The sequence below is a fragment of the Actinomadura miaoliensis genome, assembly GCF_039536785.1.
GTDB classification, from domain to species: domain Bacteria; phylum Actinomycetota; class Actinomycetes; order Streptosporangiales; family Streptosporangiaceae; genus Spirillospora; species Spirillospora miaoliensis.
In genome coordinates this window covers 285075-340670 of the sequence record NZ_BAAAZG010000001.1, presented here as the reverse complement: position 1 = coordinate 340670, position 55596 = coordinate 285075, and the positions used below count along the sequence as shown (strand labels likewise).

Genomic DNA, 55596 nt, shown 5'->3' with positions numbered 1-55596 from the left:
AGTCCGGCGAGGTCCAGGTCGGCGCCGGGTGTGGTGACCACGAAGGCCCGGCCGGTCTCTCCCCATGTCGTGTCGGGGACGCCGACGACGGCGACCTCGGCGACGGCGGGGTGTTCGAAGATGGCGGCCTCGACCTCGGCCGGGTAGACGTTCTCCCCGCCGGAGATGTACATGTCCTTGACGCGGTCGATGATGTGGAAGAACCCGTCGGAGTCCACCCGGGCGATGTCGCCGGAGTGGAACCAGCCGCCTTCGGAGAACGCCCGGTCGGTGGCGACGGGGTCGTTCCAGTAGCCGGGGGTGACGTTCGGGCCCTGGATGATGACCTCGCCCGGTTCGCCGGGGTCGGTGTCGGTCAGGTCGGGGCGGACGCAACGGACGTTGGTGAAGAACACCGGGACCCCGGCCGAGCCCGCCTTGCGCAGGCTTTCGGCGGCCTCCAGGAACGTGGCGCCGGGGGCGGTCTCGGTGAGGCCGTAGCCCTGGCAGAACGTCAGCCCGCGTTCCTGGTAGGCGTGGATCAGGGAGACGGGGACGGAGGCACCGCCGGCCATGAGGCTGCGCACGGACGACAGGTCGGCGTCTTTCCAGCGGGGCGACCGCGCCAGCGCGGCGAACATGGTGGTCACGCCGAACATCCAGGTGACGCGGTGCCGGGCGATGAGGTCGAAACACTCGTCCACGTCCCAGGACGGCATGATGACCGAGCGTCCGCCCTTGAGGAAGGTGGGCAGCAGGCACTGGTTGAGCGCCGCCACGTGGAACAGCGGGGCGCTGACCAGCGTGACCTCGTCCCCGGCGACGTCCACGCCGATCAGCAGGTTGTAGCAGTTCCACACCAGGTTGCCGTGGGTGAGCGTGGCGCCCTTGGGACGGCCCGTCGTTCCGGAGGTGTAGAGGACGCAGGCCACGTCGTCGTGGGAGACCGGTACGTCGATGGGCGCGGGGTCGCCGGCGGCGAGCCACTGTTCGTAATCCAGTTCGCCGTCCGCCGGGCCGTCCAGCGCGACCACCGTGTCCAGCCCGGCCGTCCGTTCGCAGGCGTGCACGACGGACGCGCACTGCGGGCCGTAGACGAGCACCGCCGCGCCGCTGTGGCCCAGCATGTAGTCGATCTCCGGTGCGGCGAGCCGGAAGTTCAGCGGGACGAAGATGCCGCCGAGCAGGTGCGTGGCGAACATGGTCTCCACGAACGCCGGGTGGTTCGGCCCCAGGTAGGCCACCCGGTCGCCCTTGCCGATCCCGGCGGCGCGCAGCCGGTCGGCCAGCCGGGTCGTGCGTTCGTGTACCTGTGCGTACGTCAGCGCGCGGTCTTCGAAGACGAGGGCGGTGCGGTCGGGCGACATCATGGCCCGCCTGGCCGGCCATCCCCCGAGCCCTGCGTTCAACACGGTCCTGTCACTCCTTTGCGTGGGGGGCGGCCGGCCGCGCCCGTGGCCTCTGCCTCGCGTGGACGGCCGGCGCGCCGGCCCCTGCGTCTCAGGCGTAGTGGCGGTAGACGGTGCGGGCGACGCAGGCGGGCTTGTCGGACCCGTCGATCTCGACGGTGAAGTCGCACAGCATCTGCACCCCGTTGCCGGCCACGTCCTCGACGGAGGCGACCTTGGCGCCGAGCCGGACCCGGGACCCGACGCGCACCGGGCTGGGGAAGCGGACCTTCTCCAGGCCGTAGTTGATGCTCATCGCGGTGCCCTGGATGTCGAGCAGGGCGTTGAACAGGGGGATGACGAGGGAGAGGGTCAGGTAGCCGTGGGCGATGGTGCCGCCGAACGGTCCGTCCTTGGCCTTCTCGGCGTCCACGTGGATCCACTGGTGGTCGTCGGTGGCGTCGGCGAAGGTGTTCACCCGTTCCTGGGTGATCTCCAGCCAGTCGCTGTGCCCGAGGTCCTTGCCCGCCAGGGCCTTGATCTCGTCGAGTCCGTTGACGGTGAGCACGGGGGTCTCCTTCAGTCCGTGGTCAGGCCGAGCAGCCGGGCGGCGTTGTCCTTGAGGATCTTGGGACGGACCTCGGGCTTGATCTCGAGCTTGGCGAAGTCGGCCAGCCAGCGGTCCGGGGTGATGACGGGGTAGTCCGAGCCGAACAGCACCTTGTCCTTGAGCAGGCTGTTGGCGTACCGCACCAGCTGCGGCGGGAAGTACTTGGGCGACCAGCCCGACAGGTCGATGTGGACGGTGGGCTTGTGGGTGGCGACCGCCAGCGCCTCGTCCTGCCAGGGGAACGACGGGTGCGCCAGGATGATCCGCAGCTCGGGGAAGTCCACGGCGACGTCGTCGACGAGCATCGGGTTGGAGTACTTCAGCCGGATGCCGCCGCCTCCCGGCACTCCGGCTCCGATGCCGGTCTGCCCGGTGTGGAACAGCGCGATCGCGCCGAGCTCCTCGATGGCCTCGTACAGCGGATAGGCCATGGGGTCGTTGGGAGAGAAGCCCTGGATGCTGGGGTGGAACTTGAACCCCCGCACCCCGTACCGCTCGACCAGCCGGCGGGCCTCCCGCACGCCCGCCCTGCCCTTCCAGGGGTCGACGCTGGCGAACGGGATCAGCACGTCGGGATGCTCGGCGCAGCTCTCGGCGACCTCCTCGTTGGAGATCCGCGGCCACCCGGTGGCGTGCTCGGCGTCCACGGTGAACACCACCGCCGCCATCTTCCGCTCGCGGTAGTAGGCGGCCATCTCGTCGATGGTGGGCTGCCGGTGCCCGTGCGCCTTGAAGTACTCCTCAGAGGCGCCGAACAGCGCCGGGCTCAGCGACCCGTGACCGTCCTTGGAGATCTCGGCGTGGGTGTGCACGTCGATGGCGACGAGCTCGTCGACGTTGATCGAGAGCCCGCTCATTTCCGCGCCTCCGGGACGTTGGGGGCGGGAATGCCGTAGGTCTCCGGCTCGGCGCCGACGCCCGTGTGCCACTGCTCGGCGATCGCCTCGGCGCTCCAGCCGCCGTCGGCGAACGCCACCGTCTTCTCCTTCGGGTGGGCCCACAGCGCCAGCCGGTCGCCGCCGATGCCGATCGCCTGCCCGGTGACGTCCTTGGCGGCGTCGGAGGCCAGGAACGTGATCAGCCCGGTGACGTCCTCGACCGTGCCCAGGCCCTCGTCCTTGCGCAGCCACTCCGGCAGCGGGGCGCCGGTGCGCTCGGACTCGGCGATGACCGGGGCGAACGCCGGGATGGTCTTGGTCATCTCGGTGGCCGCGACCGGCACCACGGCGTTGACGGTGATGCCCGCCCTGGCCAGCTCCATCGCCCACGTGCGGGCCATCGCGGCGATGCCCGCCTTGGCCGCCGCGTAGTTGGTCTGGCCGAAGTTGCCGCGCTGCCCGGCGGGGGAGCCGATGAGGATGATCCGTCCGCCGTCGCCCTGCTCGCGCATCCGCACCGCCGCCGCCCGGGCGCAGGTGAACGTGCCGCGCAGGTGCACCTTGACGACCGCGTCGAAGTCCTCGTCGGTCATCTTCCACAGCACCCGGTCGCGCAGGATGCCGGCGTTGGTGACCAGCACGTCCAGCCGTCCGAACGCGCGCACGGCCGTCGCGACCAGCTCCTCGGCCGCCGCCGTGTCGCCGACCGCGGCCACCACGCCGGTCGCCCGGCCGCCCGCCGAGGTGATCTGCTCCACCGCGGCGTCCACCGCCTGCGCGTCCACGTCGTTGACCACCACCGCCGCGCCCGCGGCGGCCAGCGCCCGCGCGTAGGCCAGGCCGAGGCCGCGCCCGCTCCCCGTGACGATCGCGACCCTGCCGTTCAGGTCCATGGTTTCCATCCTTCTGTCACACCAGTGCGCAATCGACAGGAATCCTGTCGATTGACAGTCTTGTATCCGACAGGTTTCCTGTCAATCGTTCACTCGTGGTCGGTGGCAGGATCCTTCTAGCGGCAGCACAGCGCACCGACCGGCGCGACCAGGGAGCACACCGAATGACGACCACTCCGGCCGACCAGGACCGCACGCCCGACGTCAAGGCGCCGCCGTCGCTGCTCTACATGGTCAAACGGCTGGAACTGGCGGTCCGCTCGGGCCTGGAGGACCTGGTGCGGCCCGCGGGCGTCACCGCGCTGCAGTACACCGCCCTGACCGTGCTGGACCGGCACGACGGCCTGTCGGCGGCCCAGCTCGCCCGCGACTCCTTCGTCACCGCCCAGTCCATGGCCGACATGGTGCGCGCGCTGGAGAGCCGCGGCCTGATCCGCCGCGAGCGCAATCCCGCCAACCGGCGCGAACTGCTCATCCACCTCACCGACGCCGGCCGGGAACTGCTGGCCGACCTCGCCGAGCCGGTCCGCGACCTGGAGGAGCGCATGATCGGCGACCTCAGCCCCCGGCAGGTGGAGCAGTTCCGGCAGGCCCTGTCCAGGACGTGGCACGCCCTGTCCTGAGCGCTACCCGCCGGCGCGCGCGGTGAGGCGCAGCGGCACCGACCTGGGGCCGAACTCCAGCCAGTTGAACATCTCCACCTCGCCGTCGAGGGCCACGCGGGCCGTGGTGTCGAGCAGGGCCCGCAGCGCGGCGGCCATCTCCAGCCGGGCCATGGCCGAGCCGGGACAGCGGTGGGCGCCCCGGCCGAACGCCAGGTGGCGGTTGGGACGCCGGTCCAGGTCCAGCCGGTGGGGGTCGGCGAAGACGGCCTCGTCCCGGTTGGCCGAGGGGAACAGCATGGTGACCGGCTCACCGGCGCGGACGGTCCGGCCGCCGAGTTCGACGTCGCGGGTGGCGGTGCGGGCGAACACCCGGTAGGGGGCGTACAGCCGGAGCATCTCCTCGACGGCGTTCGGCATCAGATCCGGCCGTTCCCGCAACCGCTGCTGCAGATCCGGGTCGCGGGCCAGGTGCACGGCGGCGCTGCCGAGCACCGCGTGCGGGGCGCCGATGCCCGCGACGATGGTCTGCCGGACCGTCCCGACCACGAGGTCGTCGGGGATCGGGCGGTCCGGGTCGCGGGCGGCCTCCAGCAGGCTGGTGACCATGTCGGTGTCCGGGTCGCCGGGGTCGCGGCGGCGTTCGTCGACGATCCTGCGGGCGATGCCGTACAACTCGTCGCTGGCCGCCCTGATACGGGGCCTGTCCATGTCCTGGATGGCGAAGCTGTACTCCACCCCGATGCGGCGGATCTCCAGTACCCGCTCGACCGGCAGGTCCAGGAAGAGCGCGAAGCACTGCGCGGCGAACGGCAGCGCGAACTCCGCGGAGTAGTCGCCGCCGCCGCGTTCCAGCATCGGCCGCAGCAGTTCGTGCGCCGCCTCGGCGAAGGCGGGCGCCAGGCGGCGCACCGCGGCGCGGCTCATCACCCGGTCCAGCGGGGCCCGGTAGACCCCGTGCTCGGGCGGGTCGTAGTGCAGCGGGGGCCGGCGGGCGCTGCGCGGCACGTGCGGGACGACGTTCTGCACGGCGGTGCTGAACGTGTCGCTGTCGCGGGCGACCCGTACGACGTCCTCGTAGCGGGTCACCGCCCAGAAGCCGCCGTAGGCGTCGCTCCACGGCACCGGGCAGCGCCGCCGCAGGCCGGCGTAGACCTCGTGGGAGCTGTCGAATGTCTCCGGTAGGCGGGGATCCCAGTCGGACGGGCGTTCGGCGGTCATCGCTTCCTTCCTCGGCGGGCGGGTCACAGCAGGTGGCGGCGGGCGAGGCGGGCGAGCGCCTCGATGCCGTAGACGACGACGGCGATCGCGATGACGATGGCGCAGGTGACGTCGTAGCGCAGGGTGGCGATGGACTCCTGCATCAGGTAGCCGACGCCGCCCGCGCCGACGATGCCCAGCACGATCGACTCGCGCAGCGCCAGGTCGGCGACGAACAGGCCGTTGCCGGTGAACGACGGCACGAACTGCGGCCAGATCCCGGCGGTGAACGCCTGCGGCCGGGTGGCGCCGACCGAGGTCAGCGCCTCGTGCGGGACCGGGTCGAGCCGTTCCAGGGAGTCGGTGAAGAACTTGGCGGCCAGCGCGGTGCAGGAGATCCACAGGGCCAGGAACCCGGCGAACGGGCCGAGCCCCAGCGCCGCCACGAACAGCAGCGCGTACACCAGGTCGGGGATGCCCCGCATGACCACCACCAGGGCGCGGACCAGCGCCGACAGCGGTCGCCAGGGAGCGACACCGGTCGCGGTGAGCAGGGCCAGCACGAGGCCGCCCAGCGTGCCGACGGAGGCGGCGCCCAGCGCCATGAGCAGGCTCTCCAGCACCCCCATGAAGATCTCGCCGGAGAACGCGGGCGGCCACATCCCGGTGAGCATCGCGCGCACGTTCGGCCAGGCGCCGGCCAGCCGGTCCAGGCTGAGGTCCAGCGACCACAGCGCGACCAGGAAGACCGCCACGGCCGTGCCCGACCCGGCGAACCGCAGCACGCGGTCGCGGTCCCAGCCGACGTCGTGACGGGCACGCCTGCCGGCGGGCAGCGCCGCCGACCCGGCCGACCGGTCCTCCCCGCTGTGCCGGCGGATCGCCACCGACAGCAGTTCCAGCAGCAGGATCAGCACGATGATCACGCAGATGACGCCCGCCGCGCGCCGGTAGTCCAGGCTGCCCAGCGCCGTCTGCAGGGCCACCCCGATGCCGCCGGCCCCGACCACGCCGAGCACGGACGACGCCCGGATGTTGATGTCGAGCCGGTAGAGGACCACGGCGACGAGCGCGGGCAGCACGCGCGGCAGCACGTTGGAGAAGGCCACCTGCGTCTCGCGGGCCCCGCAGGCGCGGACCGCCTCGGCCGGGACCGGGTCGGCCTCCTCGATCGCGTCGGCCAGCAGCTTGGCGATCATGCCGACCGAGTGCACCGCGACCGCCAGCGCTCCGGCCAGCGGCCCCAGCCCGAACGCCCGCACGAACAGGATCGCGAACACCAGCGTCGGCACCGCCCGGGTCAGCACGATGACCAGCCGGGCCACCGGCCGGGCCAGGCCACGGCCGGGGCGGGTGTGCGCGGCGGCGAAGGCCAGCGGCACCGAGGCCAGCGCCGCCAGCCCGGTGCCCGCCACCGCGATCAGCAGGGTCTCGACGATCAGCGAGACGATGTCGCCGGCGGCCGGGAACTCCGGCGGCAGCATCCGTTCCAGCAGCCGCCGGGTGTCGCCGAGCCCGGCGGCCAGCGTCAGCGGCGACAGGCCGATCCACCAGAACGTCACGCAGGTGACGGTCACGGCGGCGGCGAGCAGCCCGGCCGCGACGACGGCGCGGGCGCCCAGCGGCGGGCGCAGGGGCCCCGGGCCGGGGGCCTGCCGTTCGACGTGCACGGCCTGTTCGGTGCTAGTCATGGCGGGCGCTCGTCTCCTCGTAGACGGCCCGCAGCCGTTCCTCCGGGAGGGTGGCGGCGGGCTCGTCCAGCACGATCCGACCCGACCGCAGCGCCACCACCCGGTCGGCCGTGGACAGCGCCAGGTCGATCTGGTGGAGGCTGCACACGACGGAGATGCCGTCCTCGGCGCTGATCCGCTTGAGGGTGTCGAGCACCAGCACGCTGGCGGCCGGATCCAGCGAGGCGACCGGCTCGTCGGCCAGGATCAGCTCCGGGCGCTGCAGCAGCGTCCGGGCGACGGCGACCCGCTGCTGCTGGCCGCCCGACAGCGTGTCGCAGCGCTGGAAGCGCTTGTCGGCCAGGCCGACCCGGTCCAGCTGCTCCACCGCCCGTTCCCGCAGGGCGCGCGGGTAGGTCATCACGCCGTAGCGCGGCCAGCGCAGCGTGGCCAGCGCCCCCATGAGCACGTTCTCCAGCGCCGACAGCCGCCCGACCAGGCCGAACTGCTGGAAGACGAACCCCACCCGGGCGCGCAGCGCCCGCAGCTCGCGGCGGGAGCAGCCGGCGGGGTCGGCCCCGAGCGTGCGGACGGTGCCGCGGTCGGGCAGGTGCATCCCGTTGACCAGCCGCAGCAGGGTCGACTTGCCGGCGCCCGAGGGGCCGACCAGCGCGACGAACTGGCCCTGCGGAACGGTCAGGTCGATGCCGTCGAGCACGACGCCGCCGCCGAAGCCCTTCTCGATCCCGGCGAGGTCCAGTACCGCCCCGCCGCCGATGTTCTTCATGCCGGGCTCCTCAGTCACCGGAGGTGCAGACGTCGGCCTTGGTGACCTCGCAGATCCGGGCGATCGGCTGGTAGGTGCCGTCGTCGGCCGCGACGAAGGTCCAGGCGTTGGACGAACCGAGCGGGCAGGCCGTGGCGCCGGCCTGGTCGCCCCAGGCCGCCGGGCCCTTGATCTCCTTGCCCGCGCACAGCCCGGCGGAGGCCGCGCCGGTTGCGGTCAGCCCGGTCACGGTCTTGGTGATCTTGTCGCGCATGTCCTGCGGCAGCCAGGTGCCGACCACCACGGGCGGTCCCGGGATGAGCGGCGAGGTCCACACCTTGCGGACCTGGCCCGGCTTGAGCTGGCCCCGTGCCGGCAGCAGGGTGTCGATGAACACGTCGCCGACGAAGGCGACGTCGCAGTCGCCGGCCAGCAGCGAGGCGACCGCCGTGTCGTGGCCCTTGGTGAACACGGTCTTGGCGTCCTTGGCGGCGTCCACCCCGGCTTCCTTCAGCGAGGCCAGCGGCTGGAGGTAGCCGGTGGTGGAGCCGGGGTCGGTGAAGCAGACGTCCTTGCCCCTGACGTCCGCGAGCGACTTGATCGAGGTGTCGTCGCCGCGGGTCACGCCGTAGGCGTAGGCGCCGGGGTCGCCCTTGGGCGCCTGGAGGGGCACGGCGACGGGCCGCACGTCGGCGCGGCTGCGGGCCAGGTAGTAGCTGAAGGCCCCGTAGACGGCGACGTCCACGCGCTTGGCGACCTGGGCCTCGACGACGGCGGCGTTGCTGGCCACGGCCTGGAACTTGACCGGGACGCCCAGGTCCTTCTCCAGGGCGGTGACGATCGGGGCGAAGGCCGCCTGCAGATTGTCGGTCTGCTCGGAGGGGATGGCGGCGAACACCAGTTGGTCGGGGCGGCCTTTCCCCGCGGCGCCGCGCGCCCCGGGACCGGTGCCGCAGGCGGAGACGAGACCGGCCGCGGCGGTGACCGCGATCACGCTCATGGCTGTCTTCCGGAACATCGGCGACTCCCTCACTACGGGGTGGTCGGCTCAAAGTAGGCAGGTGAAGAGGCATTGTCAACAGTTCTGCGACGGCCGTAGGATTCCTGCCGAACATTACGTGCTGCTCTAAGCGGACGATCGTCCAATCAGCGTCTCCTAATGCCGCCCCCCAGGAGCCGGACATGCCCTTCCCCTTCCGGAGAGCCGCCGGAGCCGTCGCCACGGCCGCCGCGCTCGCCCTCGTCCCCACCCCGCCCGCCGCCGCCGAGGACGGCCCGATCAGCCTCCGCGGCGTCCACCCCACCGGCGCGACCTACGCCATCGAAGTCCCCGCGAACTGGAACGGCACGGTCCTGGCCTTCAGCCCCGGCTACGGCCAGGGCGCCGGGCCGCAGCAGCGGCCCGCCGGGCTCGGCGGCAACACCGCCGCGCAGAACTGGCTGCTGGAGCACGGCTACGCTCTCGCCGGCACACGGCCGTACGGCGACGGCTGGGCCGTCGAGGAGACCATGCGGGACTCCGCCTCGACGCTGGCCGTCCTCGCCGAGGCGGCCGGGACGCCCGAGGCCACGCTGGCGTGGGGGTCCTCGATGGGCGGCAACATCGCCGCCGGCCTGGCCGAACGCAGGCCCGACCTCGTCGACGGCGCGCTGCCCTACTGCGCCTCGGTCGCCGGCCCGGTGGCCATGCTCAACCAGGCGCTCGACGCGGCGTTCGCCTTCAAGACCCTGCTGGCCCCCGGCAACACCGACATCAAGCTGACGCGGCTGTCGTCGGCCGAGGAGGAGACGCGCGGCAACACCGCCGCCCGCACGGTCCTCGACGCCGCCCAGCAGACCCCGGCGGGCCGGGCGCGCATCGCCCTGGCCGCCGCGTTCGCCCAGGTCTCACCCTGGTCGGTGACCGGCACGCCCGAACCCGCCGCGAACGACTGGGCCGGTCAGCAGGCCCAGCAGTACGCCGCGTTCATGCCGACCGTGTTCTCCCCGCGCTACCCGCTGGAGCAGCGCGCCGGCGGCAGCATGTCCTGGAACACCGGCGTGGACTACCGAAAACTGCTCAAGGAGTCCGGCCGCACCAGTCAGGTGCAGGCCCTCTACCGGCAGGCCGGGCTCGACCTCGACGCCGACCTGGCCCGCCTCGACAGGGCGCCGCGCGTCTCCGCCGACCCGGAGGCGGTCGCCTACATGGAACGCAACTTCACCCCCAGCGGCGAACTGGACGTCCCCGTCCTGACGCTGCACGAGCGCGGCGACAACTTCCCCACCGTCACGCAGGCCCGCGCCTACTCCGACGCCGTACGGCGGGCCGGGGACGGGCGGATGCTGCGGCAGGCGTTCGTCGACAGGCCGGGTCACTGCGGCTACACCGGCGCCGAGTTCGTCGCCACCGCGCTGACACTGGAACGCCGTGTCAGGACCGGCCGGTGGAGCGACGACGCCGGCGCCCGTGAACTGGGCCGCCTCGCCGAACGCCTCGCCGCCCGGGACCCGGACCTGGGCACCGCCCAGTTCATCCGCCTCACCCCCGACCGCTTCCTGCGCCCGCACGTCCCCGGAGGCACCCGATGAAGCTCCGCGCGACCACCGCCGCCCTCACCGCGTTCACCGCACTGCTGGCGACCGGCACGGCCGCTGCCGACACCGCGACGCCACGGGAACTGACCGGCGAGCACGCCGACGGCACCGCCTACGTCATCACCGTTCCGCCCAACTGGGACGGCACCCTGCTGCTGCTCGCCAACCGGGAGCGTCTCGACACCCCGTTCCAGGACTGGGTGACCCGCCAGGGGTTCGCGGTCGCCGGAACCGATTCGCGGCCCGGCTGGCAGCTCAGCACCGACCTGCGCAACATCGCCGCCACCCGTGCGGTGTTCGCCGGCAAGGTGGGCGCCCCGGCCCGCACCGTGGTGCTGGGCAACTCCCAGGGCGGCCTGCTGACCCGCGGCTTCGTCCAGTACTACGGCCACCTCGTGGACGGTGCGCTGCCCGCGTGCGGCGGCGGCGCCGGGACCGTCGCCATGTGGAACACCAAGCTCGACGCCGCCTGGGCGCTCAAGACGCTCGTCGATCCCGGCTCGCCGCTGTCGCTGGTGGACATCACCGACACCGCCGCCGAGCAGGCCGCCCTGACCGACCTGATCGGCCGCGCCAAGGCCACCCCGCAGGGCCGGGCCCGGATCGCGCTGGCCGCCGCGTTCGCCCAGGTGCCCGCGTGGAACGACCCGGCGTCACCCGAACCCGACCCCGATGACCTGGACGCGCTGGTCGACGGGTGGAGCGCCGGGCTGCCGTTCGCCGTCGGCGCCCAGGTCCGCGCCCCCTACGAGCAGTTCCTCGACGGCAACCCCTCGTGGAACACCGGAGTGGACTACCGGCGGCAGCTCCGCGTCTCCGGCCGGGAGAAGACGATCAACGCCATCTACCGTCAGGCCGGGGCCGACCTGAGCGCCGACCTCGACCGGCTCGCCCGCGCCCCCCGGATCGCCGCCGACCCGGACGCCGTGGCCCGCGCCGAACGGTTCATCACCTTCGACGGAAGGCTGCGCGACCCGGTGCTCACCCTGCACACCGTCGGCGACTCGGCCGGGCCGGTGTCCGACGAACGCGCCTACCGGGAGACGGTGAACCGGACCGGGGCCGCGTCGCTGCTGCGGCAGACGTTCGTGAACCGGGCGGGACACTGCACGTTCAGCGTCGCCGAACGCGCCACCGCGCTGTCGGTGCTGCTGGAGCGCATCGACACCGGCCGCTGGCCCTCGGTGACGCCGCAGGCCCTGCGCCGCCGGGCCGAAGACGCCCCGGACCCGGCGCCCGGCGACGTACTGTTCACCCGGGTCACTCCGCCGCCGCCCGCCCGGACATGGGACGCCGGCGACTGGGGCACCTACACCGACTGAGAGGGACCGACGATGAGGGGCGCCGGGTGATCGCGCCGACGACGACCGGCTCCCTGCCTCGGGGCAGGCAGGGAGCCGAGCCGCAACGCCTGCTGACGACGCTGCTGGGCGACTACTGGTTCTGGCGGCAGGAGCACATCCCGTCGGCGGCACTGGTCCGGCTGCTCGCCGAGTTCGACATCACCGAGGCCGGCGCCCGCGCGGCCCTGCGCCGGGTCGCCTCACGGGGACTGCTGACCAGCTCCCGCGTCGGCCGCACCACCGCCTACGGGCTGCCGCCCCGCGCCCACGACGTGATCGTGGCGCACATGCTGCGGCTGCTGACGTTCGGCGCGTCCACGCCGTCGTGGGACGGCCGGTGGACCGTGGTGATGTTCTCGGTGCCCGAGGACCGGCGCGACACCCGGCGGGCCCTGCGCGACGGACTGCGCCTGCTGCACTTCGGCATGCTCTTCGACGCCGTCTGGGTCAGCCCCCACGACCGGACCGCCGACGTCGCCGCGCTCGTCCGCAGGCTCGGGGTGGGCGGTGTCACCGTCTTCCGGGCCACCGAGGTCGCCGACGAGGGCCTTGACCGGGTCCTGGACCGCGCCTTCGACATCAGCACCCTGCAGGACCGGTACCTGCGGTTCATCCGCACCTACCGGGAGGAGGCCGAACGCGTCACCCGGCCCGACATCTCACCCGCGGACGCCCTGCGGCTGCGCACGGCGGTCATGACGGACTGGCGCGCGTTCCCCACCCTCGACCCCGACCTGCCCGCCGAACTGCTGCCGCCCGACTGGCCCCGCGCCGAGGCCAGACGGCTCTGCGTGCACATTTACGACTCGCTGGGCGAACCCGCCGAACAACGGTTCCGGGAGATCCTGGCCGACCATGCCCCCGAGCTGGCGGACCTGGCCTCCCACCACACCTTCGCCCAGGCGTCCACCCTGCGCGCCGGCCACGAACGGCGCTGGACGGAGTTCGACGAGACCACCGACCGAGACCGCCTGACCATGCTCACACGACCCCCCGACACGACAACGTGAGTTGATCAAAGCGGACGGCCAGAGGTGGCCACGACGCTCGCCTGGCCTACCGGGCCGCGCTCCCTTGATCATGAGCCGAGGCGCCGGCGCCGGCCGGCGACGGAAGCGATGGGGGTCGCAACATGATCAGGACGACTCGCCGCAGGCTCGCCGCGGCCGCCGCCGGGGTGGTGCTGGCCGTCACCGCGGGTGTCACCGCGCCGCCGGCCGCGGCCGTCCAGACCGACCACACCGCCACCCAGGAACTGCTCGACCGATTCCTGCTGCAGGCCGGCCCCGGCGCGGCCGTCCACGCGGGCAACGCCACCGAGTCGTGGACGCTGACCGCCGGGACGGCCAAGACCGGCCAGAACCGGCCGATCACCGCGGCGGACCACTACCGGATCGGCAGCCAGACCAAGACGTTCACCGCCGCGACGGTGCTCCGGCTCGTCGACGACGGGCTCGTCGAGCTGGACGCGCCGATCGAGCGGTACCTGCCCGGCGTGGTGACCGGCAACTACGACGGCGGCGTCATCACCGTGCGCCAGCTGCTCCAGCACACCAGCGGGATGGTCCGCGAGGTGCGGGACGCGCGGGCCAACGCGGACGGCACGTACACACTGGCCGAGCTGGTCCGGTCGGCCATGGACGAGCCGGCGCAGGCCGCGCCCGGTGCGGGGGTCCACTACTCCAACGTCGCCTACCTCGTGCTCGGCATGCTCATCGAGCGGGTCACCGGGCAGTCCGTCGGCGACGCGATCACCAGCCGGATCATCACGCCGCTCGGGCTCACCGGGACGTCGTTCCCGGCGCCCAGAGTGCGGGCGCTCGCCGACCCGTACGTGCCCGGCTACTACGGCGGCCGGGCCGGGTCGTTGTTCTTCTGGTACGACGTGACCACGTCGGTCGAGTTGTCGTTCTGGAGCACCGCGGGCAACATGGCCTCCACCTTGGGCGACCTGGTGAAGTTCTACCGGGCGCTGGGCGAGGGCCGGGTGTTCTCGGCGGCGGCGCTGGCCGAGATGCGGCGCACGGTCGCGGTGCCCGGCGGAGCCGGCGGACGCGCCGGGCTCGGCATCGACGAGGTGCCGCTGCCGTGCGGCGGCGTGGCATGGGCGAAGAACGGCGGCCTGACCACCGGCCACACGTCGATGACGATGGTCACCGACGACGGCCGGTTCGCGTCGGTGGTCACCAACGCGTTCGTCAACAGCACGACTTCGCTGACGCTGATGGTGGACGTGCTGGAGTCCGCCCTGTGCGAGGACGCCTGACACGGCGACTCATCGCCCGTGCGTGCGGCGCCCGCCACGGAACTCGCCCTGTGGACCCCGGCCTCCCGCGCCCGCGTGACCGCCAAGCGCGGCGCGGGCCCGGCCCTGCTGTGACGGCATGAGCTACCCTGCGGGACGTAGGGGACGTTGCAGATCCCGTGGCCGGCGCCGGGGTAGATCGCGGTCTGGAGCGGGGCGCGGGTGCGGGTCGGCTCGAGATCGTCCATGATCTGCCGGGCGGAGGATTGGGAAGGCCAGAGTCTGTCGTCGGTGCCGGCGATCGCCAGGCGGGTCCGTTGACGTGGTCGAGGGGGATGGTCCCTGTGGGGATGGGCCGGGCGTTGCGGGACCAGGCGTTGCCGTTGCCGGGGAATGCCGGAATCACCTCGGAGGAGGGCGCGCAGGCGACCACGCCGTGGATCAGTTCCGGGTAGTGCTGGCCCATCAGGAGGGCGGCTTCGCTCCCTCGTGAGTGGCCGCGCATGACCAGGCGAGCGGGGTCGGCGCCGGGCTGGGCCGCCAGGAAGCGGGCCGCGCGCGAAGTACTCCAACGGGATGTCCCGCAAGGCCGCCGGCAGGCCCGGCGCTCTGAAGTAGGCGAGGGCCAGCGCGGGGTGGCCGTGCGAGGCCAGCAGCGCGCCTGCGTAAGGGTCGCCGTTGCCGCCTTCGGAGCCGCCAATGAGGATCACCGCGGGTTTGCGGCGCGTTCCCGGTGGCGGCAGAAAGAGTTCCCCGGAGATCTCGTCGGCGCTCAACGTGAGGGCCTGCCGGGTGACGCCGCGGGCCGACCATTGCCGGGTCAGTGTCCGCTGGGCCAGGCGGCGGCCGTGCGCGGTGACGGTGATCTGCACGGTGTAGGACGGCTGGTCGCCGGGGTTCGTCGGCCGGAACCAGGACTCCTCCGGGTCGCCGGTGGGCGGCTTCATCGACCAGAACAACCCCATGCTGTCGGGTCCGGAGTAGGTGCCTGAGATCGGCCGGGCCCGGCGGAGATCCACCCGGCCGTCGTCGTCGGCGCGGAACCTCGCCTGGCTCTGCCACCGCGTCTGCCGCTCGTCGGCGGTGGAGGCGGTCACGGTGACCTCGTCCTTGGCCGCCAGGCCGGAGACCGTCAGGTGAACGGGCCGGTCCGCCGGTGCGACCGGTGCATCGACGCCGATCACGGCGCGCGTGCTGTGCGGCCGGCTGCATGCCGACGACAAACCCGCGGCACCGAGAAGAACGACAATGGCGAGGACACTCGGTCTGCGCATTCCCACTCCTGGGCAGCGGGTCCATCGTTGATCCTGCGGGCGTCGTCTGTCAAAGGTCATTACCGGTGGCCGATCAATGTGCAGCCACCGGCTGCTGCACCGCCCGCCGACCTCGTTTTCAACCTCTAATGTGCGCGTTTGTGCTGCATTCTCTGCCGTCCCGCGCACGACCACAAACCTGCGTCTACCTCCGGCTTCGGGAATGCGCCCTCAGCGAGCACTCCGCCCTCGTGCTGCGCGCCACCTGCTCCGGCGAGCCCTTTGAAGGAACACCAACCGCGGCCCGGCGAGCGACCGTCCGCGCCGTCAAGCGCCCCGGCAATCCGCCCGGACGAGCAGGCGCGGCACGGTGCGACCAGCGCCGGGCCCCCACAGCCTTCGGTGACGACGCTGGCCCCCGCCGGGCGCCGCGCAGCACCCGTCGCCGTGCCCCGCTCGGAAGCGCGGCCGGCACCAGGCTGCGTTGCACTTCCAGGGCTCCGAACCGGCGGCGACGCTCGCGGAGGAGGCCGGCGCCCGGTCTTGAGCGGCGCCTCGGTCAGACGGGGGTGTCGTCTGGTAGGTCCCACCGGCGTGCGCGTCCTCGGTCGGCGGTGCCTCACAGCCGACCGGGGCGGCGGGCGGTGCGACGGCCGCCCGCAGCGACGGCGTCCCGCGCTGGACGCCTGGCCATGTGCCCCAACTGGCACGAGTTCGCTGCCTGCAACGAAGAGGGACCTGGGACAGGACGTCACCCAGTCACTCCCGACGCTCGCCTTGCCGGGCCGATAGCGGGCGGCGAACTCGACGCCGGGGATGCGCGGAAGCGCGGTCGGCACCAGGCTGCGTTGGGCATGGTGACGGCGAGACGCCGGGCAGGCCGACTGGTCCGCTGCTCATGCTGTGACCAGGGCGGAGAGGTGGGCGAGCATCCGGTCGGTGTCGGGGGTGAGGCCGGTGAAGAGGCGGAAGGCGTGCGCTGCCTGGAAGACGACCATCCCCCCGCCGTCCAGGGTGCGGCAACCTATCTCGCGGGCCTTTTCGAGCAGTTCGGTACGCAGCGGACGGTAGACCACGTCGGCGACCCACAGGTCCGGGTGGAGCAGTTCGGCCGGCACGGGGGAGCCGGGGTGCGCGGCCATGCCGATCGGGGTCGCGTTGACGAGGCCGTCCGCGTGCCGGAGTGCGGCCGGCAGGTCGGCGATGGCCGCTGAGCGGGCACGTCCCGCACCGAAGCGCTGCGTGAGTGCAGCGGCGAGCGCGTCGGCGCGGGCAGTGCGGGTGTCGACGAGGGTGACCTGGTCGGCGCCCATGGTGAGCAGTGCGTGCGCGACGGCGGCGCCGGCGCCTCCGGCGCCGACTTGGACGACCTGGTGCGTGGCGGCGTCGGGCAGGCCGCGGGCGAAGGATTCGGCGAAGCCCGTCCAGTCGGTGTTGTGGCCGATGGCCCGGTCGCCGTCGAAGGTCACGGTGTTGACGGCGCCGAGGCGGGCGGCGTCCGGTGACAGCTCGTCGAGGTGGTCGATCACTGTCTGTTTGCACGGATGGGTGATGTTGAGTCCGGTGTAACCCAGCCGGCGGGCGGTGCGGACCAGGTCGCCCGCGGCGGTGGCGGCGACTCCGAGGTCGGAGATGTCGAGGATCTTGTAGAGGTAGCGCAGGCCGTGGTGGTGTGCCTCGCGCTCGTGCAGGGCGGGGCTGAGGGAGGAGCCGATCCCCGAGCCGATCAACCCGATGAGGTGCGCGGTCATCCCCGGCCCTCCTCGCCCATCAGCTCGGCCAGGTGGAGCAACGCCAGTTCGTAGCCGTGCGCGCCGGCGCCGCAGATCACGGCGTCGCTGACGGCGGCGCTGTGGGAGGTGTGCCGGAACGCCTCGCGGCGGTGGATGTTGGTCAGGTGGACCTCGACGATCGGGACGCCCGCGGTCGCGAGGGCGTCGCGCAGCGCGACGGACGTGTGCGCGTAGGCCGCCGGGTTGATCACGATCCCGTCGGCGCCCTCCTGGACGGCGTCCACCAGGGCTCCCTCATGGTTGCTCTGGCGGAAGTCCACACGCAGGCCGTGTTCCGCGGCGACCGCGTGGCAGCGGGCTTCGATCTCGGCCAGTGTGACGGTGCCGTAGAGTTCCGGCTCCCGCCGGCCGAGGAGGTTGAGGTTGGGGCCGTTCAGGACGAGGACGGTTGGTCGCATTGGTACCCCGATATCTGTGGTTTCAGGCGATGCGGGCGATGCGGTCGCGGAAGGGTCCCGACAGGCGCGGGAAGCGTTCGAGGACCTCGGGGTCGTGGCCGGCCACGATCAGGTCCGGGCGGTCGGCCAGCTCCTTGATCCGGTCGAACGCGCCGTACATGCCGGTCATGCTGTGCAGGATCGCGAACGGGCGGTCGGCTTCCAGGTTCTCGTAGAAGTGGGCGGCGTCGGAGGCGAGCACCACGTGGCCGCGGGCGGTACGGATCCGTACCACCTGCGTGCCGGCGGTGTGGCCGCCGACCAGGTGCACGCTCAGGCCCGGTACCACGTCGGCGTCCCCGTCCACGAGCCGCAGCCTGTCCCCGGCGGCGCGCAGGTGTGCGAGGTCGTCGTCGCTGACCAGCCAGCGTTCCCGTTCGATGCGGCGTGCCCATGGGCCGGTCCAGTACTCCAGCTCCGGCCGCTGGACGACGTATCGCGCATTCGTGAAGGCGGCGGCCGTGCCGGTGTGGTCGTAATGGAGGTGGGTCAGGACGACGTGGTCGACCGAGTCGGCGGCCACTCCCATGTCGGCCAGGAGCGTCACGGGCGAGGAGCGGTAGTCGATCCCGGCGAGCCGATGGACCTGATCGGGGCTGATCCCGGCATCGACGACGATCGTGTGCCGGTCGGAGACCGCCAGCCAGACGTAGTACGCGGTCGGGTGCGGTTCGTTCCAGCGCTCGTCGTAACCGTGGAAGTGCTGGCCGCGCTGTCCGTCGCGGCGTGCGTAGTACAGGGCGTACACCCGGAAGGTGTCACCGCTCATGCCGGCTCCGCCGCTGCGGGGGCGGGGGAGGGGGCCGTCGGGCGGGTGCCGAGCTGCTCGGTGGGGACCTTGTAGGTCTCTCGGCCGGTCGCGACGGCGGCGACGTTGACCAGGCACAGAACGGCGGTGATGATCGAGACTCCCAGCCAGGCGTCCGGGCCGTCACCGGCGATGGCGCCGGCGATGCTGGGGGCGAAACCGGCGATCGCGAAGCCGATCTGGGTGCCGATGGCGGTGCCCGACAGCCGGACGCGGGCACTGAACATCTCCCCGTAGAAGGCGGGCCAGACGCCGCCGGTGGCGCTGTGCACGACACCGAACATCAGGATGCCGACCAGAAAGATGATCGGGTAGTCGCCCTCGGAGATGGCCCACAGGTAGGCGAACATCAGCACCGCGCAGCCCAGTGAGCCGCCGATGAACACCGGTTTGCGCCCTATCCGGTCGGCGAGACCGCCGAAGAGCGGGAGCGCGACCAGTGCCGCCGCGTTGGCGAGCACACCGACCCACAGCATGGGCGTCTTCTCCAACTCCATCGTGTTGACCGCGTAGGAGAGGGCGTAGACGGTGAAGATCGTGCTGACCGAGGCGATGACGGCGGCGACCATCACGCGCAGCACATCGGCCCAGTGGTCGCGGAACAGGACGGCCAGCGGCAGCTCGGCGACGGTGCCCTGGGCGGCCTCCTGCTCGAACACCGGGGTCTCGGCGAGCTTCTGGCGGATGACGTAGGCGACCACCATGACGACCGCGCTGAGCCAGAACGGGACCCGCCAGCCCCAGCTCAGCAACTGGTCGTCGGGGAGGGCCGCGACCGGCAGGAAGATCGCGGTGGCCAGGATCTGGCCGGCCTGGGTGCCGTTGAGGGTGAAGCTGGTGTAGTAGGCGCGACGGTCGGCGGGAGCGTGCTCCAGCGTCATGGAGTTCGCGCCGGCCTGCTCGCCGCCCGCCGAGAAGCCCTGCGCCAGCCGCAGCAGCACCAGCAGGACCGGTGCCGGCAGGCCGACCTGGGCGTAGGTGGGGAGGCAGCCGACGAGAAACGTGGCGGCACCCATCAGCATGACGGTGAAGACCAGCACCTTCTTGCGGCCGAACCGGTCACCGACGTGCCCCAGGACGAACGCGCCGACCGGCCGCGCGAGGTAACCGACGCCGAACGTGGCCAGCGCGAGCAGCGTGCCGGCGGCCGGGTCGGAGTCGGGAAAGAAGATCTTGCCGAACACCAGCGCCGCGGCGGTGCCGTAGATGAAGAAGTCGTAGTACTCCAGCGCGCTGCCGATCCAGGCGGCCAGTGCGGCCCTGCGGGGCTGGCCCTGCCCGGGCGGCCCCGTCGTGACGGCGGTGGGGTGGTCGCGCACGTGATGCTCCTCGGGGTGAGAGCCCGTAAGTACGAACTAGATAGTTAATTACCGGGCCGTCACGTATGTTCTGGTGTCCCGCATCACATGTCAAGAGATCAGGGCAACCTTCACCTCGGATGATGCCGACCGGGCGCCCGGATCAACGGCGCCGTGAGCAAGGGGCGCCGCCCCGGCTGCGCAAGGGACCGGCGTACGTCAGGTCAGGCTGCCGGGCAGGACGGAGCGGGGGATCGGGCCCTTGTCGCGACGGCCCCGCTGGGTCTCCTCCCAGGCGTGGACGAGGATCCCGATGCTCGACGGCTGAGGACGAACAGGCCCCGGGCCAGGGGAGCGGGGAAACTCGACTCGGCGCAGCTGCCGGTGGCGCCGTGGGCTCGGCTTACTGCCCTTGGCGCAGGATCTCGTCGAGGAAGCGGACGCTATTGCTCCCGTCGCCGCCGTGATGGTCGCCCAGCGTGTCGCCTCGTCCCACAAGGCATCCCTGGGCATGCACGACCCAGGCGGGAGAGGCGGCCGGCGTGAACCCTTCCATGCATCATGCGCGGTGCCGCATCGCCCGCCGGCCGCGTGCTCGACGCGCTCAGCCGGCCTCGCCTCGCCCCGCCGACTGCCGGCGACCGCTCCCAGTGAGGTAGGCGACGACGGCCTCGCCGGTCATCTCGCGGTGCCGGGCGCGGTGCTCGGGGGCGGTCAGGTCGCGACCGAACAGGGCGCCGAAGGTGTGCTGGTTGGAGATCCGGAAGAAGCACAGCGCGCTGATCATCATGTGCACGTCGATGGCGTCGGCGTCGGTGACGAAGTCGCCGCTCGCCCGTCCGGCCTCCAGGATCTGCGAGATGAGCCCGGTCACCGGTCCGCCGAGATTGGTCAGCATCTCGGACTTGCGCAGGTGCTCGGCATGGTGGATGTTCTCGATGCTGACCAGCTTGATGAAGTCCTGGTGGGCGTCGTGGTGGTCGAAGGTCAGTTCGGCCAGCGTGCGGATCGCCTCGACCGGCGCCAGGTGCTGGACGTCGATCGCGGACTCGGCCGTCCTGACCTCGGTGTAGGCCTTCTCCAGCACCGCGATGTACAGCTTCTCCTTGTTGCCGAAGTAGTAGTAGATCATCCGCTTGGTGGTGCGCATGAGCGCGGCCATCTCGTCCACCCGCGCGCCGGCGTAGCCCTTGCGCGCGAACTCCCGCTGGGCGACCTCCAGAATCTCGGCGCGAGTGCGTTCGGCGTCGCGCCGGCGCCCGTTCGAAGCGGGGGCAGGGGACTGGGACGACATGTGACTCCTGGAGAGGCTGCCGGACGACAGCCATCCTAGGACGATCGTGATCGGCTGCCTCGCCGACGGCCGCCCTGGTCCGCATACTGGGCGGCCAGCCGGACAGGCGCGTTGGGAGCGCCGTATCCGCGGTACCCGCCCAGGCGCTGGACGACCTCCAGGAAGACCCGGCCGGTGGTCGCGGTGTAGAAGTGCAGGAACTCACCGTGGTCGTCGCGGTCGTACAGCAGGCCGAGTTCGCGCAGCAGGCGGTGGCGTTCGGCGCCCAGGTCGTACCGTGCCTCCAGGTCGTCGTAGTAGTTGTCCGGGATGGCCAGCTGTGCGGCTCCGGCGTCCCGCAGCCTGCGGACGGTGGTGACGATGTCGGTGCTGGCCAGCGCCAGGTGCTGCCAGGCCACGTCGGGTGCGCCATCGTGCGCACCGACGTAGGCGACGTTCAGGGCGATCCGGACCCGCCCATCCTCGGTGGAGACCGCACGGCTGCGCATCAGCCCGTACGGGTCGGGCAGTTCGAGGCTCTCGTGCGGGCGCAGGCCCAGGACGCTGCGGTAGAACAGCGACGCCTCGTCGAAGTGGTGCCAGGGCTGTGTCAGCGCGACGTGATCGATATGAGTGATCTCTCCGGTTCCGGCCTCGCCCGGGTCCTGGCTGAAGTCGCCGGTCCAGCTGGGATGGTCGGGATGGCCGGTACGGCAGAAGAACAGCTCGGTGCCGTCCGGCGCGGCCACCGCGTCCAGCGGGACGTCCTCAGGGGCCCGCAACCGCGGCAGCACGGGGGCCAGCAGCGCCTCGGCGCGTTTGACGGCGGCGGCCGGGTCCGGTGATTCCAGCCCGATGGCGCCGAGAACCGGGCCGTCCTGGCTTTCGGGACTGCCGGTGTTGAGCAGGATGCGGGCCTCATTCTGTTCCCACAGCTCGACGGGTTTGTGCGCGTGCACGCCCGTGCGCGCGAATCCGAGCGCGGTCAGCAGGCCGCCCAGAGCCTCGGTGTCCGGCGTGGCCAGCTCGGCGAACGCGAACCCGCTCGGAACCACGGGAGAAGGCGCCTTGGAAAGCGCTGCCGGACGGGACGTGCGGTCGAGCCTATGGTCGACCGCCTCCTCCAGGGCGACGAGCGAGCGCATGGCGTCCTGCGCGGTGCGCATGGCCGCGGCCTGCCGGAAGATGTCGTTGAACACCTCCAGCGACAGCGGCCCGTCATAGCCTGTGCGCAGGACGTGCCCGACCAGTCCGGCGACGTCCAGGTCCCCCTGGCCGGGAAAGCAGCGGTAGTGCCGGCTCCAGTACAGGACGTCCATGGGGAGTGCCGGGGCGTCGGCCAGCTGGAGGAAGAAGATCTTCTCGGCCGGGATCGTCTCGATGGCGTACGGGTCCACGTCGCGCGCCAGGATGTGGAAGCTGTCCAGGCACAGGCCCAGATTCGGATGGTCGGCGGCCCGGACGATCCGCCAGGCGTGCAGGTAGTCGCTGACATGGCGGCCCCAGGCCAGCGCCTCGTAGGCGATCCGGATCCCGTGCCGGGCGGCTCGCTCGGCCAGGGCGTGCAGCTGTTCGGCCGCCAGCGCGTCGTCGTCCACCGAATCGGGGGAGACGCTGGAGCAGACCAGCATGCACGTCGCCCCGAGCCGTTCCATCACCGCGAACTTGTGCTCGGCGCGCCGCAGGTTGCGTGCCAGCACCGGGGGCGGCACCGCCTCGAAGTCGCGGAACGGCTGGTACAGATCAATGGAAAGGCCCAGGTCGGCGGCTCGGCTTCGCACCTCCTCCGGGCTCATCGGGCCGGCCACCAGGTCGTTCTCGAAGATCTCGACGCCGTCGAAGCCCGCAGCGCCGATCGCGGTCAGCTTGTCGGGCAGCGAGCCGCTCAGCGACACCGTGGCGATGGATCTGCGCATGTTCCGGACGCCTCCACTAATGAACGAACTAGTACGTTAGCCTACCCGCTGACCCCGTGAGCCGTTCTGGCCGCCGCTACCTCTGCCGCCTGGGATTGACTTCAAGCGCTTGAGGTGTGGTCTGCTGCCTGGCATGACGACCTTCACCATCCAGGACGTGTCTCGGCACAGCGGGCTGAGCGAGCCGACGCTGCGCTATTACGAAGATGTCGGGCTGATCGGGCCGGTCGACCGCGACGAGCACAGCGGGCACCGCCGTTACCGCCCCCGGGACCTCGACGTGATCGAGGTGCTGGCCTGTCTGCGCGCGGTCGGCGTCGGCATCGAGGACATGCGCACGTACCTGGCGAACCGTCCCCGCGGACGGGCGGCGGCGGCCGAGCAGCGCGATCTTCTGCTGCGGCATGCCGAGCGCATCGAGGCCGAGATCGCCGCCCACCAGGCCCGGCTGCGCTACCTGCGGGAGAAGGCGGCGTTGTGGGACGCCCGTGACCGCGGCGACACCGCCGCGGAGGCCGCGGCGGTGCGGCGTCTGGTGGATGCGGTCGGCGGCCTGGGGGTGCTGCGATGAGCCGGGTCCTGGTCACCGGCGGGTCCGGGTATGTGGGGACGCATCTGATCGCCGCGCTGCTGCGGGCCGGGCGCCCGGTACGCGCCACGGTGCGCTCGACGGCCCGCGAGGCCGACCTGCGCGCGGCGGTGCGCCGCGGCCGCGCCGACGACGCCGGACTGGAGGTCGTCGCCGCGGACCTGGCGGCCGACGACGGCTGGCCCGCCGCCGTGGCCGGGTGCGCGGAGGTCCATCACGTCGCCTCGCCCATTCCAGTCTCCCAGCCCGAGGACCCTGACGAGCTGATCGTCCCGGCCCGCGAGGGCACGCTGCGGGTGCTGCGTGCCGCGTGCGACGCGGGCGTCCGGCGCGTCGTGCTCACCTCGTCGTTCGCCGCGGTCGGGTACACCCCCAAACCGGGCGCCGAGTTCACCGAGGACGACTGGACCGATCCCGACACCCCGGGACTGGCGCCCTACCCGCGCTCCAAGACCATCGCCGAGCGCGCCGCGTGGGACCTGATGAGGCGCGACGGCGGCGACACCGAACTCGTCGTCGTCAACCCGACGTTCATCCTCGGGCCCACCCTCACCACCGACCTGCGCTCCTCGACGCAACTGATCAAGGCGATGCTCGACGGGACGATGAGCGTCGCGCCCCGCCGGCGCTTCGGCGTCGTCGACGTGCGCGACGTGGTGGACCTGCACCTGCGCGCCATGGCCGCGCCCGAGGCCGCCGGCAAGCGCTTCCTCGCGTCGCCGACGGCCCGGCGCTGAGCTTCCTGGAGGTCGCCGGCATCCTGCGCCGACGGCTCGGCGCCTCGCGCGTGCCCACGACGGAGGCGCCGGGGGACGACCCGCCGCGACCGGTCATTCACAACGACCGGGCCCGCAAGGAACTCCGATGGCGCCCCCGCCCCGCCGAAACGACGATTGTGCAGACGGCCGAGAGCTTGCGTGACCTCGGCGTGTGGAAGCAGCACGATGACGTTCACTGACACCTGACAGTTCAGGAAGTCACATGGCCTGGCTCGCACAAGAACGTCGCGGAGTTGGTCCGGCGCGCTTCGAACAGCACTGCGGTACGTGCGAAGAGACGGGGGCTCATGACCCTCTTCCATTCGTCGAGAGGCTGGATGAGCCATTCGGAATGCTCGGCCGGGTCGAGGACGATCCGGTCGAGATCGTCCGGGGTCAGGACCCCGCCGTCGAAGACGAAGCCGATCTTCGCGCAAGGCCATCCGGACTCGGGTGCCAGGAAGTGCGTGAGCAGGAGGCGCGGCGGTTCCACGAAGTTGATGCCGGTCTCTTCCCGGCACTCGCGGACCGCCGTGGCGAACGGCGTGATGTCGCCGTGTTCGACGTTGCCGCCCGGGAACTGCCACGCCTCCACCTTCTGGGCAGAGCGCAACGCGAAGGGGTTGCCGTGGACGTCGGTGAAGTACAGGGCGGCGTACATCGTGGCATTCGGCAACGTCTGGACGTACTGCTCGGGAGGGAGCCAACCCATGGAGCTTCTTTCTCCTGGCTAGAGGCGTCGCCGATGAGACGGCGCGCATGGTCGGGATGGATGCCGAGCGGATCGACGACATCCGCCATCACATCCTGAACGACACCGGATCAGACCGAGGTGTTCGGCGAGGGCAGACGGGGACGGTGTCCGGGCCGTTGGCGGCGATCGGCGGGTCACCACCAGTAGGCCGGGTAGGTGCGGCGGGCGGCGATGACGCCGACGGCCACGATGACGATCGTGGCCAGGAGCAGCAGGCCCAGGAAGGCGACGGGCTCGGGGTCGGTCAGCACGACGAGGACGGCGGTCGCGGCGGCGGGGGAATGCGGGGTGCGGGCCAAGGCCATGGAGCCGATGGCGAGGGCGCCGGCGAGGGCTGCCGTCCAAGGGGCGTCGCCGGCGAGGGCCAGGGCGCAGAAACCGACGCAGGCGGAGACGAGCTGGCCGCCGATGACGTTGCGGGGTTGCGCCAGCGGCAGGGTGGGAGCGGCGAACACCAGGGCGGCGCTTGCGGCCAGCGGCGGCACGAGGACCGGCCGGTGCAGGACGTGACCGATCGCGACCAGCAGGGTGAGCGCGATGGCGCCGGCCGCGGTGGCGGTCGCGATGGTGGAGGCGGTGGGGCGTGCCGGAGCCTTGCCGGTGAGCGCCTGGGCGACGCCGGTCCGGGCGATGGGGATCACAGGGCTTCCTCAGGCGGACGTACAGGCGGGTTGAAACGGGACGGGACGGGTTCGCTCCATCGCAGCGGCGCGGCCCCGGCGATCTCGATGACGTCGGTTGCGGTGAACTCGACCAGCCTTTCGGCGCCGGGCACCGCGGCGGCGTGCGCGGGATCCCAGTCGGTGCGCGCGGTACCGGTGAGGTGCAGGACGGCGCCGGTGCGCCAGTCCGCAAACAGCAGCCCGGCCCGGGGCTGGACCTCCAGGTTGCCCAGCGTGTTGAACATGGCGTTGCCGGTGTAGTCGGGCCAGCGCAGCACGGTCGGTGACACCACCTCCACAAAGCCCGGGTTCCCGCCGCGGTGGGAGGCGTCGGCATTGCCCTCGCGGTCGGAGGTGGCGATGAAGAAGGTGTCGGCACCGCTGATCCACCGCTGCTGGTCGCCGGTCAATGCGCGGGACCGTCGCGGAGGGGCCGGAACTGCCGCTTCCCACCGCGATTCGCGTTTCTGGATGTACTTGGGGCAGTTCGAGTACACCTGGTCGAGCGTGACGTGCAGGCCGTGCGGGGTCGGGATGGCGTGGCCGTTCATCCGCATCCGCCGGTGCCGGGCCGGTTCGATCGCCAGCATCCCGACCGTCGCAGGTTCGGTGAGCCGGTCGTGCAGCGGGTCGCCCGCAGCCGGGCGGGCGTCGATGGTGAGGGTGCGGGCGTCCTCGGCGTTCAGGAAGCCGGGCCGTCCGGTGAGCAGCGTGGCCCACATCCGTCCCTGAGCGTCGGCGGCGCCGAGCACCAGCATCGGCTGCTGGAGGAGGAACTTGCGCGCCACCTCGGGGATCTCCGCGCGAACGGCGCGGGCGGAGAACGCGCCCTGGTCCAGCAGGCCGGCGCGCCGCTGGGCGGCTCGTTCGCCTTCGTGGTAGACGTCGGCCGCCACAGCGGCCTCCTTTCGATGAGCCGGTGAAGGTTAGAAGAAACCGCAGGTCGGAGCCGCTCCACTGGGGGCGGGAGCGGTGTCGGCGCCGGTGGGCGCGTAGATCTCCAGGCGGATCCCGTCGGGGTCGGTGAAGAAGATCCCGCCGGACGAGACGCCCTCGCCGTGCGGGACGACGCCGTCGTGGGCGAACTCGGCGCCCAGTTCGCGCAGCACCCGCTCGGCGGCCTTCACCTCGTCGATCGACTCGACCTGGAACGACAGGTGGTGCAGGCCGGCCGAGCGGGTCGCGAAGGCGGCGTCGCTCTGCTGCCACAGGGTCAGCACCAGCCGCCCGTCCCGTCCGAGAAAGGCCCAGCGGCGTCCGGCCTCGTTGCCTTCGGCCTGCACCTGGAACCCGAAGACGCGCAGGTAGAAGGGCAGCGACCGATCCAGATCGGTCACGTTCAGCCCGACGTGTCCCGTCTGCAGGGCCTTGATGGCGACCGTTTCCATGACACACCTCGCAAACCCGGGCTGTCTCGCCCGGCGATCGACCTAACTGGCTATTGGAATATAGAAGGTTAGGCGTTCGATCGTCAACCGGCTAAGTCGCGTTAGGTGGGTAGAATCGCGGTGTGGCGCAGGAAGATCGATCCCAGCAGCGGGACGCCGCGGACCCTCGTCCGCTGGTCGGGGAACCGCTGTGCCTGGACCTGCTCAACACGCGGTGGAACGACGACGGCGTCCGGCACGACCTGCTTGACTCCACCGACGGTCTGGCCGTCTGGCTGCGTTCGGCCGGGTTGGACGACCGCGCGGCGGCCGACCAGGCGACGCTCGATGCCGCCTTGCAGACCCGCGGCATCCTCTTGGAGTTGCTGGACCGGGGCCCGTCCCCGCAGGCGATGGACGCGCTCAACCAGGTCCTGGAACGCGGTGCGCTGCACTACCGGCTCGGGCTCGGTGGCCCGGAGAGCCACCCGCGGACCGACGACCCCGCCTGGCTGCCGTCCTGGCTGGCCGCCACCGACTACCTGCGACTCATGGCCGACAGCCCCGGCCGCGTCAAACCCTGCGCGCACCCCAACTGCGTGCTGTACTTCTACGACACGACCAAAAGCGGCACCCGTCGCTGGTGCTCCATGGCCGTCTGCGGCAACCGCGCCAAAGCCGCCCGCCACTACGAACGCGCCAAAACCGGACGTTAGGCCACGGCGTTCCACGTCGAACGCGACCAGCGCGACGCGATGCGGGGTGCGGCGTGATGCGGGGTGCGGCGTGATGCGGGGTGCGGCGTGATGCGGGGTGCGGCGTGATGCGGGGTGCGGCGTGATGCGGGGTGCGGCGTGATGCGGGGTGCGGCGTGATGCGCGGTGCGGCGTGATGCGCGGTGCGGCGTGATGCGCGGTGCGGCGTGATGCGCGGTGCGGTGGTCGCCCCTAGGTGAGCAGGCGGGTCGAGCCCAGCCGCACGATCAGGCGGTGCCGCTGCTTTGGGTGCAGATGGTCGGGGGGAGCGGCAGGCCTGGGCACGGGGCCGGGCCAGGGGAAGCCGTGGTCAGTGCCCATGGCGGTGGCCTTGCGGGGGGACTGCCGATCGTCGAGGGCCGCGATGGTGCTGACGCTGTCGGCTGGTGTGTCCGGTGCGATGCGATGTTTGGCGTGGCCGTCCTGGATGCGGGTGGTTACGGGAGCACGTGCTTCTGTTGCGGTTGGGGGCTCACCCCGGCGAAGACCGCTTGGAGGTTGCGGTCGGGTAGGCGTGTGTCAGCGGTTGGTGGCTGATCAGCAATCTGTAGTGCCCGCGCTGCGAGAGGCGCTCTGCGGCTGGTTCGGGACACCCTGAGAATGACGACGTCTCCGCGAGCCGGCGCCTCAGAAGCGGCAGAGCGAGCCCGGAGGGTTCAGGGACGCAGCGCCCGCAGCACGGCATCGACCAGGGCGTCAGCGTACTCGGGCGTGAGCGGCCCGGTCCGCAGCAGCCAACGCTGGTAGACCGGTGCGTACAGCAGCTCCAGCGCCAGGTCCAGGTCGGCGTCCTCGGCGATCTGCCCGGCCCGCTGCGCGCTGCGCAGCCGCTCCTTCTTGGCCTCGTCCACCGGCCCCGCCAGCTTGTCCCGATACTGGGCCGCCAGTTCCGGATCGGCCACGATCTCCATGTTGAGCGCCCGGATCGGCGCCTCGAACGCCGGGTCGGCGAATTCGGCGACGGTCGCCCGCATCACGGTCTTCAGGTCGGCCTCGATGTCTCCGGTGTCGGGCAGCGCCATCCCCTGCGTGTCCTCGCTCAACGCCAGGAACGAGTCGAAGACCACGGCCCCCTTGGACCGCCACCACCGGTAGATCGTCTGCTTGCCCACCCCCGCCCGCGCAGCGATGGCCTCGATGGAGAGCTTGGCGTACCCCACCTCGGTGACGAGTTCCCTGGCGGCTTGGAGGATGGCCTGCCGTGACCGTTCGCTGCGGCGCGCGGGATCGGGCTTCTTATGCACGCGGACGATCCTACCCCACACGAGACGAGACGGACCGTCTTGACAGACGGAGGGCAGGCACCGCTAAGGTTTCGACAAGACGGAACGAACCGTCTCGTCTCGTATACACGGTGAGGAGTTGATCGGCATGCGCGTCTGGTTCATCACGGGTGCGTCGCGGGGGCTGGGCCGGGCGTTCGCCGAGGCGGCGCTGACCAGGGGAGATCGCGTGGTGGCCGCGGCCCGCGACGTCGAACCACTGTCGGCACTGAAGGCGGACCATCCCGACAGCCTGGTGTGCCTGCCGTTGGACGTCTCCGACCGCGCCGCGGTGCACGAGGGCGTGGAACGGGCGGCGGCGGCGTTCGGCCGGCTCGACATCGTGGTCAACAACGCCGGGACGATGTTGTACGGCATGATCGAAGAGGCCACCGAGGCCCAGATCAGGGCCCACTTCGACGTCAACGTCCTCGGCCAGATCTGGGTCACCCAGGCCGTGCTCCCGCACCTGCGGGCCCAGGGTTCGGGCCACATCCTCCTGGTCACGACCATGGGCACGGGCGGCGGCGTCGCCTCGGCCGGCCTGTACGCGGCGGGCAAGTCGGCGCTGGACTCCCTCGGTCAGGCGCTGGCCATGGAGGTCGAGCCCTTCGGCGTCAAGGTCACCATCGTCCAGCCGGGCGGCTACGACACCGGCCTGTTCACCATCGGCACCACGGCCACCGCGCCGAACCCGGCCTACGACCCGGTCAGGGAGAAGCTGGCCGAGATGTGGGGCGACGAGGTGGGACCGGACCCGAGCACCGCCGCGCCGGTCGTCATGGAACTGGTGGACCTGCCGCAGCCGCCCCTGCGTCTGATCGTCGGCGCGCAGTCCTTCGACTTGGTCCAGCAGATGAACCAGGCCAAGACCGAGGAGTACCGCGCCTGGGAGCACCTCAGCCGCAAGGCCCCGGGCTGAGCCGCGTCGCGGGCCCGGCGGGGCAGCGTGCCGTCCGCGCGTTCCCGGCCCCGCCCCACCGCGCATGTCCACCGCGTTCGCAACGTCTAACCTGACGCATCGCCTCAATCCGCGCGCCTCCCACGGCCTGGCCCACCTCCTCGACGCCTGTCAGGTGGGTTCCAGCAGCCTGGACGCCACCAGTTCCGGATCGTTGACGCGGTTCTTGGCGGCGGCCTTGGCGGCATCGAAACGGGTTTGGTGACGTCGCGGGCCGGGTGGTGACCAGTGGGGCGGCCAGGTTGGCGGCGGTGAACAGCAGCATCCGCAGGCTCGCTCTCGAACACCAGGGCCCTGTGGGCCTTACCAGGAGACGGCGTCGCAGCCGGTGTGGTCGGCGGGTTCGACCTGCAGGGTGGCGTGTGCGACACCATGCCGTTCGCGTAGCACCTGCAGGGCGCGGTCGAGCACCCCGTGGGTGGCGGTCTGGTCGGCGGTGACCAGGTGGGCGGTGGCCACGTGCATGCCCGATGTGAGCGTCCACAGATGCAGGTCGTGGACGTCCTGGACACCGTCGACCGCACCCAGGTCGGCGGCCACCCGGCCCACGTTCACGTCCTCGGGGGCGTGCTGCCCCAGCACCGCCACCACCTGGCGGCCCAGCGCCACGGCCCGCACCACCACGAACACGCCGATGGCGATGGCGACCACGGTGTCGAACAGCACCTGGCCGGTGGCCGCCACCAGCACACCGGCGACAATCACCCCGACCGACCCCGCGGTGTCGGCCACAACCTCCAGATAGGCGCCCTTCACGTTGAGGCTCTCGGACGCCCCCGCGCGCAGCAGCACCATCGCCGCGATGTTGACCGCCAGGCCCAGCGCCCCCACCACCAGCATCGGCGTGGAGGACACCTCGGCATGGTCGCCGATCCGTATCAGCGCCTCGGCGACGATGTAGACGGCAACACCCACCATGACCAGCACGGCGAACCCCGAGGCGAAAACCTCGGCCCGGTACGAGCCGTAGGTGCGTTGCCCGGTGGTGTCGGGGCGGGTGGCGATCCGGGTGGCCACGAGCGCCGCGCCCAGCGTGACGACGTCGGCCGCCATGTGCCCGGCGTCCGACAGCAGCGCCAGCGACCCCGACAGCAGCCCATACGCGAGCTCCACTCCGAAGAACCCGGCGATGAGCGCGAACGCGACAGCCAGCCGCCATCGATGCTTTCCGCCCGCGTGCCCGGCGGCATGGGCATGTCCGTGCCCGTGTCCGTGTCCCACCTGTGTCCTCCTGTGGTGTTCGTGTGTCGTTTTGGGGGTCAGTCGGTGCCGTGTGCGGTATCGCTGTCGGGACCGCTTCAGACGGGGGTTAGTGCCAGGGCTGGCAGCATGCGGATGTGGGCGTCGGGGGAGTAGGCCATGCGGCCGGACCGACGGACGGTCACCACCCGGTGCGCGCAACAGGAGCAGGCGTACGACACCCCGACTCGCCCTGCCCGGTCATGGTGGCCAGATCCGACTCGCGCATTTCCCCGCCTTCCAGCAGAGCGGTCAGCAGACGCAGCTGACCGGGGCCAGCAGATGAATCACCGCCGTCAGGTCCTGGACGGCATGGACGTCCGACATTGCGTCGCAACCCCGCGCCACCCGTTCGGGAAAGGCCGCCCGGCTCGGGCATCCGTCCAGAACCATATCTGAACATCTGAGCCACTGTTCATATGAGAAACCATAGCGGCACCGCTATCGACTCGTACAGAGGCCCCCGCGCCTGAACGCCGACCCGGAATGCGCCGCCGACTTCACAGCCCGGCTCGGCCACCGGGTGTCACTGTTCCGAGGTGACCCCCGCACCCCTGTGTGCGCAGTAGGGACCGCCGTTCAAATCAGCGATGGCGCCGGCTTGAGCGCGTTGTCGGGTTCACGGCCCGGGCTGCTGGTCGGGGGTGACGTGCGTGAACCGTTGGCGTGGGGTAGGGGCCGCTGTTCAATCGGCGATGGCGTCGGCTTGAGCGCACTGTCGGGTTGACGGCCCGGGCCTGCCATCAGCGTCGCTGGTTGGAGGTGACGCGCGTGAGCTCTGGGGCGGGGTAAGGGCCGTCGCTCAAATCAGCGATGGCGCCGACTTGAACGCGCTGCGGGGTTCACAGCCCGGGCCCGCCACCGGCGTCGCTGGTCGGAGGTGATGCGCATGAACCGTGGGGCGTGGGGTAGGGGGCGCTGTTCAAATCGGCGATGGCGTCGACTTGAGCGCGCTGTCGGGTTCACGGCCTGGGGCGGCCATCGGCGTAGCCGGTCGGAGGTGACGCCTGTGATCCCTTGGGCGTGGGGTAGGGCCGCTGTTCAATCGGCGATGGCGCCGGCTTGAGCGCGCTGTCGGGTTGACAGCCCGGGCCCGCCACCGGCGTTTCCAGTCCGAGGTGATGCCCGTGATCCTTTGGGCGTGGGGTAGGGACCGTCGCTCAAATCAGCGGTGGCGTCGACTTGAATGCGCTGCGGGGTTCACAGCCCGGGTCGGCCATCAGCGTCGCTGGTCGGAGGTGACGCCTGTGATCCCTTGGGCGCGGGTAGAGACCGCTGCTCAGAGTCGTCGGCGGGGGGAGGGTTCTGGGGCGGTCAGGGCGTCCCTATCGCGTACCACTGCGCGATAGGTATCTCATGGTTGGCGCAGTGGGCGTCGACGTGACCGCAGATCTAGTACACGCTCCCGGCGTCGGCTAAGGAGTGGGCGCGGTGGCGCCGCCACGCGCCCGGCCGTGCAGGCCACGGCATCCCTTCCAGCCCGTGGGGACGGCGTGCGCTGATGTCGGGCCCCGAATCGTTCCTGTAGGTATGTCTGCTGGTCAGGACGCCAGGGCGATCCTCTCGCCGTCGGACGTGGGGAGGGTGCCAGGCGTCCCTAGGGCGCCGCTGCCCGGGGCGGTCTGATCGTCGGGGCCGCCCCCTCCACCTGCTGGACACATACATGACTAGCTGAGCCGGTATAAATTCCGGCGCCGGGTCCGCTCCGCAGTGCCTGCCCCTACGCTTGGGGCCATGAGCGACCGTGCGCTCCGCCCGCCGTTGGATTCAGCCGAATGTGGCGTGGCGCCGGTGTCGATGGAGATGAAGTTGTCCGTCGGCGTCGACCTGCTGCAGTTCGGTGACGTCACCGCGGCCGATGGATCGCAACTGGGCGTCGCCGATGCGTGGTGAACTGGCCCTGGTTTCGCGCCATCCTGTCGACGAGGCTGAGGTAGCGCTGTACGCCGACTGGGCGGGACAGCAGATGCTCGGCCAGTCGGCGCTGTACCTGCGACGGGGCGACGGCCGGCTCGGCTGGGAGGGCCTGCTGACGCGCGCTCGGAAGGCAACGGCGGACGACCCGCCGGCCGATACCCGTGAGACGCACGTCGCCGTCCTGGCGGTCTCGCAGGAGGGGTGTGGAAGGTGGCGACGCAGGCGTGCACATCCGGCACGTTGCCGCTGGAGACAGCCGAGCGGCACCGGTGGCACGCCGGCCCGGGCGCTGTGCGGCAGTACCTGCAAGGCGACGAGCAGGACGGGCGGTAGGACGGATGAGCAGGAACGACGGCCAGGACGAGACGCCCGGCGATGAGCGGGTCAAGGGCACAGCGGCGCTGCTGGTGAACGCCCGCGGCGAATACCTGCTGCACCTGCGGGATGACGTGCCGGGCATCTGCGATCCGGGCACCTGGTCCCTGATCGGTGGCAACCGCAAGGCGGGGGAGTCTCCCGAGGAGACGATCCGCCGTGAGTTGATGGAGGAGGCCGGGCTGTCCATTCCCGGCCTGCAGCGGTTCACCGTGGCGCGCAGTCTGGGGCCGGACGGCACGACGAAGGGCCACATCAATGTCTTCCGCGGGCGGTGGGACGGGGACGCGGCGGCTCTGCCGGTCACGGAGGGAATCATGTTCCACTGGTTCGCCGCGGCGGTCGTGCCCCGGCTGCGCATGAGCCCGTGGGCCCGCAGCGTCATCGAGTTGGACAGCGGCGTCACCAGGCGCCGCTTCGCATCGCAGGAGCCGTCCTGACTTCCGCGAGTGGCGCGCGCGGCGACGGCGTGGCGCCCACGTCCGGTGGCAGCGTGGCGCCCACGTCCCGCGACGGCGAGGCATCCACGTTCGGCGGCAGCGCGCCCACGTTCGGGGACGAGGCGGGCGGCATGGCGTTGGAGGAACTCGGCCAGTGGGCTGCCTGGCAGGCCGATCGTCTGGCGGCTGTGTTCGGCCTGGCCGCCGACGACGCCAGGGACCGGGAGTTCTTCCTGCTGGCGCAGAGCGCCAAGCTCGGTGAGGAGGCGGGAGAACTGCAGAGGGAGGTGCTCGGGTTCGTGCGCTACCAGCGGGCCGACAAGCTCGGCGGCTTCACTCTCGAGCCGGCGGCCGGGGAGGTCGCCGATGTGATGATCTGCGCGGCGATCCTGGCCGCGCGCATGGGCATCGATCTCGACGCCGCCGTCCGGGCGAAGATGGCGAAGGTGGCGTTTGTGAACGACACCCTGTCCGGTGGCTGACAGCGGCCATTCAGCCGAACTCGCCCCTGCTGGGATGTGCGGCTGGCGTTTCTTCCGAGGACGGGCCGAAAGGGACGCCGTGAGCGCGGGGCTCCTACCCCGGCGGGAAGGGGGCTTGGCAGCATGGCTGCGTCCGTTGGCGGCACGCGGGGGCGCCGATCCTGGCCGACGCACGTGCCGGTCTACGAGGAGAGACGCCGTTTCGCGTTGAAGAAGTGGCTGACGGCGAAGACGATGCTCGCGGCGGCAGCCGTCCCCACGACCGCCTGCCCGATGGTGGTGATCGTGTCGTTGCGGCCAGGTGGGAGCACCAACATCTGCGCGGCGGCGCCGACCGGCACGGTCAGTCGCGCCAGCAGGCCGATCATGGTGGGCCGCTTGATGCAGGCGCCTATGGCTCCCAAGGGAGGTCCGAACACGACGCCGGCGACCCACCAGAAGAATGGTTCGGACTGGTACCAGTGAGCGGCCCCGGCGCCGCGGATGGTGTCCACGACGCTGTAGGCGGTCGTGGCCGCGATCAACGCCAGAGCGCCGGCGGCCGCACCCGTGGCGAGCGCCGCACGAGGGTTCTGTTCGGTGCGGGTGACCAGCCAGCCCGTGGCGACCGCCAGCCCCGCCCAGGCCCAACCCGAGTCCAGCAGCACGCTGATGACCTCCAGCGGCGACGCTCCGCTGGAGGTGGCCTCCCGGCTTTCCAGGTCGGCGAAGTGGCCGGAGAGGGCATTGACCAGGGAGGTCACCGCGCCGAATATCGCTCCGACTGCGAGGGCGCCCATCGCCGGCGTCACCAGACGGGTGGCCCCTGAACTGTCCCGTCGCTGCCGCTGACCGCCAGTCATGGATCGCCTTCCTGTGCGCAACCGGTCGTCCCTCCGCCTTGCCGAGGGGCTACCATTCGGCCGCGGCCAGCGCGGCGGACAGTCTCGGGGCGACCAGGGGAGCCTCGGCCAGGCCGGCGATGTGGTCCAGCCCTTCGAACTCGATGACCTCGAACCCGGCCTGTCGCAATTGTTCGGAACGGTCGCGGACGCGGCGTGCGATCGCGCGTCCCCCCACGTAGTCATACATCCGGCATGAGGGTTCGCCGTCCATCGAGCCGTACCAGAGGATCTTCGGCCCCTTCAGGGCCGCCAGCATCTCGGCGTCGTCGCGTGCCGCCCACTCCCGGTACATCAGGATGCCCAGGTGGTGCTCGTCCGCCTTGTCCCGCAGCCCGGCCTGCAGCAGCGCCGCGCGAGCACCTTCGACATAGCCGAGCCAGTAGTCGGCGCCGGACAGCAGCGGAAAGCCGCCGACCATGAGGCCGACCGCCCGCTTGGTGGCACCCACCAGGAAACCAGCCAGCGCGGCCATGCCGGAGTATCCGGCCAGCACGAAGTCACCCACACTCGCGGCGTCCGCCACCGCGTGCAGGTCGGCGATCTCGACTTCGGTTGGGAAGCGGGTCCAGCTTCGCGGCTCCCACGAGCCACCCGCCTCGTCCTCGGCTTCCATCACGCCGACGACCTGGCGGGGCTTGTAGCGCACAACCCGATACCCACTCGCCGCCAGCGCTTCGGCCAGCATCGAGTGCTCACTGCGCATTCTCGACGGGAAGATGACCGCAGGACCGTCGCCCTTCACCTCGTACCACAAGGTGAAACCGTCACGGGTGACTGTGCTCGCCACGATGCCCTCCCCCTTGGTCAACGCGCTGCCGCCAGCCTCCCAACCTGGCAGACCGTTGATCACTGGCGACACCCCGGACGGAACGGATCAACTCCGGCCACAAGCGGTCACGCCCTCGGCACTCCGGACGACCGGTTCTTCAACCCGAAGGACTGTTCTGGTTGGGGATCGCCCACCGGAACACCGCCTGGCCGCCCCAAACCAGGCGGCATGCCCTCATCGCGCGAGCCGGACTGACGTGGCGTGCGGTTCTTCTCTGCCTTGTGCTCGACGGCACCCCGAGGAAGCCCGCGCCGTCCTTGAAGGGCACGCGAGGCAGTCACGGGAGACGGCGGCCGCTGACCGGCCTGGCCACCGTGCACGACGAGGCCGCCGCCGGGCGGCTGGCAGGCAGGACGGTCCCTGTCCGATGACAGGCGACTCCGTCCGGTCGCCGCCGCCCATCGGTGGGTGCGGTGTGGTCTTTACCGCTCGGGCGCATCGCGCCGGGCCGTCCTGTGCGTTACTTTCGCACGATTCCGCTGGGCACGCGGTGCCCGTTTGGGGCCTCGTGCCGGTGACGGACCGCTTGTCTCGCCTGACAGGCGACTCTGTCCGGCAGCTGCCCATCGGTGGGTGCGGTGTGGTCCTTACCGCTCGGGCGCATCGCGCCAGGCCGTTCCGTGCGTTACTTCCGCCCGATTCCGCTGAGCGCGCTGTGCCCGTTCGGGGTCTCGCGTCGGTGACGGACCGCTTGTCTCGCCCGAGCAGTCGGAGTTCCGGCCGCCGCCCCGGGCGGTCTGGCGGTGGGAGCCCGGCCGCCGGGCATTGGCGGCGGTTTGGACGGTGGTCGCGGCGCCGGCGGCCGAGGGCGGGAGCGTTGCTCGGCTGGGCGGTCCGCCATCGGCCCTTCACGACGTGCAAGGGACGGCGGCGGGCCGCGCACCTTCCCTCAGATCGTTCCGGTTGCGGCCAGAGCCGCGATCTCCTCGGTGGTCAGGCCGAGTGCGCCGTAGACCTCGGCGTTGTGCTGCCCGAGGGACGGGCCGACCGTGCGGACCTCGCCGGGCGTGTCGGAGAGCTTCGGGAAGACGCCCTGCATCGGGAAGTCGCCGAAGTCCGGATGCGCCATCCGGATGATCGCCTCGCGGGCCTTGTAGTGGGGGTCGGCGAGCATGTCCCTGGCGCGGTAGGTGAGGCCCGCCGGGATGCCGTTCTCGTGGAGCAGTTCCAGGAGCGCGGACGACTCCTGGTCCGCCGTCCAGGCGGCGATGAGGTCGTCCAGTTCGCCGGCGTTGGCGCCGCGGGCGCCGTGCGTGGCGTAGCGCTCGTCGTCGGCGAGTTCCGGACGTCCCATGAGGGCGGCGAGCCGACGCCAGATCGTGTCGCGATTCGCGGCGATGAGGACGGGACCGTCCTTGGTCGGGTACACGTTGCTGGGCGCGACGTTCGGCAGCACCGAGCCGGTGCGCTCCCGCTGGTAGCCGGCGATCTCCCATTCGGGGATCAGCGACTCCATCATCGCCAGCACCGCCTCGTACAGCGCCGAGTCGACGATCTGCCCGCGTCCGGTGCGGTGCCGGGCGTGCAGGGCGACGAGGGTGCCGAGCGCGGCGAACGTCCCGGCGAGCTCGTCGCCGAGGGAGATACCGGCGCGGGACGGCGGCCGGTCGGGGTCGCCGGTGACGTACCGGATGCCGCCCATCGCCTCGCCGATCGAGCCGAACCCGGCCCGGGGCGCGTAGGGACCGTCCTGCCCGTAGCCGGTGACCCGGGTGATGATCAGCCGCGGGTTGTCGGCGTGCAGGACCTCGGGCGCGAGGCCCCAGCGCTCCAGGGTGCCGGGACGGAAGTTCTCCACCAGGACGTCGGCCCCCGCGATGAGGCGCCGCGCCAGCGCCTGCCCCTCGGGGGTGCGCAGGTTGAGCGTGACCGACTTCTTGTTGCGGGCGAGGATCGGCCACCAGAGCGACTGCCCGTGCGGCTTCTCCCGGCCCCATTCGCGCATCGGGTCGCCGGCGCCCGGCGGCTCCACCTTGACGACCTCGGCGCCGAAGTCGCCGAGCAGCTGCCCGCAGAACGGCCCGGCCAGCAGCTGCCCCATCTCCACGACCCGCAGGTCGCCGAGGGCGCCGGGAGCCGCGCCGCCGGTGCCGGGGGAGGCGCCGCCGGGGCGGGGGGATGCGTCGTCGCTCATGTCTCCTCGTTCTCGTCCGCGGTGAGCTCGGCCGCCGCCGCGCGGATGTGCGACCGCATCACCGACTCGGCCCACGCGGGGTCGCCCGCGGCGATGGCGGCGACCAGCTCCCGGTGGTGGTTCATGCTCCGTGCCAGCGCGTCCGCGCCGTACCGGCGGAACGTGCCGATGATCAGCGGCGCGTGCATGACCGAGGTCAGCATCGCCGGCAGCCGCCGGTTCCCGGACGCCTCGATCACCGCGGCGTGGAAGCGGGAGTTGAGCCGCGCGACCCTGGTCAGGTCGCCGTCGGCCGCCGCCCGTTCCATCTCCGCGCACAGGCCGCGCAGGTCGGCGAGGACGGTGTCGTCCGGTCGCAGGCGGGCGGCGCGCGCCGCCGCGTACGGCTCCAGCAGCGAGCGCAACTCGAAGATCTCCTCCAGGTCCGCGCTCGTCCACTGGACGACGCGGGCGCCGCGATGGGGGAGGACCTCGACCAGGCCGTCCGACCCGAGCCGCTGGAGCGCCTCCCGGACAGGGGTGCGCGACAGGCCCAGCGACTCGGCGAGCTCCGCCTCGCCGAGTCGGCTGCCGGCCGCGGCCTCGCCCGAGAGGATCATCTGGCGGACCGCCTCGTAGGCGGTGTCGGTGGCGCGGGGCATGAACCCTCCTTGCGTTATTGCATGCAATATAGTCGCAGAGACGACGACAACTCCAGCGAGGGGAATGGATTGCATACAACGGTCCTGGAAGTTGGCCCGCGTGACGGCCTCCAGAACGAGCAGCGCACCCTCTCCCCCGAGGACAGGATCGCGTTCATCACCCGCTGCGTGGAAGCCGGGACCCGCCGGATCGAGGCCGTCTCCTTCGTGAACCCGAGGCGCGTCCCGCAGATGGCGGGCGCGGAGGAGGTCATGGCAGGCGTCCCGCGCCGCGACGGCGTCGCCTACAGCGGGCTGGTCCTCAACCGGCGGGGCCTCGACCGGGCCCTCGCCGCCGGGGTGGACGAGGTCAACGTGGTCGTCGTCGCGTCGGACACGTTCTCCGTCCGCAACCAGGGGTGCACGACCGCGCAGATGCTGGACGCGTGGGACGAGATCGCCGCGGCCGCCGCCGACGCGGGCGTCCCGGCCGGGGTGACGATCGCGACCGCGTTCGGCTGCCCCTTCGAGGGCGAGACGCCGCCGGACCGCGTCGCGGAGATCGCGCGCCGCGCGCACGCCGCCGGGGCCTTCGAGATCGCGCTCGCCGACACGATCGGGGTCGGCGTCCCCGCGCAGGTCCGCGACCTGACCCGCCGGACGCGGGAGGCGGCCCCCGGCACGCCGCTGCGCTTCCACTTCCACAACACCCGCAACACCGGCTACGCGAACGCGCTGACCGCGCTCGACGAGGGCGCCGCGACGCTGGACGCCAGCGCCGGCGGCTTCGGCGGCTGCCCGTTCGCCCCGTCCGCCACCGGCAACATCGCGACCGAAGACCTCCTCTACGCCCTCCACCGCAGTGGCGTCGAGACGGGCATCGACATGGAGGCGGTGGCGGAGACGGGCGCCTGGCTCGGCGAACTGCTCGGCGAGCAGCCGCCCGCCCTGCTCGGCCGCGCGGGCCCGTTCCCGGGCTAGCGGGTGTTCAGGTAGGCGGGGTTGGCGACGGTCAGCTTGTCCCGGACGGACGCGCGGACGGCCGCGACCACCTCGTCCATGCGCCCGTCCAGGGTGCCGTCGCGGACGGCTGCGGCCAGGGCGGCGTCGTCGGCGCAGCCCAGGGCGCGGAGGCGGTCCCGGTGCGCGACCCGGTGCCCGTCCGCGAGGAGCAGTTCCCGGCGGGCGATGCGGAGCGCGCCCGCCGCGACGCGCGCGTGGAAGCGCAGCCGGTCGTCCGGCTGCTCGGCCGAGAGCAGGAACCCGGTCACGGCGTCGATCAGCGCGTGCGCGGACGGCCGGTCGTGCGGCGCGGACCGCTCCGGCGCCGTGCCGGACGCGTCCAGCGGGTCGGCGACCTCCTCGGGCTCGGTCAGCCCGAGGGCCAGCAGGAGGTCGTGTTCCTGCTCGCAGACCTTCCGGCCGAGGACCGCGTACTCGATCGACGGATCGGAGCCGCTCAGGAAACGCTCGGCCTGGTGCCGGCACAGGATCGTCCAGCGGAGCGTGCCGTACACCTCCCACCAGTGCAGCTCCCGCGGTGTGGGCGGAACGCCGCCCGCCGCCGCGTAACCGTCCAGCAGGTCCTCGCGGGTGCCGAAGCCGCCGGCCGGCAGCGGCGAGCCGAACCGCCACGCCTTCACGCACAGCCAGCCGAGGTCCTCGGCGGGGTCGCCGGCGTGGGCGAGCTCCCAGTCCAGGACGCCGCGCACACCCGACTCGTCGATCATCAGGTTGCCGTTGCGGAAGTCGCCGTGCACCAGGGAGCGGCGCCCGGACGACGGCGGACGGTGCTCGTCCAGCCAGCGGAGGGCCAGCTCGACGGCGGGCCGCGGCTCCTCGAACGCCCGGTAGTGCGCGGCGAGTTCGGCGAGCGGGTCGCCGGACGGCAGGCCGGGGATCCGATCCGGCGGGATCGTGTGGATCCTGGCGAGGATGCCGCCGAGCTCCCGGGCGAGGCGCGGCCTGACCTCGGCGAAGCGGTCGTCGCGCAGCAGCCGGCGCGGGATGGTCTCGCCGTCCAGCCGCTCCATGATCAGGTACGGGGTGCCGAGCAGCGCGTCGCCGTGCCCGGCGAGGCGGGGGACCGGCACGCCGGCCTCCGCGGCGGCGGCGAGGAGGGCGGCCTCGCGCGCCATGTCGCCTGCATTCAGGGCGGACGGGTCGGGGGCGGAGGGGGGATCGCGGCGAAGGATGAGGGCGCGGCCGTCCGCCTCGAACGCCCACGTCTCGCGGCTCGCCCCGCCCGACAGGCGGCGCAGGCCCGTCACCTCGGCGGACAGCAACCCGGCGAGCGCCTCGCCCAAGCCGCTCGTGTCCGGGCCGCCCCTGCCCGCGCCGCTCATGCCCGGGCCGCCCGCTGTGCGGCGGCGAGCGCGCGCAGCGGGTCGCTGCCGCGCGTGTCCGCGTACTCCTCGATGCGGGCGATGCGGCCGGCGCCGTCCACGGTGACGAACAGGCACGCGGCCATCTCGATCGCGCTGCCGTCCGGGAGGGAACCGCGCAGGACGTGCCGCTGGACGTAGCCGTCCGGCAGGGGGTCGCGCCTGATCTCCTCGTAGCGGAAGTCCGCCAGGTTCCGCGACAGCCAGCGGAGCGTGCGCAGGTTGTCCTCGACGTCCTGCTCGGCGCCGCCGCCCTCGCCGGGGCCGTTGTGCCAGATCTTCGCGTCCGGCGCGTAGAGGGAGCGGAGCGTCTCCACGTCCCCCGCGGTGATCGCGGTCATGAAACGGTCGGCGAGTTCCAAGGGGGGCTCCTTCGGGGCTGCGGGCCTTCAGGTCGGGAGGCCGAGGGCGCGGATGGTGAGGGCGTCCAGGGTGTCCAGGAGGCGCTCGGTGTCGGGGGTGTCCTCGCCCTGGACGAACCAGAGGTACAGGGAGTGATCCACCATGGCGGCAAGGGCGCGGGCGGCCATCTCGGCGTCGAGGTCCGCGTCGACGAGCCCGGCGCGCTGCCACCGCTCGATGGCCTTCGCCGACCGTCCGATCGCCCCGGCGCGGTGCCTGCGCCGCATCTCCTGGAACTCGACGTTGAACGTCGCGACCTGCTCGATGATCGCCATCATCCTCGCGTTGCGCCGGTACGCCTCGTAGTAGGAGCGGTTGGCGCGGCGGACGCGGGCGGCCGGCGACGGGCCCGTGGACGGGACGAGGTCATGCTGCGTCATGTCCTGGAAGAGCCGGTCGGCGACCTCCAGGAACACCGCCTCCTTGGACGGGAAGTACGTGTAGAACGAGCCGTAGGCGACGTTGGCGCGGCGGGCGATGTGGGCGACCCGCGTGTCGAGGAACCCGCGCTCCTCGAACACCTCGCGGGCGGCGCAGAGGATGCGCTCCCGCGTCCGGGCGCCCCGCTCGGTCAGCGGTGCCTGCCCGGCCGCCTCCTCGATCGGTCCGGCTTTGCTGCGCATGTCCCGTGCCCCTCCCCATCGGCCCCCGTGCGGGGGTTGACAACCCGATGTTCCCAGGATCAGGATCCCGAGCATCGGCCAGAACTGACATGACTGTCAAGTCAACTCCGAGGAGGAGCGCGTGCCGGAGCAGCCATGCTGATCAGCGACATCGTCGAGTACGCGGCCCGCAAGCACCCCGCCCGCACCGCGCTCAGGTTCGAGGACCAGGCGATCACCTTCGCGCAACTGCGGGACCGCGTCCGGAAGGTCGCGAACGCCCTGCTGACCGTGGCGGAGACGGGCGACCGCGTGGCCGTCCTCACCGGGAACAGGCCCGAGTACGTCGACCTGTACTACGGCGTTCCCGCCGCCGGGATGGCGCTGACGTTCCTCAACCACCGGCTGCACCCGTCCGAGATCGCCGCGCTCGCCGACCACGCGCGGGCGTCCGTGCTCGTCGTGAGCGGCGAGTACCTGGACGCGATGGCCGAGCACCGCGCCGCGATGCCGACCGTGAAGACCGTCATCGGCCTGGACGGCGGCGGCGACCGCGACTGGGCCGGCCTCGTCGGCGCCGCGCCCGCGTCCGAGCCGCCCCGCCCGGACGAGAACGCGCTGGCCTGGCTCGTCTACACGAGCGGCACCACCGGCAGGCCCAAGGGCGTCATGCTCAGCCACCGCAACCTGGTCGCGGGGGTCATGAGCTCCGCCGCCCACTGGGAGATCCCGGACGGCACCGTCTTCCTGTTCTGCTTCCCGTTGTGCCACGTCGGCGGCTACGCGGTCCTGGTCAACCACCTGCGCGGCTGCACGGTCGGGATCGTCCGGTCGTACGACAACGAGACGTTCCTGCGGCTGGTCGCCGAATGGAAGGTCACCCAGACCGGCCTCGCGCCCACGATGATCGCGTTCCTGCTCGGCCATCCCGGGATCGGGGACCGCGACCTCGGCACGCTCCAGGCGATCGGGTACGGGGCGTCCGGCATCCCGGCGGAGGTGCTGCGGCGCGGCATGGAGGTCCTCGGCTGCGACTTCTACCAGGGCTTCGGCATGAGCGAGACCGGCGGCAACATCCTGTACTTCGGGATGGCCGAGCACCGCCGCGCCGCCGCCGGCGAGACCCACCTTCTCGCCGCCGCCGGACGCGCCATGGACATCGCCGACGTCCGGATCGTCGACGCGGAGTTCCGCGACGTCCCGGACGGCGAGGCCGGCGAGATGCTCGTCCGCGGCGACCAGGTGATGACCGGCTACTGGCGGGAGCCGGAGCTGACCGCCGAGGCGTTCCGCGACGGCTGGCTGCGGACCGGCGACATCGTCCGCCGCGACGCCGAGGGAATGGTCTACATCGTCGACCGGATCAAGGACATGATCGTCACGGGCGGGGAGAACGTCGCGTCCCGCGAGGTCGAGGAGGTGCTCCACCGTCACCCCGCCGTCGCGGACGCCGCCGTCTTCGGCGTCCCCGACCCGCGATGGGGCGAGTCCGTCGCCGCGGCCGTCGTGCTGCGGCCGGACGCGTCCGCCACCGCCGAGGAGATCATCGCGGCCTGCCGCGAACATCTCGGCGGCTACAAGGTCCCGCGACGCGTCGAGTTCGTCGCGCAACTGCCGCGCAACGTCGCGGGCAAGATCCTCAAGCGGGAGCTGCGCGCCAGGTACAGGGAGGTCTCATGACGGGCCCGAAGAACACCGAATTCGAGCTGGGCGGCATCAACCATCTCGCGCTCGTGTCGTCCGACATGAAGCGCACCGTCGACTTCTACAGCGGCGTGCTGGGAATGCCGCTCATCAAGACCATCGACCTGCCGGCCGGCATGGGCCAGCACTTCTTCTTCGACTGCGGCGGCGGCGACTGCATCGCGTTCTTCTGGTTCCCGGACGCCCCGGACGGCGTGCCCGGCGTGTCCGCGCCCGCGGGCCGTCCCGAGCAGGGCGAGCTGCTCAGCGCGGTCGGGTCGATGAACCACGTCGCGTTCCACGTCCCGCCGGAGAAGTTCGAGGAGTACCGGCGGCGGCTGAAGGACAAGGGCGTCACCGTCAGCCCGATCCTCAACCACGACGACAGCCCGCTGGGCATCGCACCCGAGTTCGGCGAGGGCGTCTTCGTCCGGTCCTTCTACTTCCAGGACCCGGACGGCATCCTGCTGGAGTTCGCGTGCTGGACGCGGACGTTCACCGACGCCGACGTCTCCCACGAACCGAAGACCGCCGCCGACCGCACCGCCCCGAAGACCGTCCCCACGGCCGTCCCCACGGCGACGACGAAGGAGCAGCATGCCCCGACTGCGTGAGGTCCCCCGCGCCGAGGTCACCGACGAGCGCGTCCTCTTCTTCTACGACCACCTTTTCGGCCCCGACCGCGACCCCGCCGTCGACCACGGCACCGCCACCGGCTCCCCGGGCGACTGGTGGACGGTCTTCGCCCAGTCGCCCGACGTGTTCCGGCACGCCGTCCGCGGCTTCGCGCTCTACCGCAACGCCAGCCTCGACCCGGTGCTCCGCGAGCTCGGCCAGTGCCGGGCCGGCTGGGCGCGCGGCAGCCAGTTCGTGTTCTCCCAGCACTGCAAGCAGATGCGGGCGCTCGGCATGCCGGAGGAGAAGATCCAGGCGATCCCGCACTGGCAGACCGCCGACTGCTACTCGCGGCTGGAACGCGCCGTCCTGGCCTACACCGACGGGCTCGTGCTCGACGGCGGCCGCGTCCCCGACGAGGTGTTCGACATCCTCAAGGAGCACCTCCCCGACAGGGAGATCCTCCAGCTCACCTACATCACCTGCATGTACGACATGCACGCGACGATGTCGAAGGCGCTGCGCGTCGAGTTCGACGACCGCCCCGAGGCCGTCGTGGAGGTCGCCGCGCCGGAGGGCTACGGCAACCGCGACATCGCCGCCGACCTGACCGGGGAGGCGTGATGCTGTTCCCCGTGCCGGACCGGGTCCGGGACGTCCGCGACGCCGTCCACGCCTTCATGACGCAGCGGGTCGAGCCCGCCGAACCGGTGCTGAACGCGGGCGGCGAGGAGTCCCGCGACGCCCTGCGCGACCTGCGCCGGCAGGCGAAGGAGGAGGGCCTCTGGGCGCTCGGGCACCCCAAGGAGCTGGGCGGCGGCGGCATGCCGTTCCTCGACTACGTCTACGTCAACGAGGTGCAGGGTCGCAGCGAGTGGGGCCAGCTCGCGCTCGGCACGTTCACGCTCCAGGACTCGCTGATGCTGCACAAGTACGCCAGCCCCCGCTGGCGGGAGCGCTACCTCGCCCCGATGGTGGCGGGGGAGGTGTCGCCGAGCTTCGCGATGACGGAGCCGTCCGTCGCCGGGTCCGACCCGACCGGCATCCGGACGACCGCCGAACTCGACGGCGACGAATGGGTCATCCGGGGACGCAAGTGGTTCACGACGGGCGCCGCCGACGCCGCGTACACCACCGTCATGTGCCGCACCGAGCAGGATCCGCCGAGCCCGCACCGCGCCTTCAGCATGATCATCGTGCCGACGGACACGCCGGGGTACCGGATCGTCCGCGAGACGCCGGTGCTCGGCCTGCACGGCGGCCACTACGAGGTGGCGTACGAGGACGTCCGCGTCCCGGCCGACAACCTCCTCGGCCCGCGCGGCCACGGCTTCGTCATCGCCCAGGACCGGCTCGGACCCGGCCGCATCTTCCACTGCATGCGCTGGCTCGGCCAGGCGCAGCGCGCGTTCGAGCTGATGTGCGCCCGCCTCGGCGTCCGCACCGCGTTCGGGGAGCCGCTGTCGGCCAAGCAGCTGATGCAGAAGCACGTGTTCGACTCCTACACCGAGATCCAGGCGGCCCGGCTCCTCACCCTCCAGGCCGCCGAGCGGATCGACGCCGGGGACCAGGCGCGCATCGAGATCGGCGCCATCAAGGTCGTCGGCGCCCGGATGCTGCACAACGTCATCGACCGCGCCATCCAGGTCCACGGCGCGGCCGGCCTGACGGACGACCTGCCCCTGTCGCGGATGTACCGGCACGCCCGCGAGGGCCGCATCTACGACGGCCCGGACGAGGTTCACATCCAGAGCACCGCCCGCCGCATCCTCAAGGTGGCGACCGGCTGACCCGCGGCGTGCCGCCCTCCCGCCTGCGCCGGCGGAGGGCGGCACGCTGCGACTCGATGCGCCGGATCAGGCGTAGTTGAGCTTCAGACCGGGGCGCGGCCAGTCCTCGACCTTGAGGAGGTGGCCGGTGCTCGACGCGGTGACGTACGCGGTGCGCATGTCGTCCCCGCCCCAGCAGATGTTCGTGATGCCCGGGTCGTCGTCCACGTCGATGTCCACGAACTCGACGAGCTTCCCGGACGGCGCGATCACCGAGATGCCCGCGTGCACCATGGACGCGACGCACACGTTGCCGTGCGCGTCCACGCCGAGCGAGTCGAAGTTCGTGTAGTCGGGCGCGGTGTAGAGGAAGTTGCCGCCGCCGGAGCCGCCGAGCGACCTGCCGCCCTTGATCTCGCCGGGCGCCGTGACGTCCCACCACCAGACGCGCGCGGTGTACGTCTCGCTGACGTACAGGCGCTTGCCGTCGGGGGACAGGCCGATGCCGTTCGGGCCCTCCATTCCGCCCGCGATCATCGTGATGGACGAGCCGTCCGCCTTCGCGTAGAACAGGCGGCCTTTGTCGCCGGTGACGCCGTCGCTCTTGCCGTAGTCGGTGAAGTAGATGCCGCCGTGGGCGTCGAAGACCAGGTCGTTCGGTCCGCGGAGCGGGACGCCGTCCGCCCCGGTGTAGAGGGTCTCGACGGAGCCGTCGGAGAGGTCGACGGCCTGGATGCTGCCGGTGGTGTAGTCGTCGGGGATGCCGCCCGCGAAGACGAAGCCGCCCACCTCGAAGCGGCGCAGGCCGCCGCAGTTGGCGATGTAGACCCGCCCGTCCGGGCCGAGCGCCGCGCCGTTCGGACCGCCGCCGACCTCCGCCGCGACGGACGTGGTCCCGTCCGGGCGGACGCGGGTCAGCGTGCCGCGGTGGATCTCCACCACCAGGACGTCGCCGTCCGGGAGCGCGACCGGGCCCTCCGGGAACAGCAGCCCGCCGGCCAACTTGGTGATCTTCATCTTGGGTCCCTTCGGATGCCTGTGCCGCCCGCGACCGCCGGACGGGCCCCCGCCGGGCCGGGCGGCGGCGGCGGTGCCGCCGGCCGCGCCGCTGACGGCGAGGCCCGCGACCAGCCCGAGCCCCGACATCACCGATCGCCGTGTGAGCCGCTCCATCGCCACCGTCCTTCGCGTGCGTGACCGCCGAGCACACGATTGCATGCGATCGATGACATTTCTACCCCTTGGAGCGGACTAAAGGGCGAAGTTGTATGCAATGCCCGTAGCTCGTCAGACGCTTCGGCCATCCGGGCAGCCCGACGGGAGAGCGCGGGCATGGTGCCTGCCGACGGAGCCGAAGCGCGGCTGCCCCTCCGCACCGCCGTGCGGTATGACGAGCTGTGGGGCAGGGATGCGGTCGGGGATGTCCAAGCGGGCTTCACTGGCCAGGGTCCGGCGGCGGCCACGGCGCGTGCGATCGACGCCGCGCAGCCCGAGCGGCGGGCCACGCGCACGCGGTCCCCGCGGCCGGGGGAGGCCCTCGAGATGTTCGCGTTCGATGAAGTGAGCGCGCGCAAGGCGGTGTACGGGCGGCAACTCGCCGCGTGCGTTCCCTAGGCCCGCCCGCGCGTCATGGACGCGGATCGGCGGCGCGCGGCATCGGCAAGGAGACGGCATTGGAGGCGCACGGCCGCTGGATCGACGACCGCGGTGGCGCCCTCGGCGAATTGGAACCCCATGAGCGTGGGCGCCGTGATGAACAGGACCGTCGTGGCCGGCGGGCTGGCCGGTGTCCGGTCTGCGTGAAACGCATGTCCCGGCATGCGGTGCGCCGGGGCGTGCGTCGCCTGTTCAGGACAGGTCGTGCGAGAGCGCCCGGGCCGCCTCCTGCAGGAGCGGCACCGCCTTGCCGACGACCTGCTCGGTCATGCGGGCGGCGGGGCCGGAGACCGACAGCGCCAGGCGGGAGGGGGCGTCGGGCACCGCCACGGCGACGCAGCGGACGCCGACCTCCTGCTCGCCGTCATCGACGGCGTAGCCCTGCTCGGCGACCTGGTCCAGTTGCGCGGCGAACACCTCGGGGTCGGTGACGGTGTTGTCGGTCTGCCGTGGCATGCCGGTACGCCCCAGGATCTGACGTACCTCCGCACCCGGCATCCCGGCCATGATCGCCTTGCCCACGGCGGTGCAGTGCGGGAGGACGCGCCGGCCGACCTCGGTGAACATCCGCATCGAGTGGCGGGAGGGGACCTGCGCGACGTAGACGATCTGGTCGCCGTCGAGCATGGCCAGGTTCGCCGACTCGCCCAGCTCGTCGACCAGCCGCACCAGGTGCGGCCGCGCCCACACGCTGAGCAGACGCGACGAGCTCTCGCCGAGCGGGATGAGCTTCGGGCCGAGGACGTACTGCCGGGACGGCTCCTGGCGCAGGTAGCCGAGGTCCACCAGGGTCCGCACCAGCCGGTGGATCGTGGGGAGGGGCAGGCCGGAGGCGGCCGCCAGCTGCGACAGGCCCATCATCCCGCCATGAGCGGCCAGGGTCTCAAGGAGCCCGAAGGCGCGCTCGATGGACTGCACTCCGCCGCGGGACCTGCGGTCCGCGCTGCCCGTGCCGGAGTCCGGGGTCGTCATGGTGGTCCCCTGCCGTGTCTCAGACGCTCGGTTTTTCGTATGGCGGAATCATAGTGGCCGCCTTGCGGCGGGACGGCGCGAGGAGGGGCATAGTTTTTTCGGCATACAGATACTACTATCCGCATAACGGAAAACCTCCGTGAAGTTCAGCCCCCCGCTCGCAGCCCAGTGAGGAACACATGCCGAACACCAGTCCCGGCTACGCCGTCACGGTCCGCGTCGAAACACCCGCCAGCCCCGGTGCCACCAGCGCCCTGGTGGCCGCGGTGAGCGGTGCGGGCGGTTCCCTGACGGCGCTCGATGTCGTGGAGTCCCACGCCGGACGGCTCATCGTCGACGTCACCTGCGACGCCGTGGACGCGGCGCACGCCGACGCCGTCACCAAGGCCCTGCGCGAGGTCGAGGGCGTGTCGGTGCGCAAGGTCAGCGACCGCACCTTCCTCATGCACCTCGGCGGAAAGCTGGAGGTCAACCCGAAGGTGCCGATCAGGCACCGGGACGACCTGTCGCGCGCCTACACGCCCGGCGTCGCCCGGGTCTGCCGGGCCATCGCCGACAATCCCGACGACGTCCGGCGGCTCACCATCAAGCGCAACACGGTCGCCGTCGTCACCGACGGGTCGGCGGTGCTCGGTCTCGGTGACATCGGCCCCGCGGCCGCGCTGCCGGTGATGGAGGGCAAGGCGGCGCTGTTCAAGCGGTTCGCCGGGGTCGACGCCTGGCCGGTGTGCCTGGACACCCGGGACACCGACGAGATCGTCCGGATCGTCCGCTCGATCGCGACCGTGTACGGCGGCATCAACCTCGAGGACATCGCGGCGCCACGCTGCTTCGAGGTGGAGCGGCGGCTGCGCGAGGAACTCGACATCCCGGTCTTCCACGACGACCAGCACGGCACCGCCATCGTCGTGCTCGCCGCGCTGACCAACGCGCTGCGGGTCGTCGGCAAGGACAAGACGGGCCTGCGCGTGGTCGTCAGCGGAGTCGGCGCCGCCGGGCACGCCATCATCCGGCTGCTGCACGCCCAGGGCGTCCGCGACATCGTCGCCTGCGACCGGAAGGGCGCGGTGCACCGCGGCCGCGGCGGGCTCGATCCGGCGCGGCAGTGGATCGCCGACCACACCAACCCCCGGGGAGTCGCCGGCACGCTCGCCGAGGCGTTGGCGGGAGCCGACGTGTTCGTCGGCGTGTCCGCGCCGAACCTGCTGACCGGCGACGACATCGCCACGATGGCGCGGGACGCGATCGTCTTCGCCTTGGCCAACCCCGACCCGGAGGTCGACCCGTTCGCGGCCCGCGAGCACGCGGCGGTGGTGGCCACCGGCAGGTCGGACTTCCCGAACCAGATCAACAACGTGCTGGCCTTCCCCGGCTTCTTCCGGGGCATGCTCGACGCCGGGGCACGCGAGATCACCGAGGAGGTGATGCTCGCGGCGGCGACGGCCATCGCCGACTGCGTCGCGCCCGCGGAGCTCGACGCCGGCTACATCGTCCCGTCGGTGTTCGACGGCGACGTCGCGCCGGCGGTCGCGGCGGCGGTACGCGAGGCGGCGGGGCAGGGGGCGTAGCGGTGGACATGCGGCAGACGGCAGAAGGAGGAGCTCCCATGGACGTCCAGGCGACCCGGCGGGCGGTCGGCCGCAGAGCGAAGCTCCTCGACGACCTGGCGGGCCTGGCCGACGATCTCGACGCGCGGCTGGCCGGGAGTGACCTGGCGCTGCTCGCCCGGTACCCCGGCGACCAGGCGCGGCGGCAGCCGGTGCACACCGTCTACGTCCCCGGCGACCGCTACGGCGCCGGGCTGGTACGCGACTGGGGCGAACGGGCGGCCGCGGTCCTCGACGCCCACGTGTCCGGGCCCGCCGAGCTGGCGGCGGTCGCGGGCGTCCCCGCCGACCTGGCGGGCGACGTGCTGGGCCGGGTCCGCGCCAAGCTCGCCACCGAGCCGATCGAGGACCTGCGCATCGACTTCGAGGACGGCTACGGCGAGCGTCCCGACGAGCGGGAGGACGCCGACGTCGCCGCGGCCGCCGCGGCGCTGGCCGCCTCCGTCCGCGCCGGCACGGCGCCGCCGTACCACGGCATACGGTTCAAGGGCTTCGAACGTCCGACCCGCCGGCGTGGGCTGCGCACGCTGGCGCTGTTCGTGGGCGGGCTCGCGGCCGCGGACGCGCTGTCCGACGGGTTCGTGGTGACGCTGCCGAAGGTCACCGCGGTGGAGCAGGTCGAGGCGATGGTCACCGCCTGCGAGCGGGTGGAGTCCTCGCTCGGCCTGGCCCCCGGCACGCTGAGGTTCGAGATCCAGGTGGAGACGCCGCAGTCGATCCTGGGCGCGGACGGCACGGCGCCGGTGGCGCGGATGATCCATGCCGCGGGCGGGCGCTGCGCCGGCCTGCACTACGGCACCTACGACTACTCCGCCTCGTGCGGGATCTCGGCGGCCTACCAGAGCATGGAGCATCCGGCCGCCGACCACGCCAAGGCGGTCATGCAGGTCGCCGCGGCCGGCACCGGCGTCTTCCTGTCGGACGGGTCGACCAACGTGCTGCCGGTCGGGTCACCGGAGGCGGTGAAGGACGCGTGGCGGCTGCACGCGCGGCTGGTGCGCCGGTCCCTGGAACGCGGCTACTACCAGGGCTGGGACCTGCATCCGGCTCAGCTCCCGACCCGGTACGCGGCGACGTACGCGTTCTACCGCGAGGGCCTCGCCACGGCGGCGGCCCGGCTCCGTGCCTACGTCGGCGCGGGCGACTCGGGCTACCTCGACGAGCCCGCGACCGCCGCGGCGCTGGCCGGGTTCGTGCTGCGCGGAGTCGAGTGCGGCGCGGTGGACGCCGCCGAGGTCGACGCCCTGATCGGAGTGGACACCGGACGGCTGGCGGCGCTGGCCCGCCGGAGGGTCTAGCGGAGTAGCCTCGGGGCCATGCGCCTCGAGGCCGAGTTCACCACCGAACCCTTCCACGGGGAGGGGGATCCGCCGGCTCATGCGGTCGAGTCGTTGCGCGTGGCGCAGGCAGCCGGGCTGACCTGCGACTTCGGGCCGCTGGGCACGTTCGTCAGCGGCGAGGACGACGTGCTGCTGCCCGCGCTGGCACGCGTCCTCGCCACCGCGCTCGCTCACGGCGCCAGCCGGATCACGCTCCAGGTCGACCGGGTCGACACGGGGAACGGCGCGCAGCGGGCCGATGGCTGACCACCCGCTGGACACCGGCCACCCCCTGCTCGTGGCGGTCGCGCCGCTGCTCGACCGCATCCGCGCGCGCGTCGTCGCACCGTCGGAGCTGACCGCGTCCGACGTGCCGCTGGTCTGGGAGGGGCACATCATCGCCGGCGTCCGCCTGCCCGCGCCGGGGGAGGGCAGGGACGCCGTCGGCGACCTCGGCCTGCTGCTCGCCGACCTCGAACGCGAACTCGGCGGCCCGCTGCGCGACCTGCCGCGGGCGGAGAAGCAGCGGGCGGTCCGGCTGCTGGAGGAGCGCGGGGCGTTCAGCTACCGCCGCTCGGCCGAGACGGTGGCCGACGCGCTGGGAGTGACCCGCTTCACCGTCTACAACTACCTGAACCGGAACCGCTCCTGAGCAGCCTCTTTCAACAAACCGTGGAAATTCCTTCAACGAAGTGTTGACGTGATGGCGACCACAGTGTCACTCTCATGGCACATGCGGAAATTTAATTCCGCGATGCGAAAGAGAGGTTGCACTGTGACCCTCGACGAGTTCAACGCCGCGCCCGAGCGGGCGCTGGCGGACCACCTGCGGGCGTGCTGCGACGTCCCGCGCTGGGTCGCCGCCGTGAGCGGCGGACGCCCCTACTCCGAAACCGAGACGCTCCTCGACACGGCCGACCGCGCCGCCCGCGACCTCACCCCGGCGGAGGTCGACCGCGCGCTGGCGGCGCACCCGCGCATCGGCGAGCGCGCCCGCGGCGACGACGCCTCGGCGGCCTGGTCGCGGCGGGAGCAGGCCGGCGTGGACCGTGACACGGTCACCGTCGCCGCGCTCGCCGAAGGCAACCGCGCCTACGAGGAGCGCTTCGGCCGGGTCTTCCTGATCTGCGCCACGGGACGGTCCGGCGCGCAGATCCTGGCCGAGCTGCGGGCCCGGCTCCGCAACGACCCCGCCACGGAGGCGGCCGTGGTCGCGAGCGAGCTCCGCAAGATCGCACTACTCCGCCTGGCCCGACTGGTCGGCGCCGACACGGCCACCGCGAACCACGCGGCCCAAGCCGGTCAGGCGGCCGGTGCGGATCCGGTGGCCGGTGCGGATGGGGTGGCCGACGCGGATCAGGCTGCCGGCGCGGCGGCGACGCGATGAGCGCGACCGACGCGCCGGGCGCAAAGGACACGACCGGCGCGAAGGGTGCGGCCGGTGCTGGGGGTGCGCGGAGTGCGATTACTACCCATGTCCTGGACACCACGCGGGGGCGGCCGGCGGTCGGAGTGCCGGTCCGCCTGTGCCGCGTCGTCGGCGACCAGAACACCGTCCTCGCGTCGGCGTACACCGACGCGGACGGCAGGGTGTCCCGGCTCGGTCCCGACCGGGTCGAGCCCGGCGCCTACACGCTCCGGTACGACACGGCGGCCTACTTCGCCGCCACCGGCCAGAGCGGTTTCTTCCCGGAGGTCGGCGTCACCTTCACGCTGACCGACGCCACGCAGCACTACCACGTACCGGTCCTGCTGAGCCCGTTCGCCTACTCGACCTACCGAGGGAGCTGACTCCGATGGCCATCGTCCTGGGCCCCAACCAGTACGGAAAAGCACAGAGCCACCTCGTCCGCGTCCACCGTGACACCCCCCGGCACGAGATCCGCGACCTCACCGTCTCCAGCGCGCTGCGCGGCGACTTCACCCTCTCGCACGTGGACGGCGACCAGTCCGACGTGCTCCCCACCGACACCCAGAAGAACACCGTCTTCGCGTTCGCCAGGGAGAAGGGCGTCGGCGCGATCGAGGATTTCGCGCTCACCCTGGCCGACCACTTCATCGCCCAGACACCCGCCGCCGACGGCGCCCGGGTCGAGATCAGCGAGGTGCCCTGGCAGCGCATCGATATCGATGGCGGTGGCGACGGGCACGACCACGCCTTCGTGCGCAGCGGCATCGGCACCCGCACGACGGTCGTCAACGTGGACGGGCGCGGTGCCGACCGCAGGGCCCATGTCGTCTCCGGCATCCAGGACGTCACCCTCCTGAAGTCCACCGGTTCGGAGTTCCACGGCTTCCTCAGGGACAGGTACACGACGCTGCAGGAGACCGACGACCGGATCCTGGCCACCGACCTGGTCGCGCGGTGGCGCTACGACCACACCGACGTGGACTGGGACGCCGCCTACGAGTCGGTCAGGGCGCTGCTGCTCAAGCAGTTCGCCGAGATCCACAGCCACGCCCTGCAGCAGACGCTCTACGGCATGGGCCAGGCGGTGCTGGAGAAGCATCCCGAGGTCGCCGAGATCAAGTTCTCGGCGCCCAACAAGCACCACTTCCTCGTCGACCTGGCGCCGTTCGGCCTGGAGAACCCGAACGAGGTGTTCTACGCGGCCGACCGCCCCTTCGGGCTGATCGAGGCCTGCGTGGTCCGCGACGACGCGTCCGACCCGGGCTCGGCCTGGCACGCCGTACCCGGCTGGGTCTGACCGGCCGGCCGAGGAGCATCGATGGGACACGGCAAGGACACCGGGGAGACACCCGCCCCGGCACGGCCCGAGGACGAGCGGCTTCCGTTCGGGCAGCTGCTCGCTTACGGAACCCAGCACGTCCTCACCATGTACGGCGGGCTCATCGCGCCGCCGCTCATCGTCGGCGGCGCGGCGGGTCTCAAGCCCGCCGACATCGCGCTGCTGGTCACCGCGGGCATCTTCGTCAGCGGCCTGGCGACGCTGCTGCAGGCGCTCGGCCTCGGCCCCTTCGGGGCCCGGCTGCCGATCGTGCAGGGCATCTCGTTCGCCGCCGTCTCGACGATGGTGGCGATCGCCAGTCATGACGGGGTCCGCTCCGTGTTCGGCGCGATCATGGTGGCCGGGGTCATCGGCGTGGTGGTCTCGTCGTTCTTCGCGCATCTGGTGCGGCTCTTCCCCCCGGTGGTCACCGGCTCGATCATCAGCGTCATCGGCATCTCGCTGCTGCCCGTGGCGTTCGACTGGGCGCTCGGCGGCCGCGGGACGTCCGGCTACGGCGATCCGGGCAACATCGCGCTGGCCGGGGTGACGCTGCTGGTCATTCTCGTGATCAGCAGGCTGTTCCAGGGGTTCGTCTCGCGGCTGTCCATCCTGATCGGCATCGTGGCCGGCACGCTCGTCGCCGTCCCCTGGGGCAAGGCCGACTTCTCCGGCATCGGCGAGGGCAAGGTGGTCTCGCTCCCGCCGGTCTTCGCCTTCGGCACGCCGGTGTTCCACGCCGGTGCGATCGTGGCGATGACCATCGTGGTGCTGGTGATCATGACGGAGACGATGGCCGACATCGTGGCCATCGGCGAGATCGTGGGCACGCCCGTCGACCACCGCAGGGTCGCCGGCGGGCTGCGCGCGGACATGCTGTCCTCCACGGTGGCGCCGGTGG

General features: G+C 71.9%; 56 protein-coding genes and 1 pseudogene (2 of these 57 running past the window's edge). 26 read left to right on the top strand and 31 right to left on the bottom strand.

The window, feature by feature from the left end:
• The 4 genes from ABD811_RS01630 to ABD811_RS01615 all read right to left on the bottom strand — a co-directional run.
• On the bottom strand, positions 1–1349 hold the 5' portion of the coding sequence (locus tag ABD811_RS01630; RefSeq protein ID WP_344939623.1) for an acyl-CoA synthetase. It extends 157 nt beyond the left edge of the window; only the first 1349 of its 1506 coding nucleotides appear in the window; it begins with the start codon at positions 1347–1349; its stop codon lies beyond the left edge, outside the window.
• Between the two features lie 130 nt (positions 1350–1479).
• Positions 1480–1935 (bottom strand): MaoC family dehydratase, encoded by a 456-nt coding sequence (locus tag ABD811_RS01625; protein ID WP_344939621.1) that lies wholly within the window; start codon positions 1933–1935, stop codon positions 1480–1482.
• Between the two features lie 11 nt (positions 1936–1946).
• The gene (locus tag ABD811_RS01620) at positions 1947–2834 is read right to left on the bottom strand and encodes an amidohydrolase family protein (protein ID WP_344939620.1); all 888 of its coding nucleotides are present in this window, start codon (positions 2832–2834) and stop codon (positions 1947–1949) included.
• Positions 2831–3748 (bottom strand): SDR family oxidoreductase, encoded by a 918-nt coding sequence (locus tag ABD811_RS01615; protein ID WP_344939618.1) that lies wholly within the window; start codon positions 3746–3748, stop codon positions 2831–2833. Before ABD811_RS01615 ends, ABD811_RS01620 begins: the two co-directional genes overlap by 4 nt.
• A 164-nt stretch (positions 3749–3912) precedes the next feature.
• On the opposite strand from ABD811_RS01615, the gene ABD811_RS01610 reads away from it, so the two are divergent.
• Positions 3913–4371: a MarR family winged helix-turn-helix transcriptional regulator gene (locus tag ABD811_RS01610; protein WP_344939616.1), complete on the top strand. Its 459-nt coding sequence runs from the start codon at positions 3913–3915 to the stop codon at positions 4369–4371.
• Positions 4372–4374: 3 nt separating this feature from the next.
• Here ABD811_RS01610 and ABD811_RS01605 read toward each other — a convergent pair whose 3' ends face one another.
• The 4 genes from ABD811_RS01605 to ABD811_RS01590 are packed head-to-tail and all read right to left on the bottom strand — an operon-like array spanning position 4375 to position 9004.
• A complete protein-coding gene (locus ABD811_RS01605; RefSeq protein WP_344939614.1) occupies positions 4375–5571 on the bottom strand; it encodes a cytochrome P450 in 1197 nt (398 codons plus the stop codon).
• 23 nt (positions 5572–5594) lie between these two features.
• Positions 5595–7241 (bottom strand): phosphonate ABC transporter, permease protein PhnE, encoded by a 1647-nt coding sequence (phnE, locus tag ABD811_RS01600; RefSeq protein WP_344939612.1) that lies wholly within the window; start codon positions 7239–7241, stop codon positions 5595–5597.
• Positions 7234–8007 carry a phosphonate ABC transporter ATP-binding protein gene (gene phnC, locus ABD811_RS01595; protein ID WP_344939611.1) on the bottom strand — a complete coding sequence of 258 codons (774 nt, stop codon included), beginning with the start codon at positions 8005–8007 and terminating at the stop codon, positions 7234–7236. Before phnC ends, phnE begins: the two co-directional genes overlap by 8 nt.
• A gap of 10 nt (positions 8008–8017) precedes the next feature.
• Positions 8018–9004 carry a phosphate/phosphite/phosphonate ABC transporter substrate-binding protein gene (locus tag ABD811_RS01590; protein ID WP_344939609.1) on the bottom strand — a complete coding sequence of 329 codons (987 nt, stop codon included), beginning with the start codon at positions 9002–9004 and terminating at the stop codon, positions 8018–8020.
• A gap of 164 nt (positions 9005–9168) precedes the next feature.
• Here ABD811_RS01590 and ABD811_RS01585 point away from each other — a divergent pair, with 164 nt between their 5' ends.
• The 4 genes from ABD811_RS01585 (at position 9169) to ABD811_RS01570 (ending at position 14172) form a co-directional block, all read left to right on the top strand.
• Positions 9169–10557 (top strand): alpha/beta fold hydrolase, encoded by a 1389-nt coding sequence (locus ABD811_RS01585; protein ID WP_344939607.1) that lies wholly within the window; start codon positions 9169–9171, stop codon positions 10555–10557.
• Complete coding sequence (locus tag ABD811_RS01580; RefSeq protein WP_344939605.1) at positions 10554–11885, top strand: hypothetical protein; 1332 nt, start codon at positions 10554–10556, stop codon at positions 11883–11885. Before ABD811_RS01585 ends, ABD811_RS01580 begins: the two co-directional genes overlap by 4 nt.
• Positions 11886–11911: 26 nt before the next feature.
• Complete coding sequence (locus ABD811_RS01575; protein WP_344939604.1) at positions 11912–12916, top strand: PaaX family transcriptional regulator; 1005 nt, start codon at positions 11912–11914, stop codon at positions 12914–12916.
• Between the two features lie 122 nt (positions 12917–13038).
• Complete coding sequence (locus ABD811_RS01570) at positions 13039–14172, top strand: serine hydrolase domain-containing protein (protein ID WP_344939602.1); 1134 nt, start codon at positions 13039–13041, stop codon at positions 14170–14172.
• 170 nt (positions 14173–14342) lie between these two features.
• Here ABD811_RS01570 and ABD811_RS43835 read toward each other — a convergent pair.
• The 7 genes and pseudogenes from ABD811_RS43835 to ABD811_RS01540 form a co-directional block, all read right to left on the bottom strand.
• A pseudogene (locus ABD811_RS43835) lies at positions 14343–15425 on the bottom strand (acyl-CoA thioesterase/BAAT N-terminal domain-containing protein); the annotation flags it as partial.
• Positions 15426–16300: 875 nt separating this feature from the next.
• Positions 16301–17155: a shikimate dehydrogenase gene (locus ABD811_RS01565; protein WP_344939600.1), complete on the bottom strand. Its 855-nt coding sequence runs from the start codon at positions 17153–17155 to the stop codon at positions 16301–16303.
• On the bottom strand, positions 17152–17595 hold the full coding sequence (aroQ, locus tag ABD811_RS01560) for a type II 3-dehydroquinate dehydratase (RefSeq protein ID WP_344939598.1): 444 nt from the start codon (positions 17593–17595) through the stop codon (positions 17152–17154). The genes ABD811_RS01565 and aroQ overlap by 4 nt, the downstream gene beginning before the upstream one ends.
• A 22-nt stretch (positions 17596–17617) precedes the next feature.
• Complete coding sequence (locus ABD811_RS01555) at positions 17618–18403, bottom strand: N-acyl homoserine lactonase family protein (RefSeq protein WP_344939596.1); 786 nt, start codon at positions 18401–18403, stop codon at positions 17618–17620.
• The gene (locus ABD811_RS01550; RefSeq protein WP_344939595.1) at positions 18400–19761 is read right to left on the bottom strand and encodes an MFS transporter; all 1362 of its coding nucleotides are present in this window, start codon (positions 19759–19761) and stop codon (positions 18400–18402) included. The genes ABD811_RS01555 and ABD811_RS01550 overlap by 4 nt, the downstream gene beginning before the upstream one ends.
• 583 nt (positions 19762–20344) lie before the next feature.
• Complete coding sequence (locus ABD811_RS01545) at positions 20345–21034, bottom strand: TetR family transcriptional regulator (protein ID WP_344939593.1); 690 nt, start codon at positions 21032–21034, stop codon at positions 20345–20347.
• A 35-nt stretch (positions 21035–21069) separates the two neighbouring features.
• Positions 21070–22929, bottom strand: a complete 1860-nt coding sequence (locus ABD811_RS01540) for a bifunctional sugar phosphate isomerase/epimerase/4-hydroxyphenylpyruvate dioxygenase family protein (protein WP_344939591.1) — start codon at positions 22927–22929, stop codon at positions 21070–21072.
• A 133-nt stretch (positions 22930–23062) separates the two neighbouring features.
• Here ABD811_RS01540 and ABD811_RS01535 point away from each other — a divergent pair, with 133 nt between their 5' ends.
• Positions 23063–23500 (top strand): MerR family transcriptional regulator, encoded by a 438-nt coding sequence (locus ABD811_RS01535; RefSeq protein WP_344939589.1) that lies wholly within the window; start codon positions 23063–23065, stop codon positions 23498–23500.
• Complete coding sequence (locus ABD811_RS01530; protein WP_344939587.1) at positions 23497–24255, top strand: NAD-dependent epimerase/dehydratase family protein; 759 nt, start codon at positions 23497–23499, stop codon at positions 24253–24255. The genes ABD811_RS01535 and ABD811_RS01530 overlap by 4 nt, the downstream gene beginning before the upstream one ends.
• Positions 24256–24487: 232 nt before the next feature.
• On the opposite strand, the gene ABD811_RS01525 is transcribed toward ABD811_RS01530, so the two are convergent.
• The 4 genes from ABD811_RS01525 to ABD811_RS01510 form a co-directional block, all read right to left on the bottom strand.
• Entirely contained in the window at positions 24488–24937 is a 450-nt protein-coding gene (locus tag ABD811_RS01525; protein WP_344939585.1) for an NUDIX domain-containing protein, read from the bottom strand.
• A gap of 227 nt (positions 24938–25164) precedes the next feature.
• Positions 25165–25671 carry an HPP family protein gene (locus ABD811_RS01520; RefSeq protein WP_344939583.1) on the bottom strand — a complete coding sequence of 169 codons (507 nt, stop codon included), beginning with the start codon at positions 25669–25671 and terminating at the stop codon, positions 25165–25167.
• Entirely contained in the window at positions 25668–26588 is a 921-nt protein-coding gene (locus ABD811_RS01515) for a pyridoxamine 5'-phosphate oxidase family protein (RefSeq protein WP_344939582.1), read from the bottom strand. The genes ABD811_RS01520 and ABD811_RS01515 overlap by 4 nt, the downstream gene beginning before the upstream one ends.
• Before the next feature lie 30 nt (positions 26589–26618).
• Complete coding sequence (locus ABD811_RS01510) at positions 26619–27080, bottom strand: VOC family protein (protein WP_344939580.1); 462 nt, start codon at positions 27078–27080, stop codon at positions 26619–26621.
• Positions 27081–27202: 122 nt separating this feature from the next.
• Between ABD811_RS01510 and ABD811_RS01505 the strand changes: the two genes are divergently transcribed.
• Positions 27203–27775: a CGNR zinc finger domain-containing protein gene (locus tag ABD811_RS01505; protein ID WP_344939578.1), complete on the top strand. Its 573-nt coding sequence runs from the start codon at positions 27203–27205 to the stop codon at positions 27773–27775.
• A 231-nt stretch (positions 27776–28006) separates the two neighbouring features.
• Here ABD811_RS01505 and ABD811_RS01500 read toward each other — a convergent pair whose 3' ends face one another.
• Together ABD811_RS01500 and ABD811_RS01495 are read right to left on the bottom strand one after the other, a co-directional pair.
• Positions 28007–28135 (bottom strand): hypothetical protein, encoded by a 129-nt coding sequence (locus ABD811_RS01500; protein ID WP_344939576.1) that lies wholly within the window; start codon positions 28133–28135, stop codon positions 28007–28009.
• A gap of 335 nt (positions 28136–28470) precedes the next feature.
• The gene (locus tag ABD811_RS01495; RefSeq protein WP_344939574.1) at positions 28471–29058 is read right to left on the bottom strand and encodes a TetR/AcrR family transcriptional regulator; all 588 of its coding nucleotides are present in this window, start codon (positions 29056–29058) and stop codon (positions 28471–28473) included.
• Between the two features lie 127 nt (positions 29059–29185).
• Between ABD811_RS01495 and ABD811_RS01490 the strand changes: the two genes are divergently transcribed.
• Positions 29186–29998, top strand: coding sequence for an SDR family NAD(P)-dependent oxidoreductase (locus ABD811_RS01490; protein ID WP_344939572.1), 813 nt, complete (start codon positions 29186–29188; stop codon positions 29996–29998).
• A gap of 342 nt (positions 29999–30340) precedes the next feature.
• Here ABD811_RS01490 and ABD811_RS01485 read toward each other — a convergent pair whose 3' ends face one another.
• Entirely contained in the window at positions 30341–31258 is a 918-nt protein-coding gene (locus ABD811_RS01485) for a cation diffusion facilitator family transporter (protein ID WP_344939570.1), read from the bottom strand.
• A 1752-nt stretch (positions 31259–33010) separates the two neighbouring features.
• On the opposite strand from ABD811_RS01485, the gene ABD811_RS01480 reads away from it, so the two are divergent.
• The 3 genes from ABD811_RS01480 (at position 33011) to ABD811_RS01470 (ending at position 34490) form a co-directional block, all read left to right on the top strand.
• Positions 33011–33169 (top strand): hypothetical protein, encoded by a 159-nt coding sequence (locus tag ABD811_RS01480; RefSeq protein WP_344939568.1) that lies wholly within the window; start codon positions 33011–33013, stop codon positions 33167–33169.
• A gap of 362 nt (positions 33170–33531) precedes the next feature.
• Entirely contained in the window at positions 33532–34008 is a 477-nt protein-coding gene (locus tag ABD811_RS01475; protein ID WP_344939566.1) for an NUDIX domain-containing protein, read from the top strand.
• A 53-nt stretch (positions 34009–34061) separates the two neighbouring features.
• Positions 34062–34490: a hypothetical protein gene (locus ABD811_RS01470; RefSeq protein WP_344939564.1), complete on the top strand. Its 429-nt coding sequence runs from the start codon at positions 34062–34064 to the stop codon at positions 34488–34490.
• A gap of 182 nt (positions 34491–34672) precedes the next feature.
• Here the strand turns inward: ABD811_RS01470 and ABD811_RS01465 are convergent, their stop codons facing one another.
• From ABD811_RS01465 to ABD811_RS01450, 4 genes are all read right to left on the bottom strand, one after another.
• Positions 34673–35233: a DUF6518 family protein gene (locus ABD811_RS01465; RefSeq protein ID WP_344939562.1), complete on the bottom strand. Its 561-nt coding sequence runs from the start codon at positions 35231–35233 to the stop codon at positions 34673–34675.
• Positions 35234–35381: 148 nt separating this feature from the next.
• The gene (locus ABD811_RS01460; RefSeq protein ID WP_344939560.1) at positions 35382–36224 is read right to left on the bottom strand and encodes an alpha/beta fold hydrolase; all 843 of its coding nucleotides are present in this window, start codon (positions 36222–36224) and stop codon (positions 35382–35384) included.
• A gap of 868 nt (positions 36225–37092) precedes the next feature.
• The gene (locus ABD811_RS01455; RefSeq protein WP_344939558.1) at positions 37093–38337 is read right to left on the bottom strand and encodes a CaiB/BaiF CoA transferase family protein; all 1245 of its coding nucleotides are present in this window, start codon (positions 38335–38337) and stop codon (positions 37093–37095) included.
• The gene (locus tag ABD811_RS01450; RefSeq protein ID WP_344939556.1) at positions 38334–38978 is read right to left on the bottom strand and encodes a GntR family transcriptional regulator; all 645 of its coding nucleotides are present in this window, start codon (positions 38976–38978) and stop codon (positions 38334–38336) included. Before ABD811_RS01450 ends, ABD811_RS01455 begins: the two co-directional genes overlap by 4 nt.
• Before the next feature lie 21 nt (positions 38979–38999).
• Here ABD811_RS01450 and ABD811_RS01445 point away from each other — a divergent pair, with 21 nt between their 5' ends.
• Positions 39000–39938: a hydroxymethylglutaryl-CoA lyase gene (locus ABD811_RS01445; protein WP_425549347.1), complete on the top strand. Its 939-nt coding sequence runs from the start codon at positions 39000–39002 to the stop codon at positions 39936–39938.
• Here ABD811_RS01445 and ABD811_RS01440 read toward each other — a convergent pair.
• The 3 genes from ABD811_RS01440 to ABD811_RS01430 are packed head-to-tail and all read right to left on the bottom strand — an operon-like array spanning position 39935 to position 42366.
• Positions 39935–41263, bottom strand: a complete 1329-nt coding sequence (locus ABD811_RS01440) for a phosphotransferase family protein (protein WP_344939552.1) — start codon at positions 41261–41263, stop codon at positions 39935–39937. The genes ABD811_RS01445 and ABD811_RS01440 overlap by 4 nt on opposite strands.
• Before the next feature lie 35 nt (positions 41264–41298).
• Positions 41299–41703 carry a nuclear transport factor 2 family protein gene (locus ABD811_RS01435; protein ID WP_344939551.1) on the bottom strand — a complete coding sequence of 135 codons (405 nt, stop codon included), beginning with the start codon at positions 41701–41703 and terminating at the stop codon, positions 41299–41301.
• 27 nt (positions 41704–41730) lie between these two features.
• The gene (locus ABD811_RS01430; protein WP_344939549.1) at positions 41731–42366 is read right to left on the bottom strand and encodes a TetR/AcrR family transcriptional regulator; all 636 of its coding nucleotides are present in this window, start codon (positions 42364–42366) and stop codon (positions 41731–41733) included.
• Positions 42367–42501: 135 nt separating this feature from the next.
• Here ABD811_RS01430 and ABD811_RS01425 point away from each other — a divergent pair, with 135 nt between their 5' ends.
• From ABD811_RS01425 to ABD811_RS01410, 4 genes are read left to right on the top strand one after another with little or no spacing between them, the layout of a single operon-like run.
• Complete coding sequence (locus ABD811_RS01425) at positions 42502–44025, top strand: class I adenylate-forming enzyme family protein (protein ID WP_344939547.1); 1524 nt, start codon at positions 42502–42504, stop codon at positions 44023–44025.
• A complete protein-coding gene (locus ABD811_RS01420; protein ID WP_344939545.1) occupies positions 44022–44642 on the top strand; it encodes a VOC family protein in 621 nt (206 codons plus the stop codon). Before ABD811_RS01425 ends, ABD811_RS01420 begins: the two co-directional genes overlap by 4 nt.
• Complete coding sequence (locus ABD811_RS01415; protein ID WP_344939543.1) at positions 44626–45267, top strand: carboxymuconolactone decarboxylase family protein; 642 nt, start codon at positions 44626–44628, stop codon at positions 45265–45267. Before ABD811_RS01420 ends, ABD811_RS01415 begins: the two co-directional genes overlap by 17 nt.
• Positions 45267–46433, top strand: coding sequence for an acyl-CoA dehydrogenase family protein (locus ABD811_RS01410; protein WP_344939542.1), 1167 nt, complete (start codon positions 45267–45269; stop codon positions 46431–46433). The genes ABD811_RS01415 and ABD811_RS01410 overlap by 1 nt, the downstream gene beginning before the upstream one ends.
• A gap of 66 nt (positions 46434–46499) precedes the next feature.
• On the opposite strand, the gene ABD811_RS01405 is transcribed toward ABD811_RS01410, so the two are convergent.
• Positions 46500–47585, bottom strand: coding sequence for an SMP-30/gluconolactonase/LRE family protein (locus ABD811_RS01405; protein ID WP_344939540.1), 1086 nt, complete (start codon positions 47583–47585; stop codon positions 46500–46502).
• 159 nt (positions 47586–47744) lie between these two features.
• Here ABD811_RS01405 and ABD811_RS01400 point away from each other — a divergent pair, with 159 nt between their 5' ends.
• A complete protein-coding gene (locus ABD811_RS01400; RefSeq protein WP_344939538.1) occupies positions 47745–48026 on the top strand; it encodes a hypothetical protein in 282 nt (93 codons plus the stop codon).
• A gap of 234 nt (positions 48027–48260) precedes the next feature.
• On the opposite strand, the gene ABD811_RS01395 is transcribed toward ABD811_RS01400, so the two are convergent.
• Positions 48261–49040 (bottom strand): IclR family transcriptional regulator, encoded by a 780-nt coding sequence (locus ABD811_RS01395; protein ID WP_344939536.1) that lies wholly within the window; start codon positions 49038–49040, stop codon positions 48261–48263.
• A 179-nt stretch (positions 49041–49219) separates the two neighbouring features.
• Here ABD811_RS01395 and ABD811_RS01390 point away from each other — a divergent pair, with 179 nt between their 5' ends.
• The 8 genes from ABD811_RS01390 to ABD811_RS01355 form a co-directional block, all read left to right on the top strand.
• On the top strand, positions 49220–50608 hold the full coding sequence (locus tag ABD811_RS01390; RefSeq protein ID WP_344939534.1) for an NAD-dependent malic enzyme: 1389 nt from the start codon (positions 49220–49222) through the stop codon (positions 50606–50608).
• A 38-nt stretch (positions 50609–50646) separates the two neighbouring features.
• Positions 50647–51945, top strand: coding sequence for a DUF6986 family protein (locus ABD811_RS01385; protein WP_344939532.1), 1299 nt, complete (start codon positions 50647–50649; stop codon positions 51943–51945).
• 18 nt (positions 51946–51963) lie between these two features.
• Entirely contained in the window at positions 51964–52233 is a 270-nt protein-coding gene (locus ABD811_RS01380) for a hypothetical protein (RefSeq protein WP_344939530.1), read from the top strand.
• Complete coding sequence (locus ABD811_RS01375) at positions 52226–52618, top strand: helix-turn-helix domain-containing protein (RefSeq protein WP_344939528.1); 393 nt, start codon at positions 52226–52228, stop codon at positions 52616–52618. The genes ABD811_RS01380 and ABD811_RS01375 overlap by 8 nt, the downstream gene beginning before the upstream one ends.
• Before the next feature lie 123 nt (positions 52619–52741).
• Positions 52742–53353: a 2-oxo-4-hydroxy-4-carboxy-5-ureidoimidazoline decarboxylase gene (uraD, locus tag ABD811_RS01370; RefSeq protein ID WP_344939527.1), complete on the top strand. Its 612-nt coding sequence runs from the start codon at positions 52742–52744 to the stop codon at positions 53351–53353.
• Positions 53354–53478: 125 nt separating this feature from the next.
• Positions 53479–53757: a hydroxyisourate hydrolase gene (uraH, locus tag ABD811_RS01365; protein ID WP_344939525.1), complete on the top strand. Its 279-nt coding sequence runs from the start codon at positions 53479–53481 to the stop codon at positions 53755–53757.
• A gap of 5 nt (positions 53758–53762) precedes the next feature.
• The gene (gene pucL / locus ABD811_RS01360; RefSeq protein WP_344939523.1) at positions 53763–54674 is read left to right on the top strand and encodes a factor-independent urate hydroxylase; all 912 of its coding nucleotides are present in this window, start codon (positions 53763–53765) and stop codon (positions 54672–54674) included.
• 21 nt (positions 54675–54695) lie between these two features.
• On the top strand, positions 54696–55596 hold the 5' portion of the coding sequence (locus ABD811_RS01355) for a nucleobase:cation symporter-2 family protein (protein WP_344939522.1). The gene runs 539 nt beyond the window's last position; the window shows 901 of its 1440 coding nt (coding positions 1–901); the start codon lies at positions 54696–54698; the stop codon falls past the right edge of the window.

Coding starts and splice junctions, on each gene's coding strand:
- ABD811_RS01620 (WP_344939620.1), bottom strand. CDS start 2,834: ATGAGCGGGCTCTCGATCAACGTCGACGAGCTCGTCGCCATCGACGTG.
- ABD811_RS01615 (WP_344939618.1), bottom strand. CDS start 3,748: ATGGACCTGAACGGCAGGGTCGCGATCGTCACGGGGAGCGGGCGCGGC.
- ABD811_RS01610 (WP_344939616.1), top strand. CDS start 3,913: ATGACGACCACTCCGGCCGACCAGGACCGCACGCCCGACGTCAAGGCG.
- ABD811_RS01605 (WP_344939614.1), bottom strand. CDS start 5,571: ATGACCGCCGAACGCCCGTCCGACTGGGATCCCCGCCTACCGGAGACA.
- phnE (WP_344939612.1), bottom strand. CDS start 7,241: ATGACTAGCACCGAACAGGCCGTGCACGTCGAACGGCAGGCCCCCGGC.
- phnC (WP_344939611.1), bottom strand. CDS start 8,007: ATGAAGAACATCGGCGGCGGGGCGGTACTGGACCTCGCCGGGATCGAG.
- ABD811_RS01590 (WP_344939609.1), bottom strand. CDS start 9,004: ATGTTCCGGAAGACAGCCATGAGCGTGATCGCGGTCACCGCCGCGGCC.
- ABD811_RS01585 (WP_344939607.1), top strand. CDS start 9,169: ATGCCCTTCCCCTTCCGGAGAGCCGCCGGAGCCGTCGCCACGGCCGCC.
- ABD811_RS01580 (WP_344939605.1), top strand. CDS start 10,554: ATGAAGCTCCGCGCGACCACCGCCGCCCTCACCGCGTTCACCGCACTG.
- ABD811_RS01570 (WP_344939602.1), top strand. CDS start 13,039: ATGATCAGGACGACTCGCCGCAGGCTCGCCGCGGCCGCCGCCGGGGTG.
- ABD811_RS01565 (WP_344939600.1), bottom strand. CDS start 17,155: ATGACCGCGCACCTCATCGGGTTGATCGGCTCGGGGATCGGCTCCTCC.
- aroQ (WP_344939598.1), bottom strand. CDS start 17,595: ATGCGACCAACCGTCCTCGTCCTGAACGGCCCCAACCTCAACCTCCTC.
- ABD811_RS01555 (WP_344939596.1), bottom strand. CDS start 18,403: ATGAGCGGTGACACCTTCCGGGTGTACGCCCTGTACTACGCACGCCGC.
- ABD811_RS01545 (WP_344939593.1), bottom strand. CDS start 21,034: ATGTCGTCCCAGTCCCCTGCCCCCGCTTCGAACGGGCGCCGGCGCGAC.
- ABD811_RS01540 (WP_344939591.1), bottom strand. CDS start 22,929: ATGCGCAGATCCATCGCCACGGTGTCGCTGAGCGGCTCGCTGCCCGAC.
- ABD811_RS01535 (WP_344939589.1), top strand. CDS start 23,063: ATGACGACCTTCACCATCCAGGACGTGTCTCGGCACAGCGGGCTGAGC.
- ABD811_RS01530 (WP_344939587.1), top strand. CDS start 23,497: ATGAGCCGGGTCCTGGTCACCGGCGGGTCCGGGTATGTGGGGACGCAT.
- ABD811_RS01525 (WP_344939585.1), bottom strand. CDS start 24,937: ATGTACGCCGCCCTGTACTTCACCGACGTCCACGGCAACCCCTTCGCG.
- ABD811_RS01510 (WP_344939580.1), bottom strand. CDS start 27,080: ATGGAAACGGTCGCCATCAAGGCCCTGCAGACGGGACACGTCGGGCTG.
- ABD811_RS01500 (WP_344939576.1), bottom strand. CDS start 28,135: ATGGGCACTGACCACGGCTTCCCCTGGCCCGGCCCCGTGCCCAGGCCT.
- ABD811_RS01490 (WP_344939572.1), top strand. CDS start 29,186: ATGCGCGTCTGGTTCATCACGGGTGCGTCGCGGGGGCTGGGCCGGGCG.
- ABD811_RS01480 (WP_344939568.1), top strand. CDS start 33,011: ATGAGCGACCGTGCGCTCCGCCCGCCGTTGGATTCAGCCGAATGTGGC.
- ABD811_RS01475 (WP_344939566.1), top strand. CDS start 33,532: ATGAGCAGGAACGACGGCCAGGACGAGACGCCCGGCGATGAGCGGGTC.
- ABD811_RS01455 (WP_344939558.1), bottom strand. CDS start 38,337: ATGAGCGACGACGCATCCCCCCGCCCCGGCGGCGCCTCCCCCGGCACC.
- ABD811_RS01450 (WP_344939556.1), bottom strand. CDS start 38,978: ATGCCCCGCGCCACCGACACCGCCTACGAGGCGGTCCGCCAGATGATC.
- ABD811_RS01445 (WP_425549347.1), top strand. CDS start 39,000: ATGCAATATAGTCGCAGAGACGACGACAACTCCAGCGAGGGGAATGGA.
- ABD811_RS01430 (WP_344939549.1), bottom strand. CDS start 42,366: ATGCGCAGCAAAGCCGGACCGATCGAGGAGGCGGCCGGGCAGGCACCG.
- ABD811_RS01425 (WP_344939547.1), top strand. CDS start 42,502: ATGCTGATCAGCGACATCGTCGAGTACGCGGCCCGCAAGCACCCCGCC.
- ABD811_RS01420 (WP_344939545.1), top strand. CDS start 44,022: ATGACGGGCCCGAAGAACACCGAATTCGAGCTGGGCGGCATCAACCAT.
- ABD811_RS01415 (WP_344939543.1), top strand. CDS start 44,626: ATGCCCCGACTGCGTGAGGTCCCCCGCGCCGAGGTCACCGACGAGCGC.
- ABD811_RS01410 (WP_344939542.1), top strand. CDS start 45,267: ATGCTGTTCCCCGTGCCGGACCGGGTCCGGGACGTCCGCGACGCCGTC.
- ABD811_RS01405 (WP_344939540.1), bottom strand. CDS start 47,585: ATGGAGCGGCTCACACGGCGATCGGTGATGTCGGGGCTCGGGCTGGTC.
- ABD811_RS01400 (WP_344939538.1), top strand. CDS start 47,745: ATGGTGCCTGCCGACGGAGCCGAAGCGCGGCTGCCCCTCCGCACCGCC.
- ABD811_RS01395 (WP_344939536.1), bottom strand. CDS start 49,040: ATGACGACCCCGGACTCCGGCACGGGCAGCGCGGACCGCAGGTCCCGC.
- ABD811_RS01390 (WP_344939534.1), top strand. CDS start 49,220: ATGCCGAACACCAGTCCCGGCTACGCCGTCACGGTCCGCGTCGAAACA.
- ABD811_RS01385 (WP_344939532.1), top strand. CDS start 50,647: ATGGACGTCCAGGCGACCCGGCGGGCGGTCGGCCGCAGAGCGAAGCTC.
- ABD811_RS01380 (WP_344939530.1), top strand. CDS start 51,964: ATGCGCCTCGAGGCCGAGTTCACCACCGAACCCTTCCACGGGGAGGGG.
- ABD811_RS01375 (WP_344939528.1), top strand. CDS start 52,226: ATGGCTGACCACCCGCTGGACACCGGCCACCCCCTGCTCGTGGCGGTC.
- pucL (WP_344939523.1), top strand. CDS start 53,763: ATGGCCATCGTCCTGGGCCCCAACCAGTACGGAAAAGCACAGAGCCAC.